Below are 57,671 nucleotides of genomic sequence, written 5' to 3' on the forward strand. Positions count from 1 at the left end.
TCGGATAAATTTATGATGCGCGTCCATGGCGATGATGCCTGAGCCGCCGTTTCCGTAGAATTCGATCTTTCGTGCAGCAAGCAGGCTATCGACGGCGGCCTGAAAACTTTTTTCATCGAGCATCTGCCGGGTATCCTCCAGTGTGCCGATGTTGGACTGAAACACTTTTTCGGCGATCTGTGCAGGCGTGTCGCTTTCCAGAATCGTCTCATGAATATCCTGAAGCGGACCGACGATATCAGAGGCGAGAGCAATTTTTAGAGCCTGAAAGCCTTTAAAGCCGAGCCTTTTGCAGAACCGGAAGACTGTCGCATCGGCCACTTCCAGATGGTCTGCGACTTCATTGATGCTCGAATGAATAATATTTTGGGGATCTTCCAGGATAAAGTCAGCGATCTTTTTTTCTTTTTCGCTTAATATGCCATAAGAAGAGCGAATTTTAGATAAACAGTTAGATGCTGCCATGTTCGTTCTTCCTTTCTTTTCCTTGACGTCTGGCTCTATCATAATATGAAATTTATTTTCTTGTAAACGGAAAAAATTTTAGTATATAATGATTTTGGAAGAAAAAAATTTTCATAAATTTGAAAGGGGCATATCGATATGCAAATCGGAATGATCGGCCTTGGTAAAATGGGTTACAACCTTGTTCTTAATCTTCTCGACCACGGCCACGAAGTCGCAGCGACAGACGTGAATAAGGAACAGGTGAAAAATATTGCGAACGACGGAGCAACAGGCGTTGAATCCATTAAAGAGCTCGTCATCGGATTAAACACACCGCGTGTAGTTTGGATGATGGTACCTGCGGGAAACATTACGGAAGATGTTCTTTCTGAACTGAAAAACGTACTGGAGCCAGGAGATATTGTTATCGACGGCGGAAACTCCAACTATAAAGATACATTGCGCCGTGCAGAAGAGCTGAAAGAAAAAGGGCTTCATTTTGTCGATGTTGGGACAAGCGGCGGAACGGAAGGAGCACGAAACGGTGCTTGTACAATGATTGGCGCAGAGCCGGAAGTATTTGACATCATTGAACCGGTCTTTAAAGACCTTTCCGTGGAAAACGGCTATCTTTATACAGGAAAAGTCGGAAGCGGACATTTCTTGAAAATGGTTCATAACGGAATCGAATACGGCATGATGCAAGCAATTGCTGAAGGATTCGAAGTTCTGGAGAAAAGCCAGTTTGATTATGACTATGAAGCGGTTGCGAAAATGTGGAACCACGGTTCTGTGGTCCGTTCATGGCTCATGGAATTGACTCAGAACGCATTCTCTAAAGATCCTAAGCTTGAAGGCATTAAAGGTGTGATGAACTCTTCTGGAGAAGGAAAATGGACAGTTGAAGCTGCTCTTGACCTCCAAGTTCCGGCACCGGTTATCGCGCTTTCCTTGATGATGCGCTACCGTTCTCTTGAGGACGATACGTTCACAGGTAAAGTAGTTGCTGCTCTCCGCAATGAATTCGGCGGCCATGCAGTGGTAAAAAAATAATCTCGTAGCCAAGGGGGTGACTGATTCTAAAATTGTCACCCTCTCTTTTTGAGTCTGGCTCAGCATAGGTTCTCGATAGATGAAAAGTATGATCTTCTTTTCATCATTGGTCGCTTCACTCTTGTCGAACCTTAGCAGGGCGCTCGCGCTTTTCTTTTTATCGTAATTTCTAATCAATCTTGGTAACATACTAAGCTATAGGCAGGCAAGTGCAAGATCGGAAAGGATGGTACGTATGGATTCAAAAAAGTACTTGATGGGTGTAGACATCGGGACGACGAGCACAAAAGCGGTTATATTTGACCGAAAAGGAACGGTCGTCTCACAGCATACAGTTGGCTATCCGCTGCTAAGCCCCACGCCGTCAACTGCAGAGCAGGAGCCGGAGGAGATTTTAAGGGCTGTGATTACTTGTATAAAACAGAATATGGCGGAAAGTCTCATTTCTCCGGATGATCTTGAACTGATTTCCTTCAGTTCAGCGATGCACAGTGTCATTGCGGTGGACGCTAAAGGAAACGCATTGACGAGGAGCATTACGTGGGCAGATAACAGAAGCGCTTCCTACGCGGAAATCATTAAGAACGAATTGAACGGGCATGAGGTTTACTTAAGGACCGGTACACCGATTCATCCGATGTCCCCGCTTTCGAAGCTGCTTTGGATGAAGCATGAACTGAATGAAGCGTATTCGCTTGCCCACAAGTTCATCGGGATTAAGGAGTACGTCTTTTACAAGCTTTTCGGTGAGTTTCTGATCGACCATTCCATCGCTTCATCAACAGGAATGATGAATCTGGAAAAATTGAAATGGGATGAGGAAGCGTTGAATATTGCCGGCATTACGAGTGAAAAACTCTCAACCCTCGTTCCAACGACCCATGCTGTGAAAGGGCTTGCGCCTGAACTTGCCGACAGTCTGGGCATCCGAACGGAAACTCCTTTTATCATCGGTGCCAGTGACGGTGTCCTTTCCAACCTTGGGGTGAACGCCATCGAGCCGGGTGTTGTCGCCGTTACGATCGGCACGAGCGGTGCCATCCGTACGGTAAGTGACAAGCCGGTCACCGACCAAAAAGGAAGAACATTCTGTTATGCCCTGACAGATAAGCATTGGGTGATTGGTGGTCCTGTAAACAACGGAGGAATGACGTTCCGCTGGGTGAGAGACCAGTTCGGCGCTGCTGAGGCAGAGACGGCTATGCGCCTTGGAGTGGATCCGTACGAAATGCTGACAGGGATTGCAGAAAAGGTCTCTCCAGGTGCTGACGGACTTTTATTTCATCCGTACATGGCAGGAGAAAGGGCACCGCTATGGAACGCTGATGCGCGAGGGTCGTTTTTCGGGCTGGCGCTCTACCATAAAAAAGAGCATATGATTCGAGCGGTGCTTGAAGGAGTTATTTTTAACCTGTACAGTGTGATGCTTGCCCTTCAAGAACTGATTGGCATTCCAAAAGGAGTGCAGGCAACAGGAGGTTTTGCCCGTTCTGAGCTTTGGCGCCAGATGATGGCTGACATCTTCAATCAGGATGTGACCATTCCGGAAAGCTTTGAAAGCTCATGCCTTGGTGCGGTCATCCTTGGATTATATGCGTTGGAAGAAATTGATGATTTCTCCATCGTGTCTGAGATGGTCGGCAGCACACATCAGCATAAGCCTAATCCTGACAATGTCGAAACGTATCAGGAGCTCATGTCCATCTTCCTCTCTGTATCACGCAGCCTGGAGGACGATTATAAAAAAATCGCAGATTTCCAAAGAAAAAGGCTCGAACAATAATCACAGAAGCAGTTCACTCTTTTTGGAGGGGACTGTTTTTGCTGTACTAAAAAAATTGGAAGCGCCTACTCCGTTTTAAATTAAAAGAGACATAACAAATCCCCTGGAGGCTGTGTTACAATGGGTTTGAATTAGGACTTTTACACGAGGGGGATGCACACACTTGGAAAAGCTAGCTGTTCAAGATCAAGAAGTTTTTGCTGCTATACAGGACGAACTAGGTCGTCAGCGGAATAAAATTGAACTTATTGCATCAGAAAACTTTGTAAGTCAAGCGGTAATGGAGGCTCAAGGGTCCGTACTGACCAATAAGTACGCAGAAGGATATCCAGGTCGCCGTTATTACGGAGGATGCGAATATGTTGACGTAGCCGAAGATTTAGCAAGAGACCGTGCCAAGAAGCTCTTTGGAGCGGAACATGTCAACGTTCAGCCTCACTCCGGTGCACAGGCAAACATGGCTGTGTATTTTACCGTATTAGAACCAGGTGATACGGTTCTCGGTATGAATCTTTCCCACGGAGGTCATTTGACCCACGGAAGCCCGGTTAACTTTTCCGGCGTATTGTATAACTTTGTCGAGTACGGAGTGGACAAAGACACTCATTTGATCAACTATGAGGATGTCCGCCAAAAAGCGCTTGAGCACAAGCCGAAGGTCATTGTTGCAGGTGCGAGCGCATATCCACGAGCAATTGATTTCAAAAAGTTCCGTGAGATCGCCGATGAAGTTGGAGCCTACCTCATGGTAGATATGGCTCATATCGCTGGGTTAGTGGCAGCGGGACTTCATGAGAATCCGGTGCCTTACGCTGATTTTGTAACAACAACTACACATAAAACATTGCGCGGTCCACGAGGCGGAATGATTTTGTGTAAAGAAGAGTTTGCCAAGAAGATTGATAAGTCCATTTTCCCTGGAATCCAGGGGGGACCTCTTATGCACGTGATTGCGGCTAAAGCTGTCGCGTTCGGTGAAGCGTTGAGCGAGGACTTCAATGCCTATGCAGGACAAATTGTTGATAATGCAAAAAGGCTGGCTGAATCCCTTGAAAAACAAGGAATCACTCTTGTCTCCGGAGGCACGGATAATCACTTGATTCTGATCGACGTCAGCAAGCTGGGCATTACCGGCAAGATTGCGGAAAAAGCATTGGATGATGTTGGGATTACCGTTAACAAAAACACCATTCCATTCGATCAAGAAAGCCCGTTTGTCACCAGCGGAATCCGTATCGGAACAGCTGCTGTTACATCCCGCGGCTTCGGACTTGAAGACATGGATGAAATTGCATCCCTGATTGCTCTCGTTGTGAAAAATCCTGAAGATGAAGGAACATTGAAGGAAGCGAGCGATCGTGTAGCAGCCCTTGCCGGAAAGTATAAACTTTACGAGTAAGAAAAGAGAATGGAGAAAGGCGTCCTGGAGAGGGCGTCTTTTTTGATCTTAAAGAACGGCACCCCCACCCAAAATCCTATAAAAGTTAAGAGAATGTTCATTTGTAAATTGCAGAAAACTTGTATACTCTTAAGTAGAACTGGTCTTTGATTGAATAGTTAGTAAATAAATTTAAGGCAGTAGAGGTGAAAAGATGGCTAAGCAAAAACCAAAATCAAAAGGCAAGGCAAAACCGAGGAATTATGTGCGCAGCAAAAACCAAAAATCTTCAAGCTGGATTTTCTGGGTGATCGGCATTATTGCTGCAGGTATCATTGTCGTCTTATTTGCAGGGAATTTTGGCGATAAGGGGAAAGACTCCGATCAGAGTGCCTCGATTGATTATAAAGGCCAGCCTTTCCTGGGTGATGAGTCGGCCGATGTAAAAGTCATCGAATTTGGAGATTATAAATGTCCGGTATGTAAAAACTTCAACATGACATTCTTCCCGGAAGTCGATAAAGATTTAATTAAAACGGGAAAAATTAAGTTTTATTTTATCCATTATCCGTTCATTAACGTGGATTCAAGGCGTTCGGCGCAGTTTGCGGAAACCGTTTATTCAGAACTTGGCAACGACAGCTTCTGGAAGTTCCATGAGCTGCTTTACAAAAAACAGCCGATAGACCACAAATATGAAAAACAGGACATTTTTACAGAGGACTTCCTGGTGAAGACGCTGGCGGAGGCTACCTCTGAGAAGGATGCGGCCAAGGTGAAAAAGGCATTCGGCAGCTCCAATCATGATGAGGATGTAAAAACGGACGAGGCGCTCGTAAGCAAGCTTGGCGTGGACTCCACCCCGACGCTGTTTGTGAACGGCAAGAAGTTCACGGGAAGCACGTACGGCGATTTTAAGAAACAAGTAGAAGAAGCCGCTAAGGGGAAAAAGTAAGATGAACAAGCCACTGTTGCTGAGCTGGCTCGCTGCCCTCATCGCGGTGATCGGCTCACTTTATTTCAGTGAGGTACTGCATTACATCCCGTGTACGCTTTGCTGGTACCAGAGAATTTTAATGTACCCGCTTGCCGTCATTCTCGGTGTAGCGTTCTATACCCATGACAGCAGAATTGCACGTTATGTGCTGCCTCTCTCTGGTTTAGGTGTCATTGTGTCAGGCTATCATATCGCACTGCAGAAAATTCCTGCACTCCAGGAGTTTGAAGTGTGCACATCGGGTGTGCCGTGCTCACAGGACTACATCAACTGGCTTGGGTTCGTCACGATCCCCATGCTTGCCTTTGCCGCTTTTGCTGTCATCACTGTCAGTATGATCATGCTAAAAAAGCAATCCGTTTAAAAGGATTGCTTTTTTTCGTATTGACGGCTTGTTTTAAAGGGTTAAGCCGCGTCTCTTCGCATATGATGGAGCTTTCCTTTTGGCCGTGGTACGGGGATCACATATTGATGGAAAGGCATCAGCTGAATCAGTTTTACAAGAAATACAGTGAGGGCCAAAACAAGTACAAACATGAGCGGCAGGGTTTCGGTTTGCCAGCCCTGTTTCGGCATCACTTTGCTCACAAAAAGAATAACAACCGGGTGAACAAGATAAATACCCATAGAAAGGGTCCCTACTGTATATAAACGGTCACGTATAAAGGGCAGCTTTTGAATAATGACATATAGACCAATACTAGCAAGGCATAATACCGGAATGTTGATTAAATTGGTCATGCGCTTTGAGGCGACAGATCCCATGATTTTATATTCCATAATAGCTCCTGCATAGACGAGGACGCTGAGTGCAGAAAGAAGCAGCAGCCGATTTTTCGTAAATCGTACTACGCTGTCCCAGTGGTAGGCCATGAAGCCTCCAAACATAAAGAAAAAAATCCAGGATAGCAGAAAAACCCGGTCCATGATGAGCATATCCATCCTGTTTTCAAAGAAAGAAAAATCTTTCAGTCTGGAAAAATAAGCGTTGATACAAAAGGTTGCGAAAAGCGTAATCCCCCATGCCTTTGTGGACTTAATAAGCTGAAATACGGGAAATAACAGATAAAACTGGATGACGATTGCCATGAAATAAAGGTGGTAGAACGACTCGCCGAGAGTAAACTTTATAAGAAATTCTTTAGGGTCAGCCGGAATGGAGCCATGAACTACATACTTGGTGATCAATAAATAGAATAGACTCCAAATCAAAAAGGGCATAATGATTTTTGCCGTCCTCGATTTGATAAACGATTTTGCATAAAAACCCCTTCTCCTGACCTGAAAAAACAGCAAAAATCCGCTGATCACTGCAAAAGTCGGCGTTCCAAAACGTGCAAGCTGGTTGATGCCGAACGTAAACCAGTTAAAGACTTGTCCATGATGGTTATAATAAGCAGCCGAAATATGGACAAGGAGCACCCCGATGCATGCAAAAGCTCTTAAAAAGTGAATTTCATTAAAATAGACAGGATCGCGAGGCTGATTGTTGTTCACCTTATCATTCCTTTCTCCGTGTTAATACTTCAATGGTAACAAGGTAAGGAACCAGTTTGAGGGAACTCTTGCAATCTTTATACGATCTTTACAATGACATTTTTTACTGGAAGTTTTTTAGAACTTGAAGTAGTCCTTCTTTTTCTGTAAAATGCTGAAGAGGTTATGTGCAAAGAAAAGAAGCTCGGGTTGTAGAACCCGTTGTCAAAAAGGAGAGGTAGCAGGATGGGTAATGTTTTGGTTTTGGATCATCCATTGATACAGCATAAATTAACACATATTCGTGACGTTGGAACAGGAACAAAGGAATTTCGTGAGCTTGTAGATGAAGTAGCGGGGTTGATGGCTTTTGAAATCACGCGTGATCTTCCGCTTGAAGAGGTTACGATTCAAACTCCGGTAGCCGAAGCACGGATGAAAGTCATCGCTGGGAAAAAGCTCGGACTTGTACCGATTCTTCGTGCCGGCCTTGGAATGGTAGACGGCATCTTAAAATTGATTCCTGCAGCGAAAGTAGGGCATGTCGGTTTATACCGCGACCCTGAAACCCTTTTGCCTGTTGAATACTACGTCAAGCTTCCTTCCGATGTAGAAGAGCGCGACTTTATCGTAATCGATCCGATGCTCGCAACTGGAGGCTCAGCCGCTGCAGCCATCACTTCCCTTAAGAGCCGTGGAGCGAAAAGCATCAAGCTGATGTGTCTCGTTGCAGCTCCAGAAGGAATCGAACTGATCCATAAAGACCATCCGGAAGTTGATATCTATTTGGCAGCCCTCGATGAGAAACTCAATGATCACGGTTACATCGTTCCTGGGCTGGGTGACGCAGGGGACCGCCTTTTCGGAACAAAATAATTGAAGTTGAAGAAGCGTCTGGGAAGTCTCCGGTTGCTTCTTTTTTTGCCCGTCAGGCAAAATGAATGTACCGAATGTGTCGATGGGGGGCGTGTATCACCGTTACAATAATAAATGCGTCCGTTTCGATAATAGATCGGTTTTTTCAATATTAAAAAGAGATTTTTGATAATAAAATCAGGAATTTCATAATAAAAGCTTAAGTTGGCCCCACCGTCACTTTATTGTCCAGAAAACGCAAAAATACCCCTCCGCTCACTCCTGGGCATCCAGAAACAAACGAAAGGGCCGTTTTTAACAAAATCAGCTGATCTCCTCAAACCCCACGGAAATAAGTTTTCCGTTGTCCGGATCATGCAGTACCTTCACTTTCACGTCTTTTTCCACTCTGTTCTCCGTTACGATGAAGTCAAAGAAATCAATGACCGTACCATCGGCATTGACACGGCGTGTGTCGTACTGGTAGTCGCTGATCGTGCTGTTTGGATACTTTTCCTTCGTGCGCTCCAGGGCAATTTTTCCCCATTTCGCATAATCCTGGCGCATCGGCTCGGTAGACATGTTGGTCCCGTTGTTCCGGTTTTGGTCTTCGTAATAGCCTGTCTGATGGGGTTCAACATTGTTTTTCCGATCGGTTGCATTATTATTCATGCATGCCCCTAAAATCATCAGAAAAAAAGCAAATAAAAATCCAGTTTTATTGAGCTTCAAGTGATAGCCTCCTCAGGAATCGATTATCACTCAAAAGTGTTTGCAAAAACATAAAAATTATACATAAATGAACAATTAATAAGGTGAAATATCCCGCGATTTTCCTAAGGAAAAGCAATATTATAGAGCATTTGAATAAACATATAGGAATTGTGACAGATTTTCCACAATTTATACGATATTTAACCCCTAATTGCGTTGACACCGAGGTACCGCTATTGTATCCTTACAAAGGGAATATGGTAAGGTTTTCATACTAGGAGACTAGCGCGTTTCCTAATATTTTGAACTCTTGCTTATATTTCGGAAGGAGTCCATGCGATGAGCACCGGGAAACGGCCTTATAAAGCAATGGCATTAATGTCAGGTATATTGTCAACACTAGTTGGAGGTATATTGCTTGGACTTTTCGGCGGTATGTGGCTGGATCGCTTCACGGGAACAAGTCCTTTGTTCCTCATCATTGGCTTGTTTCTAGGGCTTGGAGCCGGCGTTTATGGCATGATCCGTTTATTATCCAACCAATCAGGAGAAGAACGCAAATGACCGAGTACACCATGACCTACAGAAGATACATAAAGTATACACTCTTTATGCTCTCTTTTTTTGTCCTCGGATACGGAGTAACGTCCTACAAATCCATCTTCCTCGGTTTATCATTCGGCACCCTGTTCGGTCTATTTAATCTCTGGAGTATGTACTCCAGTATCGAGCGGCTCGGACAAGCAGTCATTAACCAGCAGAAAGTCAGGACAATGGGCTCATTATCAAGACTTCTCATGGGAGGTCTCGCGGCGCTAATTGCCATGAGATTCCCGCAATTCTTCAATTTGTTAAGTGTGGTAATTGGATTGATGACGGTCTATATTATCATGTTAATAGATTCACTAACTAAAACCATACGTACTCCAAAGGAAAAGAGGTGAATACAGGTGGAACACGAAGCTCCGATACATACGTTTATGGGTTTGCAATTTAACCTGTCTAACGTATTGATGATTACAGTTTCATCACTTATGGTTTTCCTGATTGCTGTACTGGCTACCCGTGCCTTGTCCATGAGACCGGGCGGAATGCAAAACTTCCTCGAATGGGTAGTGGACTTTGTAAAAGGAATCATTAATAGCACAATGGACTGGCATACCGGCGGACGCTTTCTAACATTAGGACTCACGCTGCTTATGTACATTTTTGTCTCCAATATGCTGGGACTGCCGTTTGCAGTGGCTTTCGGACATGAATTATGGTGGAAGTCTCCGACAGCGGATCCGACGATTACATTGACGCTCGCTGTTATGGTTGTGGTTTTAAGCCATTATTATGGAGTGAAGTTAAAGGGTGCTAAAGCATATGGTTCAGAGTTCTTCAAACCATTCAAGCTTTTCTTCCCATTAAAGCTGATTGAAGAATTCGCAAACACACTTACGCTGGGTCTTCGGCTTTACGGTAACATCTATGCCGGTGAAATTCTTCTCGGCCTTCTCGTGGGTCTCTCACACCAAGGTATCTTTGCTGGTATCCTGGGAATCTTCCCATTGATTGTATGGCAAGGGTTCTCGGTTTTCGTAGGTGCTATCCAGGCATTTATCTTTACCATGTTAACAATGGTTTATTTAGCCCATAAAGTGGCTGATGACCATTAATTAATATAATTTCCGTTTCCGGCCAAATAACCGGGAACAAAAAAATAAAATTTACAGGGGAATAGAAGGGAGTAATACAAAAATGAATCTTATTGCAGCAGCAATTGCAATCGGTCTAGCAGCACTAGGTGCAGGTATTGGTAACGGTCTTATCGTAGGACGTACAGTTGAGGGGGTTGCTCGTCAGCCAGAACTACGCGGTACGCTTCAAACAACAATGTTTATCGGGGTTGCGTTAGTTGAAGCACTTCCTATCATCGGTGTTGTTATTGCATTTATCGTTCTTGGGAAGTAATAACAGCAAGATTTAAAAAGATCTCAATAATGGCGAAGCATGTTTCAAAACTGGAACTTTTCTTCGCCATTCCTTATGTATGACCTATTGAAGGGAGGAAATACCGTGCAATCCTTAATTTTAGGTGCTGCAACCGGTGGTGTTAACGGCGGAGATATTCTCTTCCAATTACTAGCATTCATAATCTTAATGCTCTTGTTACGCAAGTATGCATGGGGTCCGTTAATGGGCATCATGAAAGAGCGTCAATCTTATATAACAAATGAAATCGAAGCAGCAGAAACAAACCGCAAAGAAGCGGAACAGCATCTCGCTGCACAAATTCAAGAATTAAAACAAGCGCGTGAAGAAGCAAGAGCGATCATTGAAAATGCGAAAAAACAAGGTGAAGTCCAAGGGGAAGCGATCATTCAGGCTGCCCGCGGCGAAGCAAACCGTGTCAAAGAAGAAGCGCTTGCTGACATTGCCAGTGAAAGAGAAAAAGCTGTGGCTACTCTCCGTAACGAAGTCGCTTCTCTATCCGTTATGATTGCTTCTAAAGTCATTGCGAAAGAACTAGATGAGCGCAGCCAGGAGAAGTTAATCCAGGATTACCTTCAAGAGGCAGGCGAAGCTAGATGAGCAAAGATTTGACAGTAATTGCAAAACGTTACGCATCAGCGCTTTTTGAAGTGGCAGGGAAAGAGAATCTTGATAAGGCCGAAGCTGAGCTTCGCCTTGTAAAAAGCATCATGGAACAAAACCATGATATTGAAAGGATTTTAAACCACCCGCAAATTTCTGAACAACAGAAAAAACAAATCGTAAAAGACATCATTGGCACGGATATTTCGGCATCGGTCCTGAACACGGTCTTCCTGCTCATCGACCGCAACCGCCAAGGTTTGATCACAGAGATGGCCGGCCAATTCATTGAATTAGCAAATGAATCGCGCGGCATTGCTGATGCAACCGTCTACTCTGTCCGTTTGTTATCTGAAGATGAAAAACGCCAGCTTGAGGAAACGTTTGCGAAACGAGTAGGCAAGCAGCGGCTGCGCATTGAAAATATTATTGACCAAAGCCTCGTGGGGGGCGTAAGAATCCGCATCGGCAACCGTATTTTTGACGGAAGTGTCCGCGGAAAATTAGAGCGTATTGAACGTCAATTAGCCGCTACGCAAGGCTAAAAAGATAGGGGTGAAATTCATGAGCATTAAAGCTGAAGAAATCAGTGCTTTAATAAAGAAACAGATTGAAAACTATCAGTCTGAAATCGAAGTAAACGATGTCGGTACAGTTATTCAAGTCGGTGACGGTATTGCCCGTGCGCATGGATTGGATAATGTTATGGCTGGTGAGCTTGTTGAATTTTCTAACGGTGTTATGGGTATGGCCCAGAACCTTGAGGAAAACAACGTAGGTATCATCATTCTCGGACCTTACCAGGAAATCCGTGAAGGGGACGAAGTGAAACGTACAGGGCGTATCATGGAGGTTCCGGTTGGACCTGAACTTTTAGGACGAGTGGTTAACCCGCTTGGTCTTCCTCTTGATGGAAAAGGGCCTGTAGAAACGGTAAAAACACGCCCAATCGAGCAAAAAGCTCCAGGAGTTATGGCTCGTAAGTCTGTACATGAGCCGCTTCAGACAGGTATCAAAGCGATCGATGCCCTCGTTCCAATCGGACGCGGACAGCGTGAGCTGATTATCGGAGACCGTCAAACTGGTAAAACAGCAGTAGCGATCGATACGATCATCAACCAAAAAGATCAAGACATGATTTGTATCTATGTTGCCATCGGGCAAAAAGAGTCTACGGTTGCTGGCGTTGTTGAAACACTTCGCGAGCATGGAGCTCTTGATTACACAATTGTTGTTTCTGCAAGTGCTTCCCAGCCTGCTCCTCTTCTTTTCTTGGCGCCGTATTCTGGTGTATCCATGGCTGAGGAGTTCATGTGGGATGGAAAACACGTTTTGATCATTTATGATGATCTTTCTAAACAAGCAGCAGCTTACCGTGAACTTTCCTTGCTTCTTCGCCGTCCTCCAGGCCGCGAAGCTTACCCAGGGGACGTTTTCTACCTTCACTCACGCCTTCTTGAGCGTGCAGCGAAACTAAACGACGATCTAGGCGGCGGTTCAATCACGGCGCTTCCGTTCATTGAAACACAAGCGAGTGACGTATCGGCTTATATCCCGACAAACGTAATCTCCATTACTGATGGACAGATCTTCTTGCAGTCTGACCTGTTCTTCTCCGGTGTACGTCCTGCGATCAACGCAGGTATCTCCGTATCCCGTGTAGGGGGATCCGCTCAGATCAAGGCAATGAGCAAAGTATCCGGTACACTCCGTCTTGACCTGGCTTCTTTCCGTGAGCTTGAAGCATTTGCTCAGTTCGGTTCTGACTTGGATAAAGCGACTCAAGCAAAACTTAACCGTGGTGCGCGTACGGTTGAGGTGCTTAAACAAGGCCTTCACAAACCGCTTCGCGTAGAACTTCAAGTTGCCAGCCTTTATGCCCTCACAAGAGGATATATTGACGATGTAGCAGTTGAAGATGTCACACGTTTTGAAGAAGAGCTTCATGCTTACATGGAGACCAACTCTAAAGACGTTCTTGACCAAATCAAAACCACTGGAAAACTTCCAGAAGGCGACGAGCTGGACAATGCGATCAAAGCGTTCAAGAAAGTTTTTGCATAAGAAAAACTGAAGCCGCTGTTTAAGGACGAAAAGCACTGGAACTCTTGTGCTTCAACACGGTTTTTGTGTCGGGGTGAGAGAGTGAAGTGTCTCGAGTCCCTGGCGGCTGAAGCTGGATCCGGTGTTAACAGTAAAATAATGTTTTCTAATAGATAACTGCAGGATGCTGTATGCATCCTGCAACCAGCTTAAATAAAAGGTGGTGAATACGAGTGGCATTACGAGATATTAAAGCTAGAATCGATGCAACAAAAAAGACAATGCAGATCACAAAAGCGATGGAGATGGTATCCGCTGCTGCCTTGAACCGTGCTGAGCAAAACGCCAAACGATTTGTTCCTTATATGGATAAAATTCAGGAGGTGGTTTCCAGCATCGCTTCAGGAAGCAAGAGCGCACGCCATCCTATGCTTCTTAGCCGTCCTGTGAAAAAGACAGGATATTTTGTCATCACAGCAGACCGCGGTTTGGCAGGTGCCTATAACTCCAACGTTCTTCGTCACGTTTTCCGTACGATTAAAGAGCGCCATCAGTCTCCTGATGAATATGCGATCATCGTTGTAGGTAAGGTAGGCCTTAACTTCTTTAAGAGCCGAAACATGCCGGTTTTGGACAGCATTACCGGTCTGGCTGACCAGCCATCTTTTGCAGACATTAAAGCGATCGCGAGCAAAGCGGTCAATCTATATGCGAACGAAACGTTTGACGAGCTTTACATGTACTATAACCATTTCGTCAGTGCCATCCAGTCAGAGCTGACGGAAAAGAAAGTCCTTCCGCTGGCTGACTTTGATGGAGCGAGCACATCAACTGCTTCTTACGAGTACGAGCCTTCTGAAGAAGAGATTCTAGAAGTCTTGCTTCCACAGTATGCTGAAAGCTTGATCTACGGAGCGTTATTGGACGCTAAAGCAGCGGAGCATGCTTCTCGTATGACAGCGATGAGAAATGCAACTGACAATGCAAACGAATTGATCGGCCAGTTTACGCTTACGTATAACCGTGAACGTCAAGCTGCCATCACTCAGGAAATTACCGAGATTGTCGGCGGGGTAGCGGCACTCGAATAGATTTTTATGCCTCATTCAGGCATGCCGGCACAAACCAGTGCCAGAAGTTAGGAGGGGAAACGATGAATAAAGGTTATATAACTCAGATTCTAGGACCTGTTGTTGACGTTAAATTTGATGACAGTCTTCCGGAACTTTTGAATGCATTAACTGTTGACGCTGAAGGCGTTCAATTAACTCTAGAAGTAGCCCTTCACCTAGGTGACAACACTGTCCGTACCATCGCGATGGATTCTACAGACGGTCTTGTACGTGGAATGGCAATCAATGATACAGGCAAACCGATCTCCGTTCCTGTAGGAAGTGCGACACTAGGCCGTGTATTTAACGTGCTTGGTGACCACATCGACCTTGGTGAACCGGTTCCTGCCGACGTTCGCCGTGATCCGATTCACCGCGGAGCACCAAGCTTTGAAAACCTTACAACTCGTACTGAAATCCTTGAAACAGGAATTAAAGTCGTTGACCTTATCGCTCCTTACGTTAAGGGTGGTAAGATCGGTCTTTTCGGTGGTGCGGGTGTAGGTAAAACTGTACTCATCCAGGAATTGATCAACAACATCGCACAAGAGCATGGCGGTCTTTCCGTATTTGCTGGTGTTGGTGAACGTACTCGTGAAGGAAATGACCTTTTCCACGAAATGACTGATTCCGGTGTTATTAAGAAAACAGCGATGGTTTTCGGACAGATGAACGAGCCGCCTGGAGCGCGTGCGCGTGTAGCACTATCCGGGCTTACAATGGCTGAGTTCTTCCGTGATGAAGAAGGACAAGACGTATTGTTCTTCGTTGATAACATCTTCCGTTTCACGCAAGCAGGTTCTGAAGTATCTGCCCTTCTTGGCCGTATGCCATCTGCGGTAGGTTACCAGCCGACTCTTGCAACAGAGATGGGTCAATTGCAGGAACGTATCACATCCACGAAAAAGGGTTCTGTAACATCCATCCAGGCGATCTATGTACCGGCTGATGACTATACTGACCCGGCTCCGGCAACAGCGTTTGCCCACTTGGATGCAACGACTAACCTTGAGCGTAAATTGACAGCTATGGGTATTTACCCTGCGGTAGATCCATTGGCATCCACTTCACGCGGACTTACTCCTGAAGTTGTTGGAGAAGAACACTACAATGTGGCACGCCAAGTCCAGCAAACATTGCAGCGCTATAAAGAATTACAAGATATCATCGCGATCCTCGGTATGGACGAGTTATCTGAAGAAGATAAATTGGTTGTACAGCGTGCGCGCCGTATCCAGTTCTTCCTCTCTCAAAACTTCCACGTTGCCGAGCAGTTTACTGGTCAAAAAGGTTCGTATGTACCAGTTAAAGAAACGATCCGAGGATTCAAAGAAATCCTTGATGGCAAGCACGATGACCTTCCAGAAGATGCATTCCGTCTTGTAGGTTCTATTGATGAAGTTGTTGAAAAAGCGAAGACAATGGTCTAAACCTATAAGGGGGTAAGACGAAATGAAAACGTTAGAAGTAAGTGTAGTCACCCCTGATGGTCCAGTGTTTGAAGGAACGGCGAATATGGTCAGCGCAAAAGCGAAAAGCGGAGAGCTGGGTGTTATGCCAGGACATATTCCGTTGGTTGCTCCTTTAACCATCAGTGCTGTACGTGTGCATCAGGATGGAAGAACACAATATGTGGCCGTTAGCGGTGGATTTATCGAAGTCCGGCCTGAAAAAGTAACCGTTCTTGCTCAATCGGCTGAGCTAGCCAGCGAGATTGAAATGGAACGTGCGCAAGCAGCTAAAGAGCGTGCTGAGCGCCGTTTGGCGGCAACGAGTCAAAACGATATCGACCACCAAAGAGCAGAGCTTGCTCTTCGGCGTGCGGTTAACCGTATTGATGTCGCGAGCCGCAGATAAAAAAGCAAGCAGCCTCCCTGGCTTTGGCCGGGGAGGTTTTTCTATTTTCATGATCGGTTTGAACCCCTCCTGTAAGGACGGTTTTCTTTTTTGTTGCGAAAGAGTATATAATAAAGGAAACCCGCATTTTGGAGGAAAAAAATGAGCTTTCAAAACCAAACCATTTTACCGGCGGTCCGAAAATGGAAAGAACTCGAACAATTGTTGAACAGCCAGTATACCTACATCGTGATTCTGGACAGCCATATCGCCCAGTTGAAAAACATGGTGAAAATCGCCGGACAGGCCAAAAAGAAGCTGTTTATCCATGCGGATTTAATAAGCGGGTTAAAGGCAGATGAATATGCAGCAGAATTTATTTGTCAGGAAATCAGACCAGCGGGCATCATTTCAACCCGTACGAATGTGATCACAACGACAAAAAAGAAGGGTTTGACGGCCATTCAGCGTTTATTTCTTCTCGATTCGATCGCACTTGAAACCAGCTACAAGATCATCGAAAAAACACAGCCTGATTTCATTGAGGTTTTGCCTGGATTGATGCCGAACATCATCACGGAAGTTCATGAAAAAACCGGGATTCCTGTGTTTGCTGGCGGGTTGATCCGAACGAGAGAAGAGATTGACTTGGCGATCAAAGGCGGAGCGGTGGCAGTAACCACTTCCGATAAAGAACTCTGGTAGATTAGACATTTCATGAAATTCCCATATCCTTACCCATTGACAGCGTTTTCAAGCTGTGATTAAATATTAGACAAGTTAATAATTTGACGGAGAATCGGAGATCAGCGGAAGCCCTTACACAAAATAAGGGGATTTTTTGCTGGTCTTTTTTTCCGCTAAGAGAAAGTTTTCATTCTTTTGTCTAATTTGGAAGGAGTGTGTTGGGGATGTCACCGATACTCGGAGAAATGATCGGAACAATGATTTTAATTATTTTTGGCGGAGGCGTTGTTGCCAATGTTAGCTTAAAGAAATCAAAGGCAGAAGGCGGGGGCTGGATCGTCGTTGCACTTGGCTGGGGCCTTGCTGTTACCATGGGAGTTTACGCTGTTGGAAAATTCAGTGGAGCGCACATGAATCCAGCAGTTACTTTAGGAATGGCTGCGATTGGCGAATTCAGCTGGTCTCAGGTTCCAGGATACATTGCAGCTCAGATGCTTGGCGGCTTCCTAGGCGGCATTATCGTATATTTCCAATTTTTGCCTCACTGGAAACAAACGGAGGATCCTGCTGTAAAGCTTGGTGTTTTCTCTACTGATCCAGCCATTCCACATACATTATCGAATCTGTTAAGTGAGTTTATAGGAACAGCGGTTTTGCTTGTAGGACTTTTATCCATCGGGGCGAATAAGTTTACAGAAGGGCTCAATCCTTTGATCGTCGGATTTTTAATCGTAGCGATCGGCTTGTCACTGGGGGGCACAACCGGTTACGCGATTAACCCGGCGCGTGACCTCGGTCCGAGACTGGCGCATTTCTTCTTGCCGATCAGCGGCAAGGGCGGGTCGAACTGGAAGTATGCCTGGATTCCTGTTGTCGGGCCAATTTTGGGAGGCGTTTTCGGCGCATTATTCTATCAGGCACTGTTCGAAGGCAAGGTAACCGCATTCTTTTGGAGCTGGACGGTATTTTCCGCATTGGTGCTGGCAGCCGCTCACTTTGCAGGAAAAAGCGGCACACAGGGGTTTAGCCATGGTGAAAGAATCAAGAACTAACCAAAAACATAATAACAAAGAAAAACAGTAATTTTGCAAAGGAGAGTTATTTCCATGGAAAAGAAATACGTATTATCACTAGATCAGGGAACAACCAGCTCACGAGCCATTCTTTTTAATAAAGAAGGCGAAGTGGTTTCCGTAGCGCAAAAAGAATTTACACAGCATTTCCCGAAACCAGGCTGGGTTGAGCATAACGCCCAGGAGATCTGGGGAAGCATCCTTGCGGTAGTAGCACAGGTGCTCGAAGGAACGAATACTTCTCCTAAAGAAATAGCGGCCATAGGAATTACAAATCAGCGTGAAACAGCGGTCGTATGGGATAAAACTACCGGGAAGCCGATTTACAATGCGATCGTATGGCAATCGCGGCAGACGGCAGATATTTGTGAAGAATTGAAGGCGCAAGGCCATAACGACCTATTCAGAGACAAGACCGGTTTGCTGATCGATGCTTATTTCTCAGGTACAAAAGTCAAATGGATCCTGGATAATGTGGAAGGGGCACGTGAAAAAGCAGAAAAAGGCGATTTGCTCTTTGGAACGATCGACACATGGCTTTTGTGGAAAATGACCGGCGGGGAAGCCCACGTTACTGATTATTCCAACGCGTCCAGAACGATGATGTACAACATCTATGATTTGAAATGGGATCAGGAACTGCTTGATATCCTTGGTGTTCCTTCTTCTATGCTTCCTGAAGTGAAATCCTCGTCAGAAGTGTACGGTCATACAATCGACTATCACTTCTTTGGTGAAAGTATTCCGATTGCAGGGATTGCCGGTGACCAGCAGGCCGCGCTATTCGGGCAAGCCTGCTTTGAAACAGGAATGGCGAAGAATACGTACGGAACCGGCTGTTTTATGCTGATGAATACCGGAGAAAAAGCAGTGCGTTCAGAGCATGGACTATTGACGACACTCGCGTGGGGCATAGATGGAAAAGTGGAATACGCGCTTGAAGGAAGTATTTTTGTAGCGGGATCAGCTGTTCAATGGCTTCGTGACGGTCTACAGCTAATCCGCACTTCTCCCGAAAGTGAAGAGCTTGCTGAACGTGTAACCTCTTCTGATGGGGTATATGTGGTACCGGCCTTCGTCGGGCTCGGAACGCCATATTGGGATAGCGAAGCACGAGGAGCTGTTTTCGGTTTGACACGCGGAACGAAAAAGGAACACTTTGTTCGCGCAACATTGGAGTCACTTGCTTACCAGACTCGTGATGTATTAACAGCTATGGAAGCTGATTCCGGCATTGAACTGAAAAAGCTTCGTGTAGATGGCGGAGCGGTGAAGAACAATTTCCTCATGCAGTTCCAGGCGGATATTCTCGGTGTTCCGGTAGAACGTCCGGAGATCAACGAGACGACAGCCTTAGGAGCGGCATATCTTGCTGGTCTTGCGACAGGATTCTGGAGCGGACGCGAAGCCATTGCTGACAAATGGAAGGTCGAAAAAGACTTTGATTACAGCATGGAAGAAAAAGAACGCGAGGACCTATACAAGGGCTGGAAAAAAGCCGTTGAGGCAGCACGAGTTTTTAAATAAAAGCGCAACATTTGCAAATTTCATCATAACTTGTTATGATAGCATTAAGTTAATAATGGTCGGAGCTACGGAGAGACCTCAATACCCTGAGATAGGTTCAGGGATATTGTGGTCTCTTTTTTTGTTCTCCCTCCAAAAAAACGCTTTAAATGACGTAATTTAGGAAAAGAATAAATAGATGGAAAAAAGAAGGAGTGGCGTGATATGGGTAATCAATTTTCAAGCAATAAAAGGGAACAATATATAGAAGATATGAAGAACGCTTCCCTTGATTTGTTAGTCATCGGGGGCGGTGTAACAGGGGCAGGAATTCTGCTTGATGCCACGACTCGCGGAATGAAAGCCGGCGTTTTGGAAATGCAGGACTTTGCCGGAGGCACGTCCAGCCGTTCTACTAAACTTGTCCATGGGGGACTTCGCTACTTAAAACAGTTTGAAGTCGGTCTGGTTGCAGAGGTGGGGAAGGAACGTGCGATCGTTTATGAAAATGCCCCGCATGTTACTACACCAGAATGGATGCTTCTTCCGTTTTATAAAAAAGGAACGTTCGGCAAGTTTTCTACATCCATTGGTTTAAAGGTGTATGACTTCTTGGCAGGTGTAAAACGAAAAGAACGCAGAAAGATGCTGAGCAAGGACGAAACCATGAACCGCGAACCCCTTTTGAAAAATAAAGATCTGCTTGGCGGCGGTTATTATGTAGAGTATAAAACAGATGATGCCCGTCTAACCCTTGAGATCATGAAAGAAGCGGTGAACCGCGGAGGAAAAGCAGTCAACTATATTAAAGTCATAGATTTCATCTATGACAACGACGGCAAGATACTGGGTGTAAAAGCTGAAGACACAGTTTCCGGAAAAGTGCACGAAATCCATGCGAAAAAAATTGTAAACGCAACGGGTCCGTGGGTCGATGAACTGCGCGATATCGATAAATCCAAAAAAGGAAAAAGAATTCACCATACAAAAGGAATCCACCTTGTGATTGACCAGGAGCGCTTCCCGCTCCGCCAAGCGGTTTACTTTGACACACCAGACGGACGAATGGTGTTTGCGATTCCTCGTGAAGGCAAAACGTATGTCGGTACGACAGATACGGATTACAAAGGGGATTTAAAAAATCCAAGAATTACGCATGATGATGTTGATTATGTCGTAAAAGCGATCAATTTCATGTTCCCGGACGTGAAAATGACTGAAAAAGACATCGAATCTTCTTGGTCTGGATTACGCCCATTGATTCACGAAGAAGGAAAGGATCCTTCTGAAATTTCAAGGAAAGACGAAGTGTTCTTCTCACCTTCAGGATTGATCACGATTGCTGGCGGCAAGTTAACCGGATATCGTAAAATGGCAGAAAAAGTAGCAGATATCGTAGCTGGCCAGCTTGAAAAGGAAGCAGGAATCAAATACGACACAAGCAATACGAAACACCTTGTTCTATCAGGCGGGAACGTAGGAGGAAGCAGCCACTACCCTGAATATATCCGCCAAAAAGTATCGGAGGGCCAAAACCTCGGCTTAAGCAAGGAAGATGCGGAACAACTCGTAAAGAAATACGGTTCCAATGTTGACCGTCTGTTTGAGATCATCCGGGACGGCCAAAAAGAAGCCGATCTCAATAAATTGCCGGTCAACGTCTATGCCACATTGATCTATGCAATGGACGAAGAGATGGCGACAACACCTGCGGATTACTTCATCCGCCGTACAAGTGCGATGTACTTTGACATTGCTTACGTACGCCAATGGAAAGAAAAAGGAATTGCTTTGATGGCCAAACACTTAAGCTGGACACCTGAGCAAACCAGGCAGCACACAGAGGAACTCGAACGCCAAATGAGCTACAGCACAGAAGCAATCTAATCTTTTTAGGTGCCAGGCACCGCTCTTTGACATATGTCAAAGGCGGGTGCCTGGCACCTTTTTCAATAAAGCAGAATTCCCCAAAATAAGGGCTGGGATACGATACACTAATATAGCTCAATTGCTTTGCAGATTCAGGCTGAGAAAGCAAAAAGTCGCCCGGCATGGAGGCAGGGGGCAAGCAGATAAAAGAATCGATTCTTTTCTTCCTGTGTAGCCGCCTTTTTGAAATAACCCCAAACATGTTCGGCTGTATTAAGAAAGGCTTTCCTGGAATAGGGAAAACTCTCTATCTCTCCCAATGCATTGAAATTTTTTTATAATCTTCTTCCCCTCTTGCCTTATGGAACATATTTTTGATCTTGCTGTAATACTGGCAGCCCTTCGCCGTAACATCATATTTTTGTATCGCCCACTCCAGTTCAGCTTCCTTTCGGATTCTCATAAACACCCTCCTGTTTCCGTTGTCAGACATACTGCCGCTAAAAGAGACCCACTAAAATCCATCCCTTCAGCGCAGAGACAAGGAATGGCCAAAGTCCATTCCAGTCTCTTTGCGTTCCCCCTCATTCTATCCCCCGAACAAGCACATATAATAGGAGTATAGTAATGAACCAGTGCCAGTCTCCCTCCTGTGTCGACACAAATTTTGGAATTTGCTATAATGAATACGATTACATAATGTTTAAAAAATTCTGATGATTAGGGAGGTAATGGATGGAGTTAACACATGTTTACCAAAACAATTACCTTGTTGTAACCGTCTTTCTCGCCTTGGGTATTCTTTTGCCGGTTGGGGCATTAACGGCAGGGCGCCTGCTCCGCCCGTACAAACCGACAAAAGAGAAAGCAACCACATATGAGAGCGGAATAGAACCCTTTCATCAAAGCTGGATCCAGTTTAATGTAAGATATTATTTGTTTGGCCTCATGTTTGTCATCTTTGATGTAGAAACCGTATTTTTATATCCATGGGCGGTCGCCTATGAACATCTCGGCGCGTTTGCCCTCATTGAAATGGGGATTTTTATTGTGATGCTCGCCCTTGGCCTCGTATATGCCTGGAAAAAGAAGGTGCTGAAATGGATCTGAAACTGTCGGATATTTCGCCTGAAGAAAAAGCTGAGCTTGAACGCAATATCTTTTTAACTACTTTGGAACAGATTAAAGCATGGGCAAGAAGCAATTCACTATGGCCGCTTACGTTCGGCCTTGCCTGCTGCGCCATAGAAATGATGGGAACAGGATCATCCCACTATGACCTGGACCGTTTCGGCAGCATATTCCGGACCTCCCCGAGACAGTCGGATGTCATGATTGTCTCCGGAACGGTAACAAAAAAGATGGCTCCAGTTCTTAAAAGGCTTTATGATCAAATGCCTGAACCGAAATGGGTGATCGCCATGGGCTCTTGCGCTACAGCAGGTGGACCTTATATCAAGTCATATGCTGTCGTTAAAGGAGTAGATCAAATCGTTCCTGTTGATGTTTATATTCCCGGCTGTCCGCCAAATCCTGCAGCCCTTATCTATGGAATCAACAAATTGCAGGAGAAGATCCGTTACGAAGCGAAGACTGGGAAGAAGGTGATGTAAGGCATGCCTAGCGAAAACGATGGAAAATCTCCAGGGTCTGAATTAAAAAAGCAGGCTGCAGCTGAGGCGAAAGCGAAGGCCCTGGAGCTTGCCAAACAAAGAGCGCTCGAGAAAAAAGAGGAGAATGAAAATTCTTCCCACGAAATGAGCATTGAAGAGCGAAAGAAAAAGGCGGTTGCAGAGGCAAAAGCCAAAGCTGCAGAGTTAAAAGCATTAAGAGAAAAAGAAGAAGCACCAAGTACCAATGATTCTCTGGCTGATGATAAGGCAAAGGCGGCAGCGAAAGCAAAGGCTGCCGCAGCAGCGAAGGCAAAAGCGGCAGCTGCTGCCAAAGCGAAAGCAGCGAGAGAGGGAGCGGGGGACCCGTCTGATCCCGCAGCCGATGAAAAGGCAAAGGCGGCAGCGAAAGCAAAGGCCGCCGCAGCAGCGAAGGCAAAAGCGGCAGCTGCTGCCAAAGCGAAAGCAGCGAGAGAGGGAGCGGGAGATTCATCTGGCCCTTCCGATGAAAAAGCAAAGGCAATTGCGGCCGCCAAGGCGAAAGCCGCCGCCGCTGCAAGAGCAAAAGCGGCAGCTGCCGCGACGAAGGCCGAGGAGCCTGCTGAGGAACAAAAACCATCCCCCCTGCAGCCGCTCCTTGATCGTTATGTCAGCCTAATCCAAAAGGCATTGGGAGAGGATGTGCTTGAAGACAGCTACATCAACCGGCTTTCCAGGGACGTTCCGACCCTCGTTGCCAAACCGGATACATATTTTAAAGTTGCACAGCTTTTAAAACACCACGGAGAACTTCGTTTTGATTATTTGTCAGAACTTCACGCCACAGATTTTGAAACTCATCTAGAAGTCTACAACCATTTTTATTCCTACTCGCATCGCAGTCCCGTTGCATTAAAAGTAAAAATCAACAGAGAAGAAGCAGTGATCGATTCGCTCGCCCCTCTTTGGGCGGGGGCTGACTGGCCGGAACGGGAAGCCTTCGACCTGCTGGGCATAACTTTTACCGGTCATCCGAACTTAACGAGAATCATGATGCCCGACGATTGGGTGGGTCACCCGCTTCGAAAAGATTATGAACCGTATGATGTGGAGGTGTAGCCGGTGATTCGCACGGAGGAAATGCTGCTGAATGTCGGCCCACAGCATCCGAGCACCCATGGGGTGTTCCGGATCGTGCTGAAAATCGACGGAGAGACCATTATTGAAGCCCAACCGGTCATTGGATATCTTCATCGCGGGACAGAGAAACTCGCGGAAAACCTTCAATACACACAAATTATTCCGTATACCGACCGGATGGATTACCTTGCGGCCATGACGAACAATTATGTGATCTGCCATGCGGTGGAAACGATGATGAACCTTGAAATCCCTGAACGGGCGGAATATCTTCGTGTTCTTGTGATGGAGCTTGGCCGCATTGCCAGTCATCTTGTCTGGTTTGGAACATATCTTCTGGATATCGGAGCAATGAGCCCTTTTCTATATGCCTTCAGGGAAAGAGAGGCGATCATCGGGCTGCTGAACGAAATATCAGGGGCACGTCTTACGTTCAATTACATGAGGATTGGCGGTGTGAAATGGGATGCCCCGGAAGGCTGGATCGAGAAAATCAGGGAATTTGTTCCTTACATGCGCGAGCAGCTGTCGGGATATCACGACCTCGTTTCCGGCAATGAAATCTTCCTGAACCGTGTAAAAGGTGTTGGGTTGTATTCGAAGGAAGAGGCCCTCGATTACTCACTGAGCGGAGCTAACCTGCGCTGTACGGGGATTAGCTGGGACTTGAGAAAAGACGAATCCTATTCCATCTATGACCGGTTCAGCTTTGATGTTCCCGCTTTTGACAGCGGGGATGCCTGGGCCCGCTATCAGTGCCGGATGGCAGAGATTGAAGAATCCTTAAAAATTGTGGAGCAAGCGGTGGAGCAGTTTCCTGAAAACGGGGAGATCATGGCGAAGGTGCCAAAGATCATCAAGCCGCCAAAAGGAGAGGCTTACGTCCGGATCGAGTCGCCGCGCGGGGAGATCGGCTGTTATATTGCTTCGGAAGGGAAAAAGGAGCCCTACCGCCTGAAATTCAGAAGGCCTTCTTTTTATAACCTTCAAATATTGCCAAAGCTCCTTGTAGGGGAAAACATTTCAAACCTGATTACCATACTGGGTGGAATCGACATCGTGTTAGGGGAGGTGGACGGCTGATGATGAATCATTTGTTATCCTCGCCTCCAGGCTGGATCCATGCGGCCATCTTTTTCGGTTTAGGAGCCTGCCTGCTGGTTATCGTTCTCGGATTTGTCACGTATGCCATTTTGGCAGAGCGAAAAGTACTGGGGTTCATGCAGCTTCGCCCGGGGCCAAACCGGGTCGGCGGGCGTTTCGGTCTTCTTCAGACCGTGGCAGATGTGCTGAAGCTGCTGATCAAGGAAGACACCATACCGAAGCTTGCCGATAAACCGCTTTTTATTCTGGCGCCGGTTCTCGCTTTTGCTCCGGCGTTCATGGTTTTAGCGGCGATTCCTTTTTCTGAGCACCTGAAGTTTTCCGATCTCAGCATCGGCCTTCTGTATTACATAGCCATATCAGGTATTACCACGGTAGGGATTTTAATGGCCGGATGGGCTTCCAACAATAAATACTCGCTTCTAGGGGGAATGCGGTCTGCGGCCCAGATGATCTCGTATGAGATTCCTCTGGTCATCTCGGTGATCGGGGTGATTTTATTCAGTGGAAGCCTTAATTTGACCGACATTGTGAACGGACAGGAAAAGGTGGCTTATATCTTTCTGTCACCGCTCGGCTTCATCGTCTTTTTCATCTCCTCCATCGCTGAGCTGAACCGTACCCCGTTCGACCTGCCGGAGGCCGAATCTGAGCTGGTCGCCGGCTATCACGTAGAATATTCAGGCTTTCGCTGGGCTTTCTTTATGCTTACGGAGTATGTATATCTTTTTGCCATGGCTGCTTTAACGACCGTCCTTTTTCTTGGCGGATGGAAGCCGATCCCGTTTTTGGGCTTTATTCCGGGGATCATCTGGTTCGCCCTGAAGTTCAGCGTGATCGTCTTCTTTATGATATGGATCCGGGGAACAATGCCTCGTTTGAGAGCCGATCAGCTCATGGAGTTTGCGTGGAAAGTACTATTGCCGGTCGCTTTACTCAACATCTTTGTCAGTGCCGTTGTGAAAGAACTCTTCTTAAGATAGGTCCAGCAAAAAAGGAGTGGTGTGAGGTGAAAGGTCTTGCAAAGGGCTTAAAATATACGCTCAGTAATTTGACGAAGCAGAATGTGACAACACAATATCCGGATGTCCCTCTTCAGATGCCAGACCGTTTCCGGGGCATTCAGAAATTCTATCCGGAAAAATGTATCGTCTGCAATCAGTGTGCGAACATTTGCCCGACAGACTGTATTCAGCTGACTGGCAAGCCCCATCCCGACCCAGGGAAAAAAGGGAAAATCATTGATACGTATGACATCAATTTTGAGATCTGCATTCTGTGCGATCTTTGTACAGAAGTCTGCCCGACTGAAGCAATCGTCATGACCAACAATTTCGAACTGGCGGAGTACAGCCGGGATGAACTGTTCAAAGATCTGCTTTGGCTCGATGAGAACGACAGCAACGTGAGGAAGGAGAATAAAGCATGACAGGAGAAATGATTGCTTTCTTTATCCTGGCCTTGGCTGCCATAGCTGGCGGTGTACTGATGATTAATCTGTCAAACGTGGTTCATATGGTGGTGGCGCTGGTGTTCACGTTCCTGGCCATCGCCGGCATCTACATCACGCTGTCGGCAGAATTTGTGGCTGCCGTCCAGGTGCTGATCTATTCTGGTGCCATCACGATCATCATGCTGTTTGGGATCATGCTCACCCGCCATGAACGGGATACGGCATCAAAAATGCCAAGGATGACCGTTTTATTGTCAGGAGCAGGAGTAGCGCTCTTTTTCCTGATTATGTTTTTTGGCATAAACCGTCTCAGCCTCGGATCACCGGCGGCTGATTTACACATTGAGAACACCAAAAAAATTGGGGTCGAACTCTACTCAAAGTACATCATTCCATTTGAACTGACGTCTGTCCTTCTATTGGTGGCCTTGGTCGGAGCGATTGTGCTTGCGAAAAGGGACGAAGAGAAGGAGGCTGAAAAATGAATAGTATTCCTTTGTCCGTTTACCTTGTACTGGCCCTGATCCTGTTCTGCATCGGGCTGTTTGGAGCGCTGACGAAAAGAAATGCAGTCATCGTGCTCATCTCCATTGAACTGATGCTGAACGCAGTTAACATTAACCTTGTTGCTTTTGCTAAGTATGGCGCCAAACCCGGCCTGACCGGACAGATCTTTTCACTTTTTACCATCACCGTTGCGGCTGCTGAAGCGGCGGTAGGGCTGGCCATTCTGATGGCCCTGTACCGAAACCGCAAGACCGTTAATGTGGATGAAATGGATATTATGAAGCGCTAAAAAGGGGTTGGAAAAGATGATGCAGAATGCCTGGCTGATACCACTGTTACCGCTGCTATCCTTCATCCTTCTTTTACTTTTTGGAAAAAAACTAAAAGAAGCCTCTGCCTACGCCGGTATCGGAGCAACCTTGCTATCCTTGATGCTGGCTGCTGCTGTAATGCTCGGCCAATGGGGCGGGGAGTCTTACAAGGCAGAAGGAGTATGGCTGTCGATCGGAAAACATGCCGTAACGATGGGATACGAAATCAATCCGCTGAATGCGTTGATGCTTGTCATCGTAACGCTCGTAAGCTTTCTTGTACATGTCTACTCGAAGAGTTACATGCGTGGAGATGACCGTTTCCATGTGTTTTTTGCCTACCTGGGTCTTTTTACCTTTGCGATGCTGGGGCTTGTTCTGTCCCCTAACCTGCTTCAGGTCTATATGTTCTGGGAACTGGTAGGCTTAGGTTCGTTTCTTCTCATCGGATACTATTATTTTAAGCCGGAAGCGAAAGCCGCTGCGAAAAAAGCCTTTATCATGACCAGGATCGGAGACGTTGGACTCTTTATCGGTATCATCCTCCTATACTGGCAGGCTGGAAGCTTTGAGTACGATGAGATTTTCAAAGCGATAGCCGACGGAACGATTTCCTCGGATATGATAACGCTGATCGCCATTCTTATTTTTGTAGGAGCAGTCGGTAAATCGGGGCAGCTTCCGCTTCATACATGGCTTCCTGATGCGATGGAAGGTCCAACGCCAGTGTCTGCGCTGATCCACGCAGCAACGATGGTCGCTGCAGGTGTGTATCTCGTGGCCGCCATGTATCCGCTTTTTGAAGCTTCCTCTGCGGCCATGACCACCGTCGCCGTTGTTGGAGGGATTACCGCTATATTTGCCGCATCCATCGGTCTGATGCAGAAGGATATTAAACGGGTGCTCGCCTATTCCACCGTGAGCCAGCTTGGCTACATGATGCTCGCCCTCGGTTCCGGCGGCTATACAGCCGGAGTCTTCCATCTGATGACTCACGCGTTTTTTAAGGCTCTCCTGTTCCTGGCTGCGGGGAGTGTAATCCATGCTGTACATACACAAAATATTGAAGAAATGGGCGGTCTTTGGAGAAAGCTGAAAATTACAGCTCCTTTATTTTTGATTGGAGCACTCTCCATTTCCGGTTTTCCGCTCTTTTCCGGTTTTTTCAGTAAAGATGAAATTTTAATGGCAACCTACGGGGATGGAAGATATGGATTATTTGTTCTCGCTGTACTCGCTGCCTTTTTTACCGCCTTTTATATGTTCCGCCTGTTTTTTATGGTATTCGCAGGAAGCCCAAGCCAAGAGCATGGGAAGGTGGGGGAATCCGATGGCCCGATGATCCTTCCAATGGCGGTTCTCGGTGTCCTGGCTGTCTTGGCTGGTTATTTAAATACCCCATGGTTCGGAACCTTTTTAGCAGATTATTTAAGCCACGGCCCTGTCCGGTTCGCTGCAGAAGGAGAGCATGGGCCGATTTGGATTCCGATTCTTGCTACGGCGGTATCCTTGGCTGGAATCTTACTGGCCTATCTCATGTACGGTAAAAAGAAACTGTCGAGAAATTGGCTGTCGCGTTCTCTGCCTTCTCTCAGCACGATCGTTTACCGCAAGTATTATGTGGATGAGGCCTATGACGCCACGGTTGTCAGAGGAACAACGGGATTTAGCTGCCTTTGGAGCTATGTTGACCGGTACCTCGTTGAAGGGGCTGTAAACGGAACGGTAAGCCTCATTCAATGGCTTGGTAAAAGAGGTTCCTATATGTACGATGGCCAGGTGCAGAGAATCGGTGCCGTCGCTGTTGCAGGCCTCGTTATTATCCTACTATTCTTTGCTGCGGCAGGGGGGTATTTCTCATGAGCCACCTGATTTCCATCCTGGTGTTTTCTCCGCTGGCCGGTATTCTTGCTCTAAGTTTACTGTCTTCCAAAAATGAGAGAGCCCTAAAACTCGCAGGCCTGCTCGGTGCACTTCTTCCCATGCTGATCGCGGTCATCGCAGCAGCCTCCTTTGAACGTTCGGCTTCTGGAATCCAGCTTGCTGAACAGGTGAACTGGATCTCCTATAAAATGCTTAAAACGGGAGATGCCGCCTATTTTTCTATTAGGTATGAAGTGGGCGCTAATGGCCTGTCAATTGTCCTCATGCTGCTCACGGCTGTTATTTCTGTTCTGGCAGCCGTAGGTTCATGGACCGTCAAGCGTGACTGGAAAAGTTATTTCATCTTCTTTCTGATCTTGGAGCTCGGTATGTTAGGGGTGTTCGCCGCTCAAAATCTCTTTCTCTTCTTCATTTTCTTTGAGATCACGCTGATTCCGATGTTCTTCCTGATCGGCAGGTGGGGGTATGCGGACAGGGAAAAGGCGGCATACAGCTTCTTGATCTATAACGGAATCGGTTCTGCCATTCTGCTCATTGTATTCGTAGCCCTTTTTATGAGAGCAGGAACGCTCAATTATGGGGAACTTGCGAAAATACTCAGCACAAATGGCTATCCGGGTCTCGGAAGCACGTTCCGAATGTCAGTCCTTATTGCCCTGCTCGTCGCTTTTGGGATTAAACTGCCGATTGTGCCCCTTCATACATGGATGCTAAGGGTGCACGTTCAAGCACCGCCTTCCATCGTTATGATCCACTCAGGGATTCTTTTGAAGATTGGAGCATACGGGCTCTTTACGTTCGGAATCGGATTCTTTCCTGCTGAATTTAAACAGCTGGCGGTTTGGATCGCGGTCCTGGGAGTGATCAACCTTCTTTTTGGTGCTTTTCTTGCCATTGTACAGACGGATTTGAAAAAAGTACTGGCCTACTCTTCTGTCTCTCACATGGGAATCGTACTGATCGGCTTTGCCGCCATGAATGAAGCCGGATTAAAGGGAGCCATATTTCAGCTGATCTCTCACGGATTGATCTCCGCTCTGCTGTTCTTCCTGATAGGAGTGCTGTACGAACGGACGGGTTCTTCAGATTTAAAAGACTACAGCGGGCTTGCAGGCGCCATGCCGGTCACTGCAGGCGTCCTTCTCGCCGGGGGACTGGCGTCGCTTGGGCTTCCGGGCATGTCGGGGTTTATCAGTGAATTTCTGGCCTTTCTCGGGCTTTTCAAGGTGATGCCGGTCATTGCTGCAGTCGGGACTCTCGGAATCGTATTGACGGCGGTATATGTTTTGCGCGCTGTTCTCTCCGTAACCTTTGGGCCAACGAGAGAATCTTATCCTGTTGGACGTGATATGACGGCTCGCGAAAAGATTCCGGCCTTTGTTCTTCTCGGCCTCGTGCTCGTTATCGGCATTTATCCGGGAATGCTTAGCGAACCTTTACACACGGTTTTAGACACAATCTTGTTAGGCTTAAGGGGGTAGCCAGATGGATCTTCAAACGTTAACTTCAATGAACTGGGGAATCATGGCGCCTGAATTTGTTGTCTTAGGCACAGCACTTCTGCTGTCCTTGCTCGACCTTTTTATGACAGGGAAGAAAAGCCGCCGTCCTCTCGGGATATTGGCGATAGCGGGAATCGCAGCATCTTTCATTTTTTTATACCTTCAGTTTGGCGATCCGGGTGCATCACTGTTTCATGATATGTATCGGCTGGATTCCTTCTCGAAGGCATTTAAGCTGATTTTGCTTTTGGGAACAGGGCTGATCTTGGTTTTAGCTTACGACTATCAAATGAAGGAAGAAGAGGAGTACCGTGGGGAATTTTATTATCTGCTCCTCACCGCCTTGCTTGGAGCCATGGTTATGGCTTCCAGCGCAGATATGATCACCTTGTTTATCGGGCTGGAGCTCCTTTCCCTTTCTTCCTATGTCATGGCGGGTTTGAGAAAGGGGAAAATGGAGTCAAATGAGGCCGCTTTTAAATATGTGGTAACAGGCGGAATTTCAACAGCGGTCACATTGTTTGGAATGAGCTACATTTTCGGGATGACGGGGGAAACGAACCTGTATGCGGTCGGAGCGGCTCTGAGGGATACGAGCATTTTGCAGAATCAGTTTTTACTTGTGTTTGCTTTCTTTATCACATTTGCCGGTCTTACCTTTAAAATCGCTTCCGCTCCTTTTCATATGTGGGCACCTGATGTCTATCAGGGTTCTCCGCTCCCTGTAACCGCTTTTTTAAGCGTCGTTTCCAAGACAGCGGGATTTGCGCTGATCCTTCGCTTCTTCCTCTTGTGCTTCAGTTCGGCGCCAGGCATAAAAGGAGATCAGCTCTTGCTTCAAGTACAGCCGTATCTCGCTGTCCTAGCCGGGGCAACGATGATCGCCGGAAATGTGATCGCCCTCCGGCAGCGGGACATTAAACGGCTTTTCGCCTACTCTTCGGTTGCGCAGGCCGGCTATATTCTTGTTCCATTCGTATCCGTTTCGGCCTTGCTGTTTGAAACCACCTGGTTTTATCTTTTGGCGTATCTGTTTATGAATATTGGTGCATTTGCCGTCATTCAGGCCGTAACGGCAGCAGCAGGGACGAACGATATATCCGGTTTTGAAGGTTTGTATAAGCGTTCTCCGTGGCTTGCGGTGGCCATGACGATCTTCATTCTTTCATTGGCAGGCATTCCGTTAACAGCAGGGTTTGCCGGTAAATTCGGCATCTTCATGAATGCTCTTGGAACAAATCCCCCACATTACATATTAGCGGGTATCCTGATGGCTACGACGGTCGTCTCCTACTTCTATTATTTCAATATCATCGGTCAGATGTTTTTCCGCACGGGGCAGGAAGGACCCAGGATACAGCATAAGAATGGCCTCCTGGTTGTAACGGCTGTATGCGCGGCAGCGACGTTGTTCTTCGGGATCTTCCCGGGAGCGGCTCTGCACTTCTTTTACAATGAATTTCAGTTCAACGATTTTTTCCAGGTTATGGAGCAAAAATAAGGGATCTGCAGTGATGCAGATCCCTTTTTCTGTAAAAAGATACCCTTGGATTTGATAGTTATGTCAAAATTGGGAACATGGTTAAAAATAGGTCTTTTGTCTGTTCCTTTATGGTAAAATTCAGTTTATGCTACTTTCTGTTGATGTGTGTTATCATGGTGTTGTTTAGTAAACACCTGGCCGATCAGGCCTTGTGGCAAGGAGGAACCGAGTTGTTTGAACAAGCCGGGCAGCAAGCGCTGCTACATATCCTTGTTTACCTGCTTTTTCTCGTCATCACATGGTGGGCCATGCAGGCAATAAGATTTGACACATACATCAAAAAAGGCAAAGTGATCCAGGCACGAGTGCTATTCGTCCTTGTGACGATCGCAGTTGCCAGCCTCGTAAGCAGCTTCTTTCTCACGTATTTGAATTATTCCACACAGCTTAAATATTTATTTTAATTTAACATTTACCTATTAACTGCCGCAGCCCACTATACAGCAAAAGATTGTTCACTGTTGAACAAAGTAAATACGTGAAGTTTCTGTCGGAATATGACTGCAACTTCCATGAATAATGGACCGTCCTCTGGCAAGAATGAGAAATACAGGAGAGGACGGGTGGAATAAAATGAAAAAGAACATTGTTCTATTTTTTGCTATTATATTTTTGGTTCATTCTTATGCGAGTGTGCAGGCGAAAGAAACGGCAAATGTAACGAAGATTTTGGACATGAAACAGGCGATGGACCAGCACGGTGTGATCTTGAAAAAATGGTCGGTTTACACGAAAGGTAGTGCAGGTTTTACATTGGATGTAAATGGGTATCGACAAAAAGCGGCATTATTAAAGAAGGCTGCTAAAGGTTATAAATGGAACGCAATCAACGAACAAGAACATTTGAAAATGTCCGGGGTGCGATTTTCCGAGGCAGGGAGTATAAAAGAGCGCCTTACGCTGGTAGCCTACCCCCAAAAAGGAAAGCTGGCAACGTATCTTGTTTATGCGGTCGAAGGGAGGAGCTGGAATAAAAATCAATTCCAGCAATTCGCACGATCGTTTCAGAGTAGGGTCGCTACCTACTTTGAAGGAAAAACTGCAACTTTCTCTTGTGTCACCGGGGTACATAGTGATACAATGGACGTTGGTTTGTATAAACAAGCACTTGAGCTCATGACAACGTTCTCCGCTGTTCCTGTCGAAGAACTGAAGGAAGAGACGTTTGTATCAATCTCGGCATATACTAAGCATTGGGATGAGAAATTGAACACAGCTCACAAAGCAATGAATCTGCAGATTGCAATCAGAAATCAAGGAATGGGCGGCCAAACTGCCGTCACAATTGGAACACCAATAATTACGTCTGAATATTAATATAGAAATTGGACGCGGAGGGGAATATCGTTGGAAAAAATCATTGTCCGTGGTGGTAGGCGGTTAGAAGGCTCTGTCAAGGTAGAAGGAGCAAAGAATGCCGTACTGCCTGTCATCGCAGCATCCATTTTAGCCAGTAAAGGCACAAGCACGATTAAAGATGTGCCGACCCTTGCTGATGTATATACGATTAACGAGGTACTGCGTTATTTAAATATTGAAGTTAAATTTAAGAATGGCGAGATCGAAGTTGATGCTTCTGGTGCTCTAAAAACAGAAGCACCGTTTGAATATGTTCGTAAAATGCGTGCATCCTTCTTAGTAATGGGGCCTTTGCTTGCGCGTGTAGGTCTGGCGAGAATCGCGCTTCCTGGCGGCTGTGCCATTGGTTCCCGCCCGATTGATCAGCACTTAAAAGGCTTTGAAGCGATGGGTGCTACTGTTAAAATCGGTAATGGGTTTATTGAAGCAAGCATCGATGGCCGGCTTAAGGGCGCAAAAATTTATTTAGATTTCCCAAGTGTAGGAGCTACAGAAAATATCATCTCAGCTGCTGCCCTTGCTGAAGGAACAACCATCATTGAAAATGCAGCAAAAGAGCCTGAGATTGTCTGCCTCGCCAACTATATCAACTCCATGGGAGGAAAAGTAGTAGGTGCAGGAACAGGTACGATCCGCATTGAAGGTGTAGAAGAGCTTTCCGGTGCAGTTCACGCTGTGGTTCCTGACCGTATCGAAGCCGGTACGTACATGGTTGCTGCAGCGATTACTGGCGGTAACGTTTTTGTTGAAGGAGCGATTGCCGAGCACCTTCGCCCATTAATAGCAAAAATGGAAGAAATGGGTATTACCATTAAAGATGAAGAAACCGGACTTCGTGTAATTGGACCAGAAGAATTAAAACCAGTGGACATTAAAACCATGCCTCACCCTGGATTCCCGACTGATTTACAGTCACAGATGATGGCACTGCTCCTTCGGGCAAACGGTACAAGTGTCATTACCGAAACTGTGTTTGAAAACCGTTTTATGCATGTGGAGGAATTCCGCCGCATGAATGGAGATATTAAAATTGAAGGCCGTTCTGCTGTAATCAACGGACCTGTATCCTTACAGGGAGCCGAGGTTGCGGCAACAGACCTGCGTGCAGGAGCAGCACTTGTTCTTGCTGGCCTTGTAGCTGACGGATATACTCGCGTCACTGAGCTTAAGCATATCGACCGCGGCTATGTAGGATTTACAGAAAAACTTCGTGATCTCGGAGCTGACATCGAACGTGTCAACGAAGAATCGAAAGTTGTTCCAACAGAGGAAAAATCATCGGTATCATTAAAATCTAATCTTGCTTAATTCATATGCTAAAAGGCTTCCTGCGATTGCAGGGAGCCTTTTTTAATTGTGTTTTCTAAAGGTGTAGTAAAAAGAGCATGAGAAATTCCATTAATAAAAGTGATTGAAAAGGCCTAGCTGATGAAAGGAATGAAAAAATTCTAGTATGATATATTCAAAATTTTGAGAATAGTTTGAAATTAAAGGAAAATCAAGTAATATAGAGTCAAGCAAGGCCATTCTATATAAGACAAAGGGGATGTGATCGTGAAGAAAAAGGCTCTGGCATTTGGTCTAACGATTGGTTTGGCAGCAACTGCTCTTACACCGGCAACGTCTTTAGCAGCACCAAAAAATGTTCTGTCGAGTTACAAGGTCAGCGAACAAAAAGGTACACCTGAATTCGTATCTGGCAGTTTGACGAAAGCTACTGGCCATAATGCTGAAGCCGTTGTTCTTGGTTATTTAAATGAGCATAAGAGTGCATACAAGCTCGGGTCTCAAAAAGCAGAGGATTCTTTTGAGGTGCAGTCTCAGCAGAAGGACAAGCTAGGCTCCACGATTTTGCGACTGCAGCAGAAGTATAAGGGAGTTCCTGTCTGGGGTTCTACCCAGGTCGCACATGTTGATAGAGACGGAGTTCTGACAGTAATTTCAGGTTCAGTTGCACCGAACCTTGATCAAAAGAGCAGCCTGAAAAATACAAAGAAAATTTCTGCCAAGAAGGCGATTGCCAAAGCTGTTAAGGATCTTGGATATACTCCTGATTATGAGAAGGCACCTACAGCCGATCTTGTTGTCTGCACCTCAGGCGATAAAGCTGTTTATGCCTATCTCGTAAATTTAAATTTCCTGTCTCCAACGCCGGGGAACTATAACTATTTTGTTGAAGCTGCAACAGGCAGGATTGTGAACAAATATAATAATCTCGATGAGGCAAATGGCGGGGGCGCTGCTTCCAAACCAGGCGGAACTTTAACCGGAACCAATACAACCGGCACAGGAAAAGGTGTGCTTGGCGACTCGAAAACGCTGAGAACTTTGTTATCAGGCTCAACCTACTACTTGCAGGATAATACAAGAGGAAGCGGGATCTTTACATATGACGGCAAGAACCGCCAGTCCCTTCCCGGTTCATTATGGGCTGATACGGACAACGTCTTTAATGCCATATATGACGGTGCAGCAGTAGATGCTCATTACTATGCAGGAGTGACATATGACTACTACAAAAATGTATTTGGACGCAACTCCTTTGATAACAATGGTGCAGCGCTCAAATCCACAGTGCATTTCAGCCGCAAATATAACAATGCCTTCTGGAACGGGGCGCAAATGGTCTATGGAGACGGTGACGGTACTGCCTTTATTCCGCTATCCGGCGGTCTGGATGTAGTAGGCCATGAATTAACCCACGCGGTAACCGAACGAAGCTCCAATCTCGTGTACCAAAATGAATCCGGTGCTTTAAATGAGGCTATCTCTGATATCTTTGGAACGCTGGTCGAGTTCTACGATAACCGTAATCCAGATTATCAAATCGGGGAAGATATCTATACACCTAACACACCGAATGATGCCCTTCGTTCAATGAGCGACCCTGCGAAATACGGTGACCCTGACCACTATTCCAAACGCTACACTGGAACGAGTGACAATGGCGGAGTCCATACGAACAGCGGAATAATCAATAAACAAGCCTATCTGCTTGCCGTTGGAGGAACCCACTACGGCGTAACGGTTTCTGGCATCGGCAACAGCAAGCTTGGAGCAATCTATTACCGCGCCAATACGGTATATCTCACGGCGAACGCCACATTCAGCCAGGCTAGAGCCGCACTCGTTCAGGCTGCTGCTGACCTGTATGGCGCGGGTTCTGCAGAAGTAAATTCCGTCAACAAATCTTTTGATGCGGTCGGCGTCTATTAAAAAGCAAGGACCCTGCTAGGCACCTGGCAGGGCTTTTTCTATGAGATTGAAAAGCCATCTCAGAGGATGAAAGGAAAAACAAGTTCTAATAGTTTGTCCCCCTCCATAAATTGTAAAGACTAATCAAATCAGTGGAGGCCAGGCAGAATGTTCATGAAAATGAAGCCGATTACCTTCTTCGTCTCTGTTTTTGTAGTAGTCACTGTTCTTCTTCCGTCTCTGCTCGTGCTGCCCTACTCTTCCAAGACATCATTTCTGCTAGAAACGAAACCGAAGGAGATGAAACGGTCGGCTCTTCCAAGTCTATCATCCACACTGGCTGTACCTGTCTATCGGACAGCTGAGAAAAAGGTGGAAAAGGTTGCACTCGAAGAATACGTCAAAGGAGTCGTTGCCTCTGAAATGCCAGCTGACTTCAAACTAGAGGCCTTAAAGGCTCAGGCGTTAACAGCCAGAACTTACATCGCGAGGATGTTAGACAACACCGATCAAGGGGGGAACCTTCCAGGCGGTGCGGCCGTTACAGACTCCATCCTCCATCAGGTCTACAAAAATGATGATGAGCTGAAGAAGCAATGGGGGGACGAATATCCAGAAAAGATGGAGAAGATCACCAAAGCGGTGGCGGCGACGAGAGGAAAAATTTTAACGTACGACGGAAAACCGATCTTCGCGAGTTTCTTTTCAACAAGCAACGGTTATACCGAAAACAGCGAGGATTACTGGGGCACGAAGTATCCCTATCTAAAAAGTGTAAAGAGTCCATGGGACCGTGACACACCCAAGTTTGAGCAAAAACAGGAAATCCCTCTCCTTGATGTTGAGAAGCAGCTGGGAGTCGTGATCCAAAAAGACGGCGAGGTTGGCAAGGTGATCCAAAGGACAGCGGGTAACCGGATCGCCCGCATGGCCATTGACGGAAAAACCTTTAAAGGCAAAGAGGTCCGTGAGAAGCTTGGTCTTCGATCTGCCGATTTTACACTTACGAAAAAGAAACAAGAAGTCATCGCCACGACGAAAGGATTCGGCCACGGAGTCGGTATGAGCCAGTATGGGGCAAACGGAATGGCGAAGGACGGCAAGAACTACAAACAAATCGTCAAATACTATTTTAAAGGAGTGTCCATATCGGATTATAAGCCTCATTCCGGCCGCTCTACTGTAAAGGACTAAACGTTGAAGACCCGGTGAAAAACGCCGGGTCTTTAGCTTTACTCTCCTTCATCATCCATCGGAGAAAAATAAAGTTTTAGGAATCATGCATAGTATTCCAGTCTTTGTCGAAAAATAATATCCCATTTTTTTTCACACCAAAGTATATATTTTCTGAATCCTGTTCAGAATGATTGCTGAGGTGATGATAAAAATGAAAGATGAAGAAAAACAATCCCAAAAAACAGTTCCGCTAAAAAGCAGGAAAATGGGCAGATTTATGAAAAAACGATGGGTATACCCGGCAGTCTATCTCGCATTTGCCGCAGTAGTTCTAGCTTCCGTTTTGTGGTATCAAAATGATGCATCTAATTCAAAGGATGAGCCGAACAGTGCTTTTGACAATAATGATAAAGCCGTTCCGGTCAGTGTCTCTAAAGAAGTATTCAAGATGCCGGCAAAGGATCCTAACAGCGTAGCGATTAAAAAAGAATTCTTTGATCCTGATGCATCTGCAAAGGAACAAGAAGCTGCTCTCGTATTTTATAATAATATCTACTACCAAAATAAAGGAATCGATCTTGCTGCTGAGAGCGGAAAAACATTTGATGTCACTGCTGCCATGAGTGGTAATGTTACAAAGTCAGTGAAAGACCCTGAGCTGGGCTATGTTGTTGAAGTCGAGCATACGAATGGCCTTATCACTCACTACTCTTCTCTCGCTTCTGTAAAAGTGAAAGAAGGCGACAGAGTGAACCAGGGTGAAGTTGTCGGTTCAGCAGGCCAAAACCTGTATGACAAGGACGCGAAAATCCATGCTCACTTTGAAATCCGCAAAGACGGGATCGCTGTAGATCCAGTATCTGCATGGAACCAATCGGCTTCACAAATTGAGAAGCTGGTGGACAAAGAAGAACAAGCGAGCAAAAAGGAAGACAGAGCTTCAGTTGAACAAAGTAAATCTGACAGTGTTCAGGACAGCAATGCCGCTCCTGAAAAAAACAAAGAGAAAGAATCTTCTTCAACAAGCGAAAACTCTGAACAGTCATCCAGCAACGATAACTGATCAAAATGAAAAGACAGCCTGCCATGTGCAGGCTGTTTTTATTTTGATCTCCTGTAAATGAAAATGAGGTGTTTTGTGAGTAAAGCTTTGAAAACCGTGAGTAAATCATGTCGAACTGCAAGTAATTTTTTTGTGGCTTCACGCCCCTGTTCGCGAGTATACCGTCTTTATTCTCTGACCGGGCGCCTCAGCTTTTCTTTTTTCCCTTGTCCTTCTTGAGATTTTGGCATATAAGTACGTTCGTCTTAATAAGATGTTACAAAACCTACAATTCTTTTGAGGGTGAGCGGTGAGAAGACGTAGTATGGCTGCGGTGAAAAGGGGACGGGACACTCTGACTTCATGGAGACGACACACAAGGACAGGTCGCGTAGCTTGAACATAGAAGTCTCTATCGCATCTCTCACATCCAATTTGGGGAGGCGAGTGGTGTGCACGATTACATCAAAGAACGAACCATCAAGATAGGAAGGTATATCGTGGAGACAAGAAAAACAGTGCGTATGATCGCAAAAGAATTTGGTGTCTCAAAAAGCACCGTTCATAAAGATCTGACGGAACGATTACCTGAAATCAACCCGGATTTGGCGAACAATGTGAAAGAGATTTTAGAGTACCATAAGTCCATAAGGCATTTAAGGGGTGGTGAAGCAACACGGGTCAAATACAAAAAGGGTGCAGAGGAAGTCGTACAATAAGATATTCACCTCACACGGCGTGCATATTTGCATGCCGCTGTTGTTTGTTCAGGAAAATGTTCAAAAAAGTTAACATATTTTTTCCCGGTTCAACAAAACTTATGATAGAATGTTTTATTGGATAGAAATTCGAAAATTGACGATTTTTGTAAAGTTTTGTGCTGAGCATGCAGGGAGGATATATGAATGTTTTCAAGGGATGTTGGGATTGACCTCGGTACGGCCAACGTACTGATTTATGTAAAAGGAAAAGGGATTGTACTGGACGAGCCATCTGTTGTGGCGATTGACACAAACACGGGGAAAGCGCTCGCTGTGGGGGAAGAAGCCTTCAGGATGGTGGGGCGTACACCAGGTAACATCGTGGCGATCCGTCCTTTAAAAGATGGGGTTATCGCTGATTTTGAAGTGACAGAACAAATGTTGAGGCATTTTATCAATAAAATAAATGTAAAGGGCATGTTTACCAAACCGAGAATTCTCATCTGCACCCCTGCGAACATTACCTCTGTTGAACAAAAAGCCATTCGTGAAGCCGCTGAAAAATGCGGAGGAAAAGCGATTTATCTGGAAGAAGAACCGAAAGTGGCAGCGGTTGGGGCCGGTATGGACATTTTCCAGCCGAGCGGCAACATGGTTGTGGATATCGGCGGCGGTACGACAGACGTTGCGGTATTATCCATGGGGGATATCGTTACAGCCTCTTCCATTAAGATGGCGGGGGACAAGCTTGACGGTGAAATCCTGAACTACATCAAGAAAGAATATAAGCTGTTGATCGGAGAACGAACAGCGGAAAACATTAAATTGAACGTGGCCACCGTCTTCCCTGGTGCTCGAGATGAGGAGATGGATATTCGCGGGCGCGACATGGTGACTGGCCTTCCGCGAACGGTTACCATCCGTTCCGAGGAAATCACACAAGCTTTGCTTGAACCTGTCATGATGATGGTTCAGGCAGCAAGAAGCGTTCTTGAAAAGACGCCTCCTGAACTGTCTGCCGATATTATTGACCGAGGAATCATCTTAACAGGCGGAGGGGCATTGCTTCACGGGATCGACCAGTTGTTTGCCCAAGAGCTGAAAGTTCCTATTTTTATTGCCGAGGAGCCGATGAAGGCTGTAGCAAACGGAACAGGCCTGATGCTAGAACATATGGATAAGCTTCCAAAGCGCAGAATAAAATAAATCACTTACTATGATGAAGGACCCGTTTTTATGAAAAAACGGGTCTTTTTTTGTGTAAGTATAAACATCCAATAGTTTTCGCCGATAACAAAGATAAGAAGAATTGTGAGGATTAGAGGGGGAACCAGTGTGCTGAGAGGATTCTATACTGCGGCTGCCGGAATGATTGCTCAGCAGCGGCGCCAGGAAATGCTGAGCAACAACATTGCGAACACCAATACACCAGGCTATAAGGCTGATCAGTCAACTCTCAGGACGTTTCCTTCCATGCTTTTAGAACGGATCGACTCCAACGGAAAGACGCCGTTAACCAGTGCGGGCCAGAAACAGGGCGGCCAGCTGGTTACGGGCGTCTATATGCAAGAAGCGATCCCGAACTTTGTACAGGGAGATCTGCAGGAAAGCGGTGTGAACACCGATCTTGCCCTGGTTCAGGGTTCCGTCCCGATAGATAAAAAAACAGGCAAGCCTGGTTCTTTGTTCTATATGGTGGAAACAGCAGATGGGGGAACCCGCTACACCCGGAACGGGCATTTTTCCGTCGATGCCAATAATGAACTCGTGACCACGGACGGATATTATGTCCTTGATATCAAAGGAAAACACATAACCGTTTCGGACGAGAATTTCACAGTGAGCGGAGATGGAGCCATTCTCGATCAGGGACGCAGTGCCGGTACACTTGGAATTGCGCTGATTACAAACCCAATGGATCTGGTGAAAGAGGGGAATGGTTTATTCAGCCCGCAGGGCAATCAACAACCGGAGGCGGCTGCAGGCAATCCACAGGTGGCTTATCAGGTAAAACAAGGATTTGTTGAACGTTCCAACGTAGATGCTGAACAATCCATGACAGAAATGATGGAAGCCTACCGTTCATTTGAAGCCAATCAAAAAGTGCTTCAGGCCTATGACCGAAGCATGGAAAAGGCAGCAAACGAAGTAGGAAAGATCGGATAGGGAGGGACATGCGTTGAATACATCCATGATTAATGCTTCAGTGACCATGGTCCAGCTGCAGCAGAAACTTGATACAACAGCCCACAATATGGCGAACAGCAATACGAATGGTTTTAAGAGAAGAAATGTCCAATTCTCTGACCTTCTTTTTCAGCAGATTGATAATAAATTTAATAATACATTTAGTAATAAGGATGAGGCTGGCCGGCTTACTCCTGCAGGAATTCGTGCGGGAAGCGGGGCAAGAGTCAGTTCGACGGCAATCAGCCTGGAGATGGGAGCGATCAAGACGACAGAACGGGCGCTCGATATCGCTCTGTTGAGCCCTGGGCTTTTTTTTCAGGTCCAGACGAGGGACAGCGGCGGAAAGGCTGTAACCGAGTACACCCGTGACGGTGCATTTTATTTAAAAACGGCTAAAGGGCAAAACGATCTTGAACTCGTAACCTCTGATGGCAAAGCTGTAATGGGGGGTAAAGGGCCGATTCGGATTCCAGCCGGGTACAAGGAAATTTCTATTGGACAAAACGGAAATATTTCGGTAACGTTAAGTAATGGAAGGGTGGTCAACAGCGGCAGATTGGCGGTTGTTGATGCTGTCCATCCCCAGCTGCTTGAAGCGGTGGGGCATAATTTTAGAATTCCGGCTGGTGTAAATTCAAATCAAGTGCTTCGGGCGGCAAACCCGGCCAGCGTAAAAATGCAGCAGGGTGCTCTTGAGATGTCCAACGTAAATGCAGGAAATGAAATGACGGATATCATCAATATGCAGCGATCCTACCAGTTTAACGCACGCACCATTACAATGGCAGACCAAATGATGGGGCTCGTCAACGGAATTCGTTAACAGGTGATAAAAAATGGGAAACGAGCTCAGCAGGGAAGAATACCGAAAAAATAAAATGGCAGCTATGAACGAAGAGGAAGAGGTTAAGGAAAAGAAACCTAAGTCGCGGGAAAGCAAAAAGAAAGAGCAGGAGACCGGGACGTCAAGAAGACGCCGTTTTCCGATCTGGCTCCGCCTGATTGTGATTGTTGTACTTATGGTGATCTGCCTGGTCGTGGGAGCCGTGATTGGCTATTCGGTCGTAGGCGACGGAAAAGCAGGGGATGTGTTCAAAAAAGAGACATGGACGCATATCTCGGATTTGGTGAACAAAGATAAGTAGTTTAGCGAAAAGAGCCATGTGAAGACATAAGTGGGCCGAGGTTCTCTTTTTATTTTGGCTAAACGGTGGATCGGAAAACAGGGAGACACTGCCCATTGGATTAACCTTTTTCTATCATGTATAATGTCCAGAGATACATAGAAACAATAGAACCGTAAACCAGAAAGAGAAGGAGTATCTCGGTATGAAATTAAACATTGAACAGATTAAAGAAATCATTCCACACCGTTACCCATTTTTGCTTCTTGATACGATTGAAGAGCTCGAGCCGGGAAAACGTGCGGTTGGCAAGAAAAACATCACGGCGAATGAGGAAGTCTTCAATGGGCACTTTCCTGATTATAATATCTTTCCAGGTGTCCTGACTCTGGAAGCATGTGCGCAGACCGGAGCGGTCGCGCTCTTGTCTTTGGATGAATACAAAGGGAAGATCGCCATGTTTGCCGGTGCGGATAAAGTGAGATGGAAGCGCCAGGTACGACCGGGAGACACGTTGCTGATGGAAGTTGAACTGCTTCAAATCCGAAGAGGCATCGGTAAGGGAAAAGTAACAGCAACCGTTGACGGCGAGCTTGCTATGGACGCTGAAATAACATTTGCTGTTGGGCGATAGTTCCTTTTAGGGGAGGTGCCAGGCACCGCTTTTTGACATATGTCAAAAGCCGGTGCCTGGCACTTTTCTGTTCCTCTTTTTTAACCCAATATCAAGAAGTTTAAGGCACTGTAAAGGATATGTAAGGTATTGGTAAATCGCGTCTAAAACGGATGTTTTCCTGCTATAGTGGGGATAGAGCCGCTGGTAAATGGTGCAGCGCTGCGGTTCAAATCTGAACTAATCGAAGGGAGAACTTTGGGATGAATAAAAGTTTCTTAATGAAAATTGGGGCTTCTCTTATGGCGATTATGTTAATGACAGCATGTAACAACAGCGACACCGAGAAGAAGGAAAGTGGAACAGGAACGGAACAAAAAGTGGATGATGAAAAGCAAGCGGATCAAACGACTACAGATGAAAATACACAGGATCAAGAAACAAGCACTGATTCTCAATCCTCTGATGAACAATAAAACCCAGAAAAAAGCACACCCTGAGAGTGTGCTTTTTTCATTGCCTTATACAAGTTTAATGTGATAGTCCTTCAGCCAGGTGTTGACGTGAATGAGATATTCCATCAGTTTAGTGGCTTGTCCGTCGCTCATTCCCGTTTTTCCTGCAGCGACCGCCCGGATTTTATTTTCATCAATTAATGGACGAAGCGGTGAATTGCTGTCATCCACAATGTCCATCAACCAGTTTTTAATAGCTCCGAAATAGACGGGATCCTGAGCTGTAGGATAAGCACTTTTGCGGCGGTTTCTCACCTCGTCAGGAAGATAGCCTTTTAATGCACGGCGAAGAATCCCTTTTTCGATGTTATCGACGCTTTTCACTTCCCAAGGAACGTTCCATAAATATTCGACTAAACGGTAGTCGCAGAACGGAACACGAACCTCAAATCCGACCGCCATACTCATGCGGTCCTTACGGTCGAGCATGAACGGAAGGAAGCGTGTGATGAACTGATAGGACATTTGCCGCTGTTTTGCACCGAGTTCGCTCTCTCCGGCCAGTAAAGGAACTTCCGCCAATGCTTCCTGATAACGGCGGTCAGCATACTCATCAGGCCGTATGGAGGCCCTTGCTTCTTCTGACAGGATATTGCCGAAGTTTCCACGGCTCTGGCGCCATGGGAACGTGCTGCCGTTCAGGAACTCCTCCTGATGGAACCAAGGATATCCGCTGAATACCTCATCCGCAGATTCCCCTGAAAGGGCCACAGTAGCGTCCTTTTTCATCTCTCTGAAGAGAAGATAAAGAGAGGTCTCCATTTCTCCCAGTCCTGGAAGGTCCCTTGCATACAGCGGCTTCAAGAAGTTTTCCAAAAGATCGTTGGCGCCAAGTACAGTGGAGTGATGCTCCGTTCCAACGTGTTCAGATACCCGTTTGACCCATGGTTCATCAAGCCCCAAGTGCAGCAGATCCGTTTGGAAATGCTCTGCACTGTTGGCGAAATCAATGGAATATGTGTGCAGAATCTTTCCTGCTTCTTTAAAATCTTTTCCGGCAAGGGCTGTTAAGCCGCTTGAATCGAGGCCGCCCGATAGCATGGATACGAGCGGAAGGTCGGAAATCAGCTGTCGTTTCACCGTATCCTCAAGCAGTGATTGGATTTTTTCTGCTGTTGTTTCAACGGTATCGGTATGCTCTTTGCTCTGCAGCTTCCAATATTGTCTCACGTTCGTTTTGTTGTTTGTAAATGTAATGCTGTGTCCCGCGCGTACTTCTTTGACATCTTTAAACACACCGACACCCGGTGTACGCATCGGCCCAAGAGAAAATACTTCTGCCATACCCTCTCGGTCTACTTCGGGCTCAATGGCCGGATGGGCGAGGAGCACCTTCAGTTCAGAGCCGAAAATAACGGAGCTGCCTCGCTGTGCATAAAAGAGAGGCTTAACGCCAAGATGGTCACGTCCCAGGAACAGCTTCTGCTTCTTCTCGTCCCAGATGGCAAAGGCAAAGATCCCGTTCAAATGATCGACACATTCCTCTTCCCACTCCATATAGGAATGAAGGAGAACTTCTGTATCTGAATGGGTACGGAAAGTATGCCCCCGTTCCTCCAATTCTTTCTTTAATTCAATAAAGTTGTAAATCTCACCATTATAGGTCAGAGCAAGTGATCGCTCATCCTGTTCATGAAGCATGGGCTGGAGCCCGCCTTCAGGATCGATAACGATCAGGCGGCGATGGCCAAAGGCAGCTCGCGGCGAGAACCAAAAGCCGTCTGCATCCGGCCCGCGATGTTCGATCGCGCCTGTCATGTCCCGCAGAATAGATTGTTGTCGAGAGAGGTCTTCTGACCAGTTAACCCAGCCTGCAATACCACACATACTAACATCTCCTTACGCTATTTAGTGATGCGTGTCCTATCGTAACACAGTATAACGTTAACGTAAACGTGAGCTATGACCCATTTGTAAATAACGAAAACCGGGTTTGCCATACTTCAGCTTCTCTCTGCAATAGTCCGTTATGAGGATTTAGGAATTAAAAAAACCGCTTCATATAAGCGGTCAGTCTCTTGAGTATTTTGAGAGGATCTCTTCACGGGTGTCCGTTCCTTCGACTCCTTCATGGACCGCTGCTGTCAGCCGGTCATATTCTTCTTTTGTAATTTCAGCAACCGCATTTTTAGGAAAAATATATGGCTTTCCGATATCCATGGTATCCAGCTGGTTCATGAGCTCAATCTCATCTTCATTTTCCCTGCACTGCCCCGGATCAAAGGTATACACCTTGCCGAATTCATCTTTAAACTCTCTCTTCATATTAATAAAATAACGCAATGTTAAATCTCCCTTCATTGATGCATTCATACTAGTCATACCCTTTTTTTCGTTTTTAGAGTCATAAAAAAATCTATAAAACTTTTTTAAATATAAGGGATAAAAAGAGAGATTTCGGGAATGATAGTAGTACCCCCTTTTTTATATATCTTTTTGTCCCCCGCTTCCTATGAGGCGGCTTTTTTTTTGTCTAATTGCTACGGTCATTGAAAGGATTTTCCATTAATAAATAGTACAAAAGTAACATGTAATTATATTGTAATAATTTATACTAATATAAGGAAAACTAACATATTTCAGGAGGAAATAATGAAAAAGATTCTATTAAGCTTGCTGGCTGTTCTCTTGGCCTTTTATTTTGTGCCTGCAAACGCATTTGCAACGGTTAAGGATGCGGATCTGACAGCGTATTTAGAACATATCAGCAAAGAACGAGGCTATGAAATTAGCAATGAGGATTACACGCATTACCTGTCCGACTACGTTCAGATGGATCTGTCAGACTTTGAGGACATCAATGAATTAAAGGAAAACTTAGGGCCAGTAATCAAAAGCGACAACAGCAACCTTGATGAAATCTATACAGATTTCGACTTGGACGAGCAGCAGCTTAAGGATCTTTTAGCGAGGAACGGAGAGGCGATCGAGGATTATATTTATGTAGATGACCTGTATTTTACCGTTATGCAACTAGAGGAGCCGGTAGAAGAAATGCCTGATTTTGAAGAAATTCAAAAAGAAATTGAAGGGGCTTTGGCAGAGGTGGATCTTTCTCATGCCGAGATTCAAAACCTGCAGGACCATCTGATGTCCATTGAAAAGGACCTTAACTCCCCAGACACAGAAAAAAGGCTGGAGTCCATCGCTGAACGCATGATGAGCATCGACCCTGAGAAAGCAACGAAAGCTCAGATTCAGGAAGTGGGAACAGCATTTGAAGAGCTTATGTCGATTTTCCAAATGAAAGCCAGCTTCTTCATTGTCGACGGCAGCAAGAAAACGCCGGTATCTGCAGGAGAGCTGATGCAGATGGAAGTATTGGACGGAGATTATCTTCTGATCCAATTGTTCGACTTGAACGGAAAATTGCTTGCTGACTTGAAAATCACATCAGATACTGTTAAAAACAGTGCAAAAACAGTAAACAAGGTCACCCAAACCGTTAAACAGGAAGTGAAATTGTCCGCGCCGGCGCCGGTGGCTAAAAAGCAAAAGCCAAGAACCGTAACTGGCGGAAAACTGCCTGAAACGGCTTCCAACCACCTTGACTTGGCACTTGCCGGTTTAGCGATTGCCGGAGCGGGGCTATTCCTTTATAGAAGAGCAAGGATGTCCTAATGGATAGAAGACGGAAAGAAGGAGGAAGACGGCCCAAAAAGGCTGTTCTTCTTTCTTTTTCAATGGTCATCATTGTCATCGGCCTTGGAATATTTTCGAAAAATATGATCGGCTACACTCGAGGTTATTTTGCCGGTGAAAAAGTAGAGTCAAAAGCACTGCATGAACCTGAAAAAAAACAGGCAAAAAAATACGAGGAAGAACGTGAAGCGCCTCTTTATGCTAACCGGCCGGCGATCGGTGCAAAGATGGGCACACTCTACATTCCGAAACTTGAAGCCAAACTGCCAATTTATCACGGTACCAATGAAGATGAACTTGAAAAGGGAGTCGGCCACTTTAAAGACAGCGTTCTTCCTGGTGAAAAGGACAACTCTGTTCTCTCCGGCCACCGTGACACCGTGTTCCGCAGCCTCGGAAAAGTAGGAAAAGGCGACAGGCTGGAAGTGGCCACATCGGCAGGGACTTTTACGTATAAAATAAGGAAGGTGCGCATCGTCGATAAAAATGACCGCACGGTGATCGTCCCAAAACCGCGTGCAGTGCTAACGGTCAGTACGTGCTATCCGTTCAATTATATCGGTGCAGCTCCAAAGCGATATATATTGGAAGCTTTTCTGATCTCATCAGAACGATCGAAAAAATAGGAAAAAACGGCGAAGGGAGGAATAATTTCCCTTCGTTTTTGTTTTGTCGTTCTGCGAAAAACTCTGGTACATTAAACATAGACAACAAGTTTTTTAACAGACATGAGGAGGAATAACGTGGTGAATATAAGAGAGGCGCTTCTTCGCGATTTGCCGGCTATCTTGGACATATATAATGATGCGATAAAAACGCTGACGGCTACTTTTGATTTAGAAGAGCAAACACTAGAAGAAAGAAAGGTTTGGTTTGAAAAATACGGCGCCGGTTATCCGCTGATTGTTGCGAAACTGGACGGCAAAGTGGCGGGATACAGCTGTCTTAGCCCGTTCAGAGATAAAGCGGCGTATTCCCGCACGGTTGAATTATCATTATACATATCTTCTGAATTCCGCGGCCAAGGAATCGGCAACGCCTTAATGGGAGATATTTTGAAAAGAGCGGCCGATCTTGGCTATCATACGGTGATCAGCAGCATTACAGGCGGGAACGAAGCGAGTGTGAAACTTCATAAAAAGTTTGGCTTTGAATTTGCCGGCAACTTTAAAGAAGTAGGCTACAAATTCAATGAGTGGCAGGATGTCCACTTCTACCAGCTCATGCTGAACACTGAAAAAACGAAGGGATAGGGTTTCCCTTCGTTTTTTTTTTGATGGCTTAGTGTGCCGAAGCGCAAGTAAATAGGGTTCTGGCCAGCATGCTGACTCTGTTACTGCTGATTAACAATATCCTTCAGCTTATTCTGCCATTTATTATCATCCAAAATGATCTGAAAGGAGATCCTGCGGTTCTTCTGCAGGGCTGCAGCGGAGTTTCCCTTGGCGATCGGTTTATATTCACTGTAGCCTGTGGCAGCCAGATACTGGGCGTAAGGAAGGCGGGCAAGCTTGGGATTGGCTTGTGCAAGATATTTTACGACCGCTACTGCTCGCTCGGTGGACAAGGACCAGTTATCATAAGGCACCGAATCAGTATGGCCCTCCACCAGAATAATATAAAGATATTTACTCATATCCTTCTCGTCTATGATGGCGGCGAGTGAATCGGCCAAAGGCTTCAGCACCTTCTTGCCCTGTGCACTGACTTCGGCGCTCCCCGTATCGAATAAAATGTTTCCTTCTACAGATATCGTATTGTTCGGACCGCGGACCACTTTATCTTTTCCTACGTTCTTTTGAAGCTGTTTTTCAATCAAGTCGGAAATATGTTTTTTAACATCTGCGACCTGATGCAGCTCATTTTTAATCTGGGACTGGTCATAGGCATTATAAATACTCTGGACGTATGCGAGTATGGCGATGAAGATCATGATGAGTACCATCATGGCCATCATGTCCGTAAAACTGGGCCAATAGATTTCTTCCTGATGCTGTTCGGCAAACACATCTTTACGCGCACGCAAGGCACATCACCGCCTTTTACTGTCATGCGAACTGATCAGCCTCGAATCATGGTCCCGCTCACGAGAGTCATAGACTGTCTGATGCTCCACGGCTGCCTGATACATGCGCTGAAGAAGATGATACATGTCGCCAAGGGTCCGGTTGCTGCTATTAAAGTCTCGGGAAAGCCCGTGGAAAAGATTTTCCAGTGTATGGGCAAGCTCTCTCATATCGTCTCCCCGATGCGGACCGGATTGCTGGCTGAGCTGCCGTTCCCTCTCCAGCACATTTCGGATCTGCTCGACAAAATCGCGCTTCATATGTTCGACAGCATTGTAGAAGCCCTTTTCAAGCTGCTGGACGGAAGATGCAAAATCTGCCGCAGCTCTGCCGTATTCCCCTTGTTTTTCGGAGTAGCGGTAATACCATTCCTCCTGTTTTTGGCCCAGCCGGCTCTCCAGTGCGTCATGCTGGTTGGCATAGTGCTGCAGCTGCTCTTGAAGAGCCCGTGCCATGTTTCCGGCGAATTCTTCCGAGCGTCGCTGTGTTTCAGCGAGCACTTTATCTGACCGCTGAATCAGAAGTTCAAAGGTTTGCTGTCCTGCATTCTGGCGGTCTGCGCTTTTTTGCAGCTGCTGCTCGAATGAATTGATCTGGGCGGTCAGCACGGAAATGCTTTGGTCGACCGCTTTATGCATGGTATCCTGCTTTTCGATCGTTTTATGAAACTGGACGCCGAACTGTTCAAGGGTAGATGCAGAAGCCGCAAATGACTCGGTGTGCAGCCGCTGTGCCTCTAATATGCCTTTGACGTCCTCCATGGCGGTTTTTAAACCGGCAGTAAATTCAGTCATCGATTTGCCAAAATGACCTACACTTCTTTCAAAGCTCTCCTCCACTTTCGCTGCAAGGCGGTCAAGCAGCCGTTCAGCCGAGTCCTGGGGCTTTTCTTGCAGCAGAAGACTGTTAAATGTGTGGTCAAGGTAAACTTCGCAATCTGTCATGACCTTTCCCTGCAGGTACGTAAGGGAAGCCCCTCTGGACAAAAATCCCGCCTGAAGGATGTTGAGGATAAGGGATCCTCCGATCCCGGCGATACTTGTAATAAAAGCGACGCTCATTCCCTCAAATGGAGCGGTCAGGGATGAGATGATGGAGTTCATGGTCATACTCGGCCCGGCGGCAGAACTTCCGAGCCTGAAGAGCGTATCCTGCATGGAAAGCAGGGATAGGGTGAGGCCAATAAAAGTGCCGAGCACACCCAGGATAATCGTAAAGGCGGGCAGCTGCTGAAGAACCTTTTGAATATTCCCAACAGGGACGCGCAGCAGTCCAAGAAGAGGAATCCGTTCCTGATAAAGGTGCTTTTCGATCAATGCCTGTGTATTTAAGGAAGAAACACCTGAGAGATGATACTGCCTGTAATCTGCGCATACTCGCTGAATCCAGCGGGAACGGGGCTGTGCAGCTCCCTGCGATTCCAGCTCCTGCAGCTCCCTCATCCACACTCTCAGGCGGTAACCTGTCTGGGCATATCCGGCCAATCCAGTTAACACAAGAAAACCAATCAACCCCACAACGGCCATCGTCAATGAATCCATGCTGTCCAATCCCCCCGTTTCCATACAAGCATATGAGGTGCCAGGCACCCCTATTACACAAGTATGTAACGCTCGGTGCCAGGCACCGAGCAAAAAAAAATAAATTGCGATTTCTGAATAATGGAATTAAACTAAAAATATGGAAATTTCAGTTTGATAGGCAACAGGATCATTCACCCAGGAAAATCTATACACAGAAAAGGGGAAACTGGATGAAGAAACGGATTGCGTTGATGACAGCATTTATCATGACGTTTTCCAACCTGGCTTATGCCCAGGGGAACTTGCCGTCTCAAAGCAAGGCAGCGGGAACAAAGCCACTGGGCCTTGATTTGAAAAAACTGCCTCAAGAAGAGAAGTACGGCAAAAATGAGAAGGTTCGTGTGGTCGTCGAACTTGATCAAAAGCCAGCAATTCAGTACGCACAGGCCCAAAACAAGCGCTACAGTGCTCTGAGTACAGGCGAAAAAACGTCGCTCAACAAAAAACTGGCGAGTGAACAAAAAGAAGTGAAAGAAGACATCGCGAAGGAAGACATCACGGTATCGTATAAGGAAAGCTTTACAACCGTACTTAACGGCTTCAGCGGCGAAGTCAAATATAGCGATATTAAAGATATTGAAAAACTTGATGGTGTAAAAGAGGTACATATTGCGCATGAGTATAAGCGTCCCGAATCAATCAAAGGGGACAAGCCGAACATGCTGTACAGCAAGGATATCGTCAATGCGAAGCAAACATGGCAGGACTATGGCTATAAAGGAGAAGGAACAATCGTGGCGGTCATCGACACAGGCATCGATCCTTCTCATAAGGACATGGTGCTCAGCCCTGATACAAAGGTAAAGCTGACACCGGGGAAAGTGAACAGCATCAAAGACTCAAAAGGACTTAAAGGCAACTATTTCACAGAAAAAGTACCGTATGGATACAACTATGCGGACCATGACAAAGAAATCCGCGATCTTGGACCAGATGCTTCCATGCACGGCATGCATGTTGCGGGAATCGCCGGTGCCAACGGGGACGAAGACAATGGCGGAATTAAAGGGGTAGCTCCTGAAGCACAGCTTTTGGCGCTTAAAGTATTCGGAAACGACCCTGGAATGCCCTCCACGTTCAGTGATATTTACATTAAAGCGATCGACGATGCGATTGCCCTCGGCGCTGATGTGATCAACATGAGCCTTGGATCTGCTGCCGCTTTCGTTCAGCACGATGACCCTGAAGAAAAAGCGATCCAGAACGCGACAAACAATGGTATTCTTTGTGCCATATCTGCAGGAAACTCTGCTTACGCAGGACATGGTGCCGGCAATCCTTTCCCATCCAACCCGGATACAGGAGTGGTTGGTTCCCCTGGATTGATCGGACAAGCTCTTCAGGTCGCTTCCCTTGAGAACACCAAGCTTACACTCGAAGGGATGAACTTAAAGGCAGACGGAGCGGATATGGGGTACATTGCCTACCAAAAGCAGGATTCTCCAAATCCGATTGACACGTTTGAAAAAGATAAAATGGAAGTAGTGTACGCCGGTGACGGAAGCCCTGCCAACTATACTGGAAAAGACGTCAAGGGAAAAGTCGTTTTCGTTGTCCGAAACGGAGATTTCAACTACTCGATGATTCAGAAAGAAGCTGAAAAACAAGGCGCTGCAGGTGTGATTATCCGCGGCAGGGTAGATCATGGCGATTACGTCAGCATGGCCCTTAACAAACCGACGATCCCTATCGTTTCTCTAAGCATTGCAGACGGCGACCAGCTCGAAGCAAAGGCGAAAGAAGGCAAGAAACTGGAAGTCATTTTTGACGGCAAAGCCGTTTCAACAAATAACCCGACGGCTGGAGAGATGTCTGATTTCAGTTCTTGGGGCGTAACGCCGAACCTTGACTTTAAACCAGAGATCACGGCACCAGGCGGAAAAATTTATTCTACGCTTAACGACAACCAATATGGCGTTAAAAGCGGTACTTCCATGGCTGCTCCGCATGTTGCCGGCGGTGCTGCACTCGTGATGGAAAGAATCGACAAGGATTTCAGAGTTAAAGGGGCAGCACGCGTTAAACTCGCGAAAAATATTCTAATGAACACTTCAAGGCCGCAAACGGACCATGGCTTGTTCAATACTGAGAGCCAGACTGGAAACTACTATTCTCCACGCCTTGAGGGTGCAGGGGTAATGGACCTTCATGCAGCAATGAAAACTCCTGTAGTGGTAACCGAATCAAAGTCAGGTGAAGGAAAAGCCGCTGTAAAAGAGGTTGGCGATAAATTTACCTTTACGTTAAATCTTAAAAACTACAGCACGAAGGACGTAACTTACAAGCTTGCCGGAACGGTTCAAACGGACCTTGCTCTTCTTAACATGAACCTCCTTGAAGCTGACGGCATCTTTAAAAATGGAACAAGAGATTCAGAGGATCCGAATAAAGGAACATTCCCAATTTCCTTTACTTCCGGTTCCAAAAAAGCAAGCAGCATTACGATTAAAGCGAAAGGCACAGCCACTGTAAATGTTACGGTCGATCTTAAAGATACGGTAGATTGGGCAAATGACATGCCGCTTGATAAAATCTTCAAAAACGGCTACTTTGTTGAAGGTTTTGTAAGATTAATAGATGCGGGCAGTAAGCACCCCGAACTAAGTGTTCCTTACGTGGGTTTCCATGGAAAATGGGACAAAGCGCCGATCATCGATGCTCCTGTATACGATGACAACACGTTCTATGGAGTGACGGGACTCGCTGCTGAAGTCAACGAAGACTTTGAGTTCCTTGGAAGCGATGCATTGAAAAATGTGCTGAAAGACAAAGTTTCCTTCTCTCCGGATGGAGACGGTCTCTATGATGAAGCTTTCCCTGTGCTTTCCTTCCTAAGAAACGCGAAAAAAGTAGAATACTCGATCCTTGACCGAAATAAAACATCACTCCGCAAATTGGATACACAAGACGATGTTGTGAAGAACTATTATGACAACGGTGATGACCCTGGTTATACTCCTGTCACGGAGGCTGCTTGGGATGGATCGGTCAATGGTTCTAAAGTAAAAGACGGATTGTACTACTACCAAGTACGTTCAGTGGTTGACTACCCGAAAGCAAAATGGCAAAAGGCATTGTTCCCTGTGTATGTCGATACGAAGGATCCTGCAGTGACTGCCAAATGGAACGCGGATAATGACACGCTTTCATGGACGGCTGGCGACCAGGGAACAGGCGTAGCCTACTACGATGTTTTAGTGAACGGAAAAAGCGTTCTTTCCAAGCCGCTTGATTCTTCTGCCAGCGAATATAAGCTGAATGACCTCCCTAGCCGTGCAAAAGTGGTCCTTGCTGCTTACGATTATGCAGGAAACTCAGTGATGAAAAATGTCAATATGAGCGGGAAAGATACTAGTGTTCCCAGTGTTTCTGTAGATTCTCCCGAAGCCTTAAGCATCACTTCTTCCAAGACAGTGACTGTAACCGGACATGTCACGGATGAATCTGGTATTAAGTCATTCATGATCGACGGCAAACCTGTAAAGCTTGTATGGAATGCAGCAAAACAGCAGTACGACTTCAGCAAAAAAATCACCTATACTTCGGATAATATTCAATCGTTTAAGGTGGAAGCGATCGATAAAAGCGGAAATCGAGTGGCCTTCAGCCGCAAGGTGATTGTCGACTCCACGCTTCCGACGATAAAAGTAGATGCACCAAAAACGGTTTCAAGCAAAACGAAAACAGCAACTCTCAACATTACGCTTGCAGACAACTATGATGAGATGCGCTTCTTCGTAAACGACAATGCGGCATACCGCCATTACTTTAAAGAGCCGTTTGCAAAGAGAGCATTAACGAAAAAAATCAGCCAAAAAGTTTCCCTGAAAAAAGGTAAAAACACCGTTCATCTTGAACTGACAGACATTGGCGGAAACACGGTTGAGAAGAACGTAACGATCACAAAGAAATAACAAAAAAAGATGCCAGAGCCCTGATTCCTTTCAGGGTGCCTGGCACCTTTTTTTGTTCACTGAAACAATTCAACGAGCAGCAGGGCAACAGCCCCGATTGCCGTTGCTTTGTTCCCCAGCATAGACAGCCTGATATCGGTATGCTTTGCCGCTTCAGTCAACACCTTCTTTTGAACCGTTTCCTTCAAACTGTCCATAACGAAGTGCCCTGCATTGGAGACACCTCCGCCTATAATGATCGTTTTTGGGTTCATTAGGTGGATCAAGTTTGTCAGCCCGATCCCCAGGTAGATCCCGGTTGACTTCAGCACGTGAATGCAGAGTTCATCTCCTTGGAGTGCTCCTTCGAATACCATTTTTCCGTCAATCTTCTCCAGATCATGATCGGCCATCTCGCGCAAAAGGCTGTCTCTTCCAATGGCTACTTCTTTTTGTGCCTTTTCTGCAATAGCAGGCCCGGCTGCCAGTGTTTGAAGACATCCGTAATTGCCGCAGGTACATTGCCTGCCGCCGATATCGATCGTCATGTGCCCGATTTCTCCGGCTATAAAATTTGCGCCGTGAAATAGCTTGCCATCTACCACAATCCCTGCTCCGACACCGTTCCCGACGTTAACGACGACTACACTTTCCGCTCCGTTTCCGTTCCCGAACCAAACCTCGCCAAGTGCAAGCGCCTTCGCATCATTTTCGACTTTAACTGTACGGCTGAACCGGTTCTCTAGTTCCTCTTTTATCGGGATATTTCTCAGATTCAGGTTTGGTGCATAGAGTGATAGGCCCTGCTCGGCGTCCACTACTCCGTGCATCCCTACACCGATGCCGATAATTTTGTCTTCTTCTCCCTTATACTGGTCCATAATCTGTTGAATTTCTGCTTTCATGATGTCGAGCAGCTCAGCATTTGTGAGCGGACTGAACAACACTCTCTCCTGGAACACCAGAACTTTGCCATTCAAATCTGTCATGACAGTTTTAATGTCCTTGGGGCCAACATCCAGCCCGATGACATAGAAACTGTCAGCATTAATGACCAGCATGGTAGGTTTCCGTCCGCCCTTGGATTCACCCTGTACACTCTCCTTAATCAAATTTGATTCGATCAGTTCCTTAACGATTGAACTGACTGTAGGCGGTGTCAGCTTTGTATCCTTGGCGATCTGGGCTCGGGAAATAGGCCCTTCCAGACGGATTTTATTCAGAATTATGTTCCGGTTTAATGATTTCATCAATTGAAACGTGCCGCGCTGCATGAAAACACCTCAAGTTAATTTAATTAATTAATTTACATTATACCTTTATTCTTTTCTTCTGAACAGAAGTCTTCTGACTTTCGACGATCCGTATAATAGGATAAAATGTTAATCAAATCGTTTTGAATGCCTCTTTCAGGTGTGGAAAGGAGGAAAATGCATGAAGGTAACCAGCTTGGATCACTTTGTTTTAACAGTAAAGGATCTAACCAGGACATGTGATTTTTACAATGATGTATTAGGGATGAAGACGATCCATTTTCAACAGAACAGAAAAGCCCTGATATTCGGCAGCCAAAAAATTAACCTGCATGAAGCGGGAAAAGAGTTTGAGCCTAAAGCTGATGCACCCACCCCGGGATCAGCTGATCTCTGCTTTATTACCGAACTCCCTTTAATTGCTGTACTTGAACATTTTCAAAAGAAAGGTGTCCCGGTGATCGAGGGGCCAGTCAAGAGAACAGGAGCGCTGGGCCCTATTACATCCCTATATATTAGAGATCCGGATGGCAACTTGGTCGAAATCTCAAACTATACAAAGGATACAGAATAAAACATTGTTTTTAGCCCTATTCTCCCTCCTCCGGGCAGCTGTTTTTAATTTTTTTAAAAGATGATTAAACCTGGCGAAAAGGGTTTGCAAAAAGGATAGACTATGTTAATCTGGATAAAACTTAATAATTTAATTTAATAAAGTATACTTCAGGATATAGTGAAGGCGGTTACAGGGAGGAAGTTGAATAGCAGAAAGCACGCGAGTATGGAGATGGCAGTAACGGAAAGTGGTTACAGCACGAAGGGCAAGGTACCTTAATAATTGGGATGTTTTCCGGCTTTAGGGTTTGACTCGGATTTT

59 protein-coding genes (1 of these 59 cut by a window edge) are annotated in these 57,671 nt (G+C 46.1%); 49 read left to right on the top strand and 10 right to left on the bottom strand.

The window, feature by feature from the left end; translation table 11 throughout:
- Nucleotides 1–465, bottom strand: the 5' portion of a protein-coding gene (locus QYF49_RS00855; protein WP_290397751.1) for a MurR/RpiR family transcriptional regulator. 384 nt of this gene lie to the left of the window's left edge; 465 of the gene's 849 nt are visible here — the first part of the coding sequence; its start codon is at nt 463–465; the stop codon falls past the left edge of the window.
- 138 nt (nt 466–603) lie between these two features.
- Here QYF49_RS00855 and gnd point away from each other — a divergent pair, with 138 nt between their 5' ends.
- The 5 genes from gnd to QYF49_RS00880 all read left to right on the top strand — a co-directional run bounded on the left by gnd (nt 604) and on the right by QYF49_RS00880 (nt 6,022).
- Nucleotides 604–1,500: a phosphogluconate dehydrogenase (NAD(+)-dependent, decarboxylating) gene (gnd, locus tag QYF49_RS00860; protein WP_290397752.1), complete on the top strand. Its 897-nt coding sequence runs from the start codon at nt 604–606 to the stop codon at nt 1,498–1,500.
- Between the two features lie 235 nt (nt 1,501–1,735).
- A complete protein-coding gene (gene gntK / locus QYF49_RS00865) occupies nt 1,736–3,283 on the top strand; it encodes a gluconokinase (RefSeq protein WP_290397753.1) in 1,548 nt (515 codons plus the stop codon).
- Between the two features lie 163 nt (nt 3,284–3,446).
- Nucleotides 3,447–4,682, top strand: a complete 1,236-nt coding sequence (gene glyA, locus QYF49_RS00870) for a serine hydroxymethyltransferase (protein WP_290397754.1) — start codon at nt 3,447–3,449, stop codon at nt 4,680–4,682.
- A gap of 193 nt (nt 4,683–4,875) precedes the next feature.
- The gene (locus tag QYF49_RS00875) at nt 4,876–5,616 is read left to right on the top strand and encodes a DsbA family protein (RefSeq protein ID WP_290397755.1); all 741 of its coding nucleotides are present in this window, start codon (nt 4,876–4,878) and stop codon (nt 5,614–5,616) included.
- A 1-nt stretch (nt 5,617) separates the two neighbouring features.
- Complete coding sequence (locus QYF49_RS00880; protein ID WP_290397756.1) at nt 5,618–6,022, top strand: disulfide oxidoreductase; 405 nt, start codon at nt 5,618–5,620, stop codon at nt 6,020–6,022.
- A 41-nt stretch (nt 6,023–6,063) separates the two neighbouring features.
- Here the strand turns inward: QYF49_RS00880 and QYF49_RS00885 are convergent, their stop codons facing one another.
- Nucleotides 6,064–7,155 (bottom strand): acyltransferase, encoded by a 1,092-nt coding sequence (locus QYF49_RS00885; protein ID WP_290397757.1) that lies wholly within the window; start codon nt 7,153–7,155, stop codon nt 6,064–6,066.
- Nucleotides 7,156–7,380: 225 nt separating this feature from the next.
- On the opposite strand from QYF49_RS00885, the gene upp reads away from it, so the two are divergent.
- Nucleotides 7,381–8,010 carry a uracil phosphoribosyltransferase gene (gene upp, locus QYF49_RS00890; RefSeq protein WP_290397758.1) on the top strand — a complete coding sequence of 210 codons (630 nt, stop codon included), beginning with the start codon at nt 7,381–7,383 and terminating at the stop codon, nt 8,008–8,010.
- A 303-nt stretch (nt 8,011–8,313) separates the two neighbouring features.
- Here the strand turns inward: upp and QYF49_RS00895 are convergent, their stop codons facing one another.
- On the bottom strand, nt 8,314–8,721 hold the full coding sequence (locus QYF49_RS00895) for a DUF3889 domain-containing protein (RefSeq protein WP_290397759.1): 408 nt from the start codon (nt 8,719–8,721) through the stop codon (nt 8,314–8,316).
- A gap of 321 nt (nt 8,722–9,042) precedes the next feature.
- Between QYF49_RS00895 and QYF49_RS00900 the strand changes: the two genes are divergently transcribed.
- The 14 genes from QYF49_RS00900 to QYF49_RS00965 all read left to right on the top strand — a co-directional run bounded on the left by QYF49_RS00900 (nt 9,043) and on the right by QYF49_RS00965 (nt 21,427).
- A complete protein-coding gene (locus QYF49_RS00900; protein WP_248254407.1) occupies nt 9,043–9,267 on the top strand; it encodes an AtpZ/AtpI family protein in 225 nt (74 codons plus the stop codon).
- The gene (locus QYF49_RS00905) at nt 9,264–9,647 is read left to right on the top strand and encodes an ATP synthase subunit I (RefSeq protein ID WP_290397760.1); all 384 of its coding nucleotides are present in this window, start codon (nt 9,264–9,266) and stop codon (nt 9,645–9,647) included. The genes QYF49_RS00900 and QYF49_RS00905 overlap by 4 nt, the downstream gene beginning before the upstream one ends.
- A 6-nt stretch (nt 9,648–9,653) precedes the next feature.
- Nucleotides 9,654–10,364 (top strand): F0F1 ATP synthase subunit A, encoded by a 711-nt coding sequence (gene atpB, locus QYF49_RS00910; protein WP_290397761.1) that lies wholly within the window; start codon nt 9,654–9,656, stop codon nt 10,362–10,364.
- An 82-nt stretch (nt 10,365–10,446) separates the two neighbouring features.
- A complete protein-coding gene (atpE, locus tag QYF49_RS00915; protein WP_061973519.1) occupies nt 10,447–10,659 on the top strand; it encodes a F0F1 ATP synthase subunit C in 213 nt (70 codons plus the stop codon).
- Between the two features lie 75 nt (nt 10,660–10,734).
- Nucleotides 10,735–11,280: a F0F1 ATP synthase subunit B gene (gene atpF, locus QYF49_RS00920; protein ID WP_425589550.1), complete on the top strand. Its 546-nt coding sequence runs from the start codon at nt 10,735–10,737 to the stop codon at nt 11,278–11,280.
- Nucleotides 11,277–11,828, top strand: a complete 552-nt coding sequence (locus tag QYF49_RS00925) for a F0F1 ATP synthase subunit delta (RefSeq protein WP_290397763.1) — start codon at nt 11,277–11,279, stop codon at nt 11,826–11,828. Before atpF ends, QYF49_RS00925 begins: the two co-directional genes overlap by 4 nt.
- A 19-nt stretch (nt 11,829–11,847) precedes the next feature.
- Nucleotides 11,848–13,347, top strand: a complete 1,500-nt coding sequence (atpA, locus tag QYF49_RS00930; RefSeq protein ID WP_290397764.1) for a F0F1 ATP synthase subunit alpha — start codon at nt 11,848–11,850, stop codon at nt 13,345–13,347.
- A 206-nt stretch (nt 13,348–13,553) separates the two neighbouring features.
- Nucleotides 13,554–14,417 (top strand): ATP synthase F1 subunit gamma, encoded by an 864-nt coding sequence (gene atpG, locus QYF49_RS00935; RefSeq protein WP_290399009.1) that lies wholly within the window; start codon nt 13,554–13,556, stop codon nt 14,415–14,417.
- 62 nt (nt 14,418–14,479) lie between these two features.
- Nucleotides 14,480–15,868 (top strand): F0F1 ATP synthase subunit beta, encoded by a 1,389-nt coding sequence (atpD, locus tag QYF49_RS00940; protein WP_290397765.1) that lies wholly within the window; start codon nt 14,480–14,482, stop codon nt 15,866–15,868.
- A gap of 22 nt (nt 15,869–15,890) precedes the next feature.
- Nucleotides 15,891–16,295: a F0F1 ATP synthase subunit epsilon gene (locus QYF49_RS00945; protein ID WP_290397766.1), complete on the top strand. Its 405-nt coding sequence runs from the start codon at nt 15,891–15,893 to the stop codon at nt 16,293–16,295.
- 141 nt (nt 16,296–16,436) lie between these two features.
- On the top strand, nt 16,437–16,979 hold the full coding sequence (locus QYF49_RS00950) for a glycerol-3-phosphate responsive antiterminator (RefSeq protein WP_290397767.1): 543 nt from the start codon (nt 16,437–16,439) through the stop codon (nt 16,977–16,979).
- Nucleotides 16,980–17,185: 206 nt separating this feature from the next.
- On the top strand, nt 17,186–18,013 hold the full coding sequence (locus QYF49_RS00955) for an MIP/aquaporin family protein (RefSeq protein ID WP_290397768.1): 828 nt from the start codon (nt 17,186–17,188) through the stop codon (nt 18,011–18,013).
- A gap of 54 nt (nt 18,014–18,067) precedes the next feature.
- Nucleotides 18,068–19,561: a glycerol kinase GlpK gene (gene glpK / locus QYF49_RS00960; RefSeq protein ID WP_290397769.1), complete on the top strand. Its 1,494-nt coding sequence runs from the start codon at nt 18,068–18,070 to the stop codon at nt 19,559–19,561.
- 204 nt (nt 19,562–19,765) lie between these two features.
- A complete protein-coding gene (locus tag QYF49_RS00965; RefSeq protein ID WP_290397770.1) occupies nt 19,766–21,427 on the top strand; it encodes a glycerol-3-phosphate dehydrogenase/oxidase in 1,662 nt (553 codons plus the stop codon).
- Nucleotides 21,428–21,561: 134 nt separating this feature from the next.
- Here QYF49_RS00965 and QYF49_RS25615 read toward each other — a convergent pair whose 3' ends face one another.
- Together QYF49_RS25615 and QYF49_RS00970 are read right to left on the bottom strand one after the other, a co-directional pair.
- On the bottom strand, nt 21,562–21,729 hold the full coding sequence (locus QYF49_RS25615; RefSeq protein ID WP_354005782.1) for a DUF1722 domain-containing protein: 168 nt from the start codon (nt 21,727–21,729) through the stop codon (nt 21,562–21,564).
- Nucleotides 21,717–21,872 carry a hypothetical protein gene (locus QYF49_RS00970; RefSeq protein WP_290397771.1) on the bottom strand — a complete coding sequence of 52 codons (156 nt, stop codon included), beginning with the start codon at nt 21,870–21,872 and terminating at the stop codon, nt 21,717–21,719. Before QYF49_RS00970 ends, QYF49_RS25615 begins: the two co-directional genes overlap by 13 nt.
- A 272-nt stretch (nt 21,873–22,144) precedes the next feature.
- Here QYF49_RS00970 and QYF49_RS00975 point away from each other — a divergent pair, with 272 nt between their 5' ends.
- From QYF49_RS00975 to QYF49_RS01090, 24 genes are all read left to right on the top strand, one after another.
- Nucleotides 22,145–22,519, top strand: a complete 375-nt coding sequence (locus QYF49_RS00975) for an NADH-quinone oxidoreductase subunit A (RefSeq protein WP_290397772.1) — start codon at nt 22,145–22,147, stop codon at nt 22,517–22,519.
- On the top strand, nt 22,510–23,022 hold the full coding sequence (locus tag QYF49_RS00980; protein WP_283891432.1) for a NuoB/complex I 20 kDa subunit family protein: 513 nt from the start codon (nt 22,510–22,512) through the stop codon (nt 23,020–23,022). The genes QYF49_RS00975 and QYF49_RS00980 overlap by 10 nt, the downstream gene beginning before the upstream one ends.
- 3 nt (nt 23,023–23,025) lie before the next feature.
- The gene (locus QYF49_RS00985; protein WP_290397773.1) at nt 23,026–24,117 is read left to right on the top strand and encodes an NADH-quinone oxidoreductase subunit C; all 1,092 of its coding nucleotides are present in this window, start codon (nt 23,026–23,028) and stop codon (nt 24,115–24,117) included.
- Between the two features lie 3 nt (nt 24,118–24,120).
- On the top strand, nt 24,121–25,221 hold the full coding sequence (locus QYF49_RS00990; RefSeq protein WP_290397774.1) for an NADH-quinone oxidoreductase subunit D: 1,101 nt from the start codon (nt 24,121–24,123) through the stop codon (nt 25,219–25,221).
- On the top strand, nt 25,221–26,225 hold the full coding sequence (nuoH, locus tag QYF49_RS00995) for an NADH-quinone oxidoreductase subunit NuoH (RefSeq protein ID WP_290397775.1): 1,005 nt from the start codon (nt 25,221–25,223) through the stop codon (nt 26,223–26,225). The genes QYF49_RS00990 and nuoH overlap by 1 nt, the downstream gene beginning before the upstream one ends.
- 26 nt (nt 26,226–26,251) lie before the next feature.
- On the top strand, nt 26,252–26,671 hold the full coding sequence (nuoI, locus tag QYF49_RS01000; protein WP_290397776.1) for an NADH-quinone oxidoreductase subunit NuoI: 420 nt from the start codon (nt 26,252–26,254) through the stop codon (nt 26,669–26,671).
- Nucleotides 26,668–27,180 (top strand): NADH-quinone oxidoreductase subunit J, encoded by a 513-nt coding sequence (locus QYF49_RS01005; protein ID WP_290397777.1) that lies wholly within the window; start codon nt 26,668–26,670, stop codon nt 27,178–27,180. Before nuoI ends, QYF49_RS01005 begins: the two co-directional genes overlap by 4 nt.
- A complete protein-coding gene (nuoK, locus tag QYF49_RS01010; protein ID WP_290397778.1) occupies nt 27,177–27,491 on the top strand; it encodes an NADH-quinone oxidoreductase subunit NuoK in 315 nt (104 codons plus the stop codon). The genes QYF49_RS01005 and nuoK overlap by 4 nt, the downstream gene beginning before the upstream one ends.
- Nucleotides 27,492–27,507: 16 nt before the next feature.
- On the top strand, nt 27,508–29,376 hold the full coding sequence (nuoL, locus tag QYF49_RS01015) for an NADH-quinone oxidoreductase subunit L (protein WP_290397779.1): 1,869 nt from the start codon (nt 27,508–27,510) through the stop codon (nt 29,374–29,376).
- Nucleotides 29,373–30,878, top strand: coding sequence for a complex I subunit 4 family protein (locus QYF49_RS01020; protein WP_290397780.1), 1,506 nt, complete (start codon nt 29,373–29,375; stop codon nt 30,876–30,878). The genes nuoL and QYF49_RS01020 overlap by 4 nt, the downstream gene beginning before the upstream one ends.
- 4 nt (nt 30,879–30,882) lie before the next feature.
- Nucleotides 30,883–32,400: an NADH-quinone oxidoreductase subunit NuoN gene (gene nuoN / locus QYF49_RS01025; protein ID WP_290397781.1), complete on the top strand. Its 1,518-nt coding sequence runs from the start codon at nt 30,883–30,885 to the stop codon at nt 32,398–32,400.
- A 212-nt stretch (nt 32,401–32,612) separates the two neighbouring features.
- The gene (locus QYF49_RS01030; protein WP_290397782.1) at nt 32,613–32,846 is read left to right on the top strand and encodes a DUF1146 family protein; all 234 of its coding nucleotides are present in this window, start codon (nt 32,613–32,615) and stop codon (nt 32,844–32,846) included.
- A gap of 169 nt (nt 32,847–33,015) precedes the next feature.
- Nucleotides 33,016–33,759, top strand: a complete 744-nt coding sequence (locus QYF49_RS01035; RefSeq protein WP_290397783.1) for a YwmB family TATA-box binding protein — start codon at nt 33,016–33,018, stop codon at nt 33,757–33,759.
- Nucleotides 33,760–33,789: 30 nt separating this feature from the next.
- Nucleotides 33,790–35,109 (top strand): UDP-N-acetylglucosamine 1-carboxyvinyltransferase, encoded by a 1,320-nt coding sequence (murA, locus tag QYF49_RS01040; protein WP_290397784.1) that lies wholly within the window; start codon nt 33,790–33,792, stop codon nt 35,107–35,109.
- A 246-nt stretch (nt 35,110–35,355) separates the two neighbouring features.
- Nucleotides 35,356–37,017, top strand: a complete 1,662-nt coding sequence (locus tag QYF49_RS01045) for a M4 family metallopeptidase (RefSeq protein ID WP_290397785.1) — start codon at nt 35,356–35,358, stop codon at nt 37,015–37,017.
- Nucleotides 37,018–37,164: 147 nt separating this feature from the next.
- Nucleotides 37,165–38,190 (top strand): stage II sporulation protein D, encoded by a 1,026-nt coding sequence (gene spoIID / locus QYF49_RS01050; protein ID WP_290397786.1) that lies wholly within the window; start codon nt 37,165–37,167, stop codon nt 38,188–38,190.
- 193 nt (nt 38,191–38,383) lie between these two features.
- Nucleotides 38,384–39,235, top strand: a complete 852-nt coding sequence (gene spoIIQ, locus QYF49_RS01055) for a stage II sporulation protein SpoIIQ (protein ID WP_290397787.1) — start codon at nt 38,384–38,386, stop codon at nt 39,233–39,235.
- Nucleotides 39,236–39,666: 431 nt separating this feature from the next.
- A complete protein-coding gene (spoIIID, locus tag QYF49_RS01060) occupies nt 39,667–39,933 on the top strand; it encodes a sporulation transcriptional regulator SpoIIID (RefSeq protein WP_026677325.1) in 267 nt (88 codons plus the stop codon).
- A gap of 186 nt (nt 39,934–40,119) precedes the next feature.
- Entirely contained in the window at nt 40,120–41,121 is a 1,002-nt protein-coding gene (mreB, locus tag QYF49_RS01065; RefSeq protein WP_290397788.1) for a rod shape-determining protein, read from the top strand.
- Nucleotides 41,122–41,250: 129 nt separating this feature from the next.
- Nucleotides 41,251–42,081, top strand: coding sequence for a flagellar hook-basal body protein (locus QYF49_RS01070; protein ID WP_290397789.1), 831 nt, complete (start codon nt 41,251–41,253; stop codon nt 42,079–42,081).
- Nucleotides 42,082–42,094: 13 nt separating this feature from the next.
- Nucleotides 42,095–42,928, top strand: coding sequence for a flagellar hook-basal body protein (locus QYF49_RS01075; RefSeq protein WP_290397790.1), 834 nt, complete (start codon nt 42,095–42,097; stop codon nt 42,926–42,928).
- A 13-nt stretch (nt 42,929–42,941) separates the two neighbouring features.
- Entirely contained in the window at nt 42,942–43,250 is a 309-nt protein-coding gene (locus tag QYF49_RS01080; RefSeq protein ID WP_290397791.1) for a DNA-directed RNA polymerase subunit beta, read from the top strand.
- Nucleotides 43,251–43,434: 184 nt separating this feature from the next.
- Nucleotides 43,435–43,863, top strand: a complete 429-nt coding sequence (fabZ, locus tag QYF49_RS01085; RefSeq protein ID WP_053356504.1) for a 3-hydroxyacyl-ACP dehydratase FabZ — start codon at nt 43,435–43,437, stop codon at nt 43,861–43,863.
- Nucleotides 43,864–44,105: 242 nt separating this feature from the next.
- A complete protein-coding gene (locus tag QYF49_RS01090) occupies nt 44,106–44,318 on the top strand; it encodes a hypothetical protein (RefSeq protein ID WP_290397792.1) in 213 nt (70 codons plus the stop codon).
- Nucleotides 44,319–44,363: 45 nt separating this feature from the next.
- Here QYF49_RS01090 and asnB read toward each other — a convergent pair whose 3' ends face one another.
- Together asnB and QYF49_RS01100 are read right to left on the bottom strand one after the other, a co-directional pair.
- A complete protein-coding gene (asnB, locus tag QYF49_RS01095) occupies nt 44,364–46,184 on the bottom strand; it encodes an asparagine synthase (glutamine-hydrolyzing) (RefSeq protein WP_290397793.1) in 1,821 nt (606 codons plus the stop codon).
- Between the two features lie 183 nt (nt 46,185–46,367).
- Nucleotides 46,368–46,670, bottom strand: coding sequence for a hypothetical protein (locus tag QYF49_RS01100; RefSeq protein ID WP_290397794.1), 303 nt, complete (start codon nt 46,668–46,670; stop codon nt 46,368–46,370).
- Between the two features lie 279 nt (nt 46,671–46,949).
- Between QYF49_RS01100 and QYF49_RS01105 the strand changes: the two genes are divergently transcribed.
- From QYF49_RS01105 to QYF49_RS01115, 3 genes are all read left to right on the top strand, one after another.
- Nucleotides 46,950–47,978: a processed acidic surface protein gene (locus QYF49_RS01105; RefSeq protein ID WP_290397795.1), complete on the top strand. Its 1,029-nt coding sequence runs from the start codon at nt 46,950–46,952 to the stop codon at nt 47,976–47,978.
- Nucleotides 47,978–48,625, top strand: coding sequence for a class D sortase (locus tag QYF49_RS01110; RefSeq protein WP_290397796.1), 648 nt, complete (start codon nt 47,978–47,980; stop codon nt 48,623–48,625). Before QYF49_RS01105 ends, QYF49_RS01110 begins: the two co-directional genes overlap by 1 nt.
- A gap of 120 nt (nt 48,626–48,745) precedes the next feature.
- Nucleotides 48,746–49,252 carry a GNAT family N-acetyltransferase gene (locus QYF49_RS01115; RefSeq protein ID WP_425589529.1) on the top strand — a complete coding sequence of 169 codons (507 nt, stop codon included), beginning with the start codon at nt 48,746–48,748 and terminating at the stop codon, nt 49,250–49,252.
- An 80-nt stretch (nt 49,253–49,332) separates the two neighbouring features.
- Here QYF49_RS01115 and QYF49_RS01120 read toward each other — a convergent pair whose 3' ends face one another.
- Nucleotides 49,333–50,025, bottom strand: coding sequence for an OmpA/MotB family protein (locus tag QYF49_RS01120; protein ID WP_290397798.1), 693 nt, complete (start codon nt 50,023–50,025; stop codon nt 49,333–49,335).
- A 6-nt stretch (nt 50,026–50,031) separates the two neighbouring features.
- Complete coding sequence (locus QYF49_RS01125) at nt 50,032–51,606, bottom strand: hypothetical protein (RefSeq protein ID WP_290397799.1); 1,575 nt, start codon at nt 51,604–51,606, stop codon at nt 50,032–50,034.
- 212 nt (nt 51,607–51,818) lie between these two features.
- Between QYF49_RS01125 and QYF49_RS01130 the strand changes: the two genes are divergently transcribed.
- Nucleotides 51,819–55,562 (top strand): S8 family serine peptidase, encoded by a 3,744-nt coding sequence (locus tag QYF49_RS01130; protein ID WP_290397800.1) that lies wholly within the window; start codon nt 51,819–51,821, stop codon nt 55,560–55,562.
- Nucleotides 55,563–55,618: 56 nt separating this feature from the next.
- Here the strand turns inward: QYF49_RS01130 and QYF49_RS01135 are convergent, their stop codons facing one another.
- Complete coding sequence (locus tag QYF49_RS01135) at nt 55,619–56,815, bottom strand: ROK family transcriptional regulator (protein ID WP_290397801.1); 1,197 nt, start codon at nt 56,813–56,815, stop codon at nt 55,619–55,621.
- A 160-nt stretch (nt 56,816–56,975) separates the two neighbouring features.
- Between QYF49_RS01135 and QYF49_RS01140 the strand changes: the two genes are divergently transcribed.
- On the top strand, nt 56,976–57,368 hold the full coding sequence (locus QYF49_RS01140; protein WP_290397802.1) for a VOC family protein: 393 nt from the start codon (nt 56,976–56,978) through the stop codon (nt 57,366–57,368).
- Nucleotides 57,369–57,671 lie beyond the last annotated feature (303 nt).

It is taken from the genome of Fictibacillus terranigra, from assembly GCF_030412265.1.
Taxonomy (GTDB): domain Bacteria; phylum Bacillota; class Bacilli; order Bacillales; family Fictibacillaceae; genus Fictibacillus_C; species Fictibacillus_C terrinigri.

Bases quoted from the DNA above. Each gene is read 5' to 3' on its own strand.
- gnd (WP_290397752.1), top strand. From the start codon at position 604: ATGCAAATCGGAATGATCGGCCTTGGTAAAATGGGTTACAACCTTGTT.
- gntK (WP_290397753.1), top strand. From the start codon at position 1,736: ATGGATTCAAAAAAGTACTTGATGGGTGTAGACATCGGGACGACGAGC.
- QYF49_RS00875 (WP_290397755.1), top strand. From the start codon at position 4,876: ATGGCTAAGCAAAAACCAAAATCAAAAGGCAAGGCAAAACCGAGGAAT.
- QYF49_RS00880 (WP_290397756.1), top strand. From the start codon at position 5,618: ATGAACAAGCCACTGTTGCTGAGCTGGCTCGCTGCCCTCATCGCGGTG.
- upp (WP_290397758.1), top strand. From the start codon at position 7,381: ATGGGTAATGTTTTGGTTTTGGATCATCCATTGATACAGCATAAATTA.
- QYF49_RS00900 (WP_248254407.1), top strand. From the start codon at position 9,043: ATGAGCACCGGGAAACGGCCTTATAAAGCAATGGCATTAATGTCAGGT.
- QYF49_RS00905 (WP_290397760.1), top strand. From the start codon at position 9,264: ATGACCGAGTACACCATGACCTACAGAAGATACATAAAGTATACACTC.
- atpE (WP_061973519.1), top strand. From the start codon at position 10,447: ATGAATCTTATTGCAGCAGCAATTGCAATCGGTCTAGCAGCACTAGGT.
- atpF (WP_425589550.1), top strand. From the start codon at position 10,735: ATGTATGACCTATTGAAGGGAGGAAATACCGTGCAATCCTTAATTTTA.
- QYF49_RS00925 (WP_290397763.1), top strand. From the start codon at position 11,277: ATGAGCAAAGATTTGACAGTAATTGCAAAACGTTACGCATCAGCGCTT.
- atpA (WP_290397764.1), top strand. From the start codon at position 11,848: ATGAGCATTAAAGCTGAAGAAATCAGTGCTTTAATAAAGAAACAGATT.
- atpD (WP_290397765.1), top strand. From the start codon at position 14,480: ATGAATAAAGGTTATATAACTCAGATTCTAGGACCTGTTGTTGACGTT.
- QYF49_RS00945 (WP_290397766.1), top strand. From the start codon at position 15,891: ATGAAAACGTTAGAAGTAAGTGTAGTCACCCCTGATGGTCCAGTGTTT.
- QYF49_RS00950 (WP_290397767.1), top strand. From the start codon at position 16,437: ATGAGCTTTCAAAACCAAACCATTTTACCGGCGGTCCGAAAATGGAAA.
- QYF49_RS00955 (WP_290397768.1), top strand. From the start codon at position 17,186: ATGTCACCGATACTCGGAGAAATGATCGGAACAATGATTTTAATTATT.
- glpK (WP_290397769.1), top strand. From the start codon at position 18,068: ATGGAAAAGAAATACGTATTATCACTAGATCAGGGAACAACCAGCTCA.
- QYF49_RS00965 (WP_290397770.1), top strand. From the start codon at position 19,766: ATGGGTAATCAATTTTCAAGCAATAAAAGGGAACAATATATAGAAGAT.
- QYF49_RS00970 (WP_290397771.1), bottom strand. From the start codon at position 21,872: ATGAGAATCCGAAAGGAAGCTGAACTGGAGTGGGCGATACAAAAATAT.
- QYF49_RS00975 (WP_290397772.1), top strand. From the start codon at position 22,145: ATGGAGTTAACACATGTTTACCAAAACAATTACCTTGTTGTAACCGTC.
- QYF49_RS00980 (WP_283891432.1), top strand. From the start codon at position 22,510: ATGGATCTGAAACTGTCGGATATTTCGCCTGAAGAAAAAGCTGAGCTT.
- QYF49_RS00985 (WP_290397773.1), top strand. From the start codon at position 23,026: ATGCCTAGCGAAAACGATGGAAAATCTCCAGGGTCTGAATTAAAAAAG.
- nuoH (WP_290397775.1), top strand. From the start codon at position 25,221: ATGATGAATCATTTGTTATCCTCGCCTCCAGGCTGGATCCATGCGGCC.
- QYF49_RS01005 (WP_290397777.1), top strand. From the start codon at position 26,668: ATGACAGGAGAAATGATTGCTTTCTTTATCCTGGCCTTGGCTGCCATA.
- nuoK (WP_290397778.1), top strand. From the start codon at position 27,177: ATGAATAGTATTCCTTTGTCCGTTTACCTTGTACTGGCCCTGATCCTG.
- nuoL (WP_290397779.1), top strand. From the start codon at position 27,508: ATGATGCAGAATGCCTGGCTGATACCACTGTTACCGCTGCTATCCTTC.
- QYF49_RS01020 (WP_290397780.1), top strand. From the start codon at position 29,373: ATGAGCCACCTGATTTCCATCCTGGTGTTTTCTCCGCTGGCCGGTATT.
- nuoN (WP_290397781.1), top strand. From the start codon at position 30,883: ATGGATCTTCAAACGTTAACTTCAATGAACTGGGGAATCATGGCGCCT.
- QYF49_RS01035 (WP_290397783.1), top strand. From the start codon at position 33,016: ATGAAAAAGAACATTGTTCTATTTTTTGCTATTATATTTTTGGTTCAT.
- spoIID (WP_290397786.1), top strand. From the start codon at position 37,165: ATGTTCATGAAAATGAAGCCGATTACCTTCTTCGTCTCTGTTTTTGTA.
- spoIIQ (WP_290397787.1), top strand. From the start codon at position 38,384: ATGAAAGATGAAGAAAAACAATCCCAAAAAACAGTTCCGCTAAAAAGC.
- mreB (WP_290397788.1), top strand. From the start codon at position 40,120: ATGTTTTCAAGGGATGTTGGGATTGACCTCGGTACGGCCAACGTACTG.
- QYF49_RS01080 (WP_290397791.1), top strand. From the start codon at position 42,942: ATGGGAAACGAGCTCAGCAGGGAAGAATACCGAAAAAATAAAATGGCA.
- fabZ (WP_053356504.1), top strand. From the start codon at position 43,435: ATGAAATTAAACATTGAACAGATTAAAGAAATCATTCCACACCGTTAC.
- QYF49_RS01090 (WP_290397792.1), top strand. From the start codon at position 44,106: ATGAATAAAAGTTTCTTAATGAAAATTGGGGCTTCTCTTATGGCGATT.
- asnB (WP_290397793.1), bottom strand. From the start codon at position 46,184: ATGTGTGGTATTGCAGGCTGGGTTAACTGGTCAGAAGACCTCTCTCGA.
- QYF49_RS01100 (WP_290397794.1), bottom strand. From the start codon at position 46,670: ATGAATGCATCAATGAAGGGAGATTTAACATTGCGTTATTTTATTAAT.
- QYF49_RS01105 (WP_290397795.1), top strand. From the start codon at position 46,950: ATGAAAAAGATTCTATTAAGCTTGCTGGCTGTTCTCTTGGCCTTTTAT.
- QYF49_RS01110 (WP_290397796.1), top strand. From the start codon at position 47,978: ATGGATAGAAGACGGAAAGAAGGAGGAAGACGGCCCAAAAAGGCTGTT.
- QYF49_RS01125 (WP_290397799.1), bottom strand. From the start codon at position 51,606: ATGGATTCATTGACGATGGCCGTTGTGGGGTTGATTGGTTTTCTTGTG.
- QYF49_RS01130 (WP_290397800.1), top strand. From the start codon at position 51,819: ATGAAGAAACGGATTGCGTTGATGACAGCATTTATCATGACGTTTTCC.
- QYF49_RS01135 (WP_290397801.1), bottom strand. From the start codon at position 56,815: ATGCAGCGCGGCACGTTTCAATTGATGAAATCATTAAACCGGAACATA.
- QYF49_RS01140 (WP_290397802.1), top strand. From the start codon at position 56,976: ATGAAGGTAACCAGCTTGGATCACTTTGTTTTAACAGTAAAGGATCTA.